This is a genomic window from Cryobacterium sp. Sr3, assembly GCF_004402835.1.
In the GTDB taxonomy this organism is placed as follows: domain Bacteria; phylum Actinomycetota; class Actinomycetes; order Actinomycetales; family Microbacteriaceae; genus Cryobacterium; species Cryobacterium sandaracinum.
This window is the reverse complement of sequence record NZ_SOFA01000007.1, coordinates 1-55,314: the sequence shown is the minus strand read 5'-3', so window position 1 is coordinate 55,314 and position 55,314 is coordinate 1. Positions and strand designations below refer to the sequence as shown.

The following is a 55,314-nucleotide window of genomic DNA, read 5'->3' as shown; positions in this document are numbered from 1 at the left end:
CTGGAAATTCCCTGCGTCGAGCCGCTCGCCGTGATCACGAACCGCACCGATGACGACGCCGAGCCGCTGAATTCGGTGCTCGTCACCCGGCACCTCAAGTTCTCGCTCCCCTACCGCGCGCTCTACTCGCAGACCCTGCGGCCCGACACCGCCACCCGGCTGGTCGACGCCCTGGCCCTGCTGCTGGTACGCGTGCACATGGCCGGCCTCTTCTGGGGTGATGTGTCGCTGTCCAACACCCTCTTCCGCCGTGACGCCGGCGCGTTCGCCGCCTACCTGGTCGACGCCGAGACCGGGCAGCTATATCCAGGCGGGCTCTCCAACGGCCAGCGCGAGAACGACCTGGAGATCGCGCGCGTCAACATCGCCGGTGAGCTCATGGACCTCGAGGCCGGCGGTCGAGCGGCCGACGAGCTGGATCCCATTCGGGTCAGCAATGGGATCGTGGCCGCCTACCGGCTGCTCTGGAAAGAGCTCACCGGGTCGGAATCCTTCTCCAGCTCCGAACGCTGGCGCATCACGGAACGCGTCGAACGCCTCAACGACCTCGGGTTCGACATCGAGGAACTGGCCATCAAGACGGACAACACGGGTACGACCGTGCGCATCCAGCCGAAGGTCGTCGACGCCGGCCACCACCAGCGGCGCCTGCTGCGGCTGACCGGGCTCGACGCCGAGGAGAACCAGGCCCGGCGCTTGCTCAACGACCTCGACTCCTACCGGGTCTCCTACGGCGACCCGGAGGCCGACGAGGAGATGCTGGCGCACGAGTGGCTGGTGCGCGTCTTCGAACCCGTCATCCGGGCCATTCCCCGCGATCTCAAGGGCAAGCTGGAACCGGCCGAGGTCTTCCACCAGCTGCTCGACCACCGCTGGTTCATGGCCCAGAACCAGTCCAGGGACATCCCGCTGGCCGAAGCCGTCACCTCCTACGTCAAGAACGTGCTCCGGCACCGCCGCGACGAGGCCACCGTGATCGAGCCGGCCACCGGCGAGATCACGATCCCGATCGACGTGACCGACGATGAGACCGCCGCACTGGCGGACGCGGCCGAGTCGGCCGCCGACGACGCGGCCGACTGGCGCCTCAAGGTCTGATTCGGCCGGCGCTCCGCCGGGTCCGTGTACCCAGCCGAACCGTGAGAAAAGGCCGCCAATTGTGGGATTAAGGGGCTTTTCTCGCGGTTCGGCCTGCCTGGCGGGCGCCCGGCCGGCGGGTCGGGTTAAGAGGCTGCGGAGGCGGCTGCCGCCGTCGCGGCGGCTGCCTGCTTCGCGACCTTGGCGGCCTTGGCAGCCGCGCGCAGTCGGGAGACCTCGTACAGTGTCACGCCGGCCGCAATCCCCGCGTTGAGGGATTCGGTCGAGGCGCTGATCGGGATCGACACAATCGCGTCGCAGGTCTCGGTGACGAGGCGGGACAGCCCCTTGCCCTCGCTGCCGACCACGATCACGATGGGGCGCTCGGCGAAACCGATGCCGAGCTCGGGCAGCTGGGTGTCGCCATCACCGGCGAGGCCGATGACGAGCACGCCGCGCTCCTTGAGCGCCTTGAGCGACTGGGTCAGGTTGGTGGCCATGGCGACGGGAAGTCGGGCAGCGGCGCCGGCCGACGTCTTCCACGCCGACGCGGTCACGCCGACGGACCGACGCTGCGGCACGATCACGCCATGTCCGCCGAACGCGGCCGTCGAGCGGATGATGGCGCCGAGGTTGCGGGGGTCGGTGATGCCGTCGAGGGCGACGAAGAGCGGCTTGTGGCCGCGGCTGATCGTCAGTTCCAGCAGCTCGAGGGGCTGGGCGTACTCGTAGGACGGCACCTTGAGCGCGAGACCCTGGTGCACCGAGTCCCGGCCGGCCAGGCGGTCGAGCTCCGGGCGCATGACCTCGAGGACGGGGATGCCGCGGGTCGTCGCGAGGGTGAGGACCTCCTTCACCCGTTCATCCATTTCGATGCGCGTGGCGATGTACAGGGCCGTGGCGGGGATCTTCGCCCGCAGCGCTTCCAGTACGGAGTTGCGCCCGGTCACAACCTCATGCTCGTCGATCTGCTTGGCCCGGCGGGTGGACGCTCCGCCGCCGCCGGTGTTGCCGGTGGTGGCGCTGCGCGGCGCGCTCTTGGGACCCGCGGAACCGCGGCTGCGGCCGCCGCCGGCCGCGACGAAGCGGTCCTGGGCGAGCTTGCGTTTGCCGGCGGGGTGGTAGGGGCGGTCTTCCGCTTTGGGCGTGGGCTTCTTGCCCTCGAGCGCCTGGCGTCCCTGGCCGCCGGAACCGACCTGTGGTCCCCGGCTGCCCTTGCGCACGGCCCCGGTGCGGGACTTACGGTCTGTGTTCTTCATCAGTCAAAACTCCAATGGGCACCCGAGGGGGTGTCTTCGATGGTAATTCCGGCGGCGACGAGCTCGTCCCGGATACGGTCTGCGGCCGCATAGTCGCGGCCCTGCCTTGCGATTTCGCGATCGTCGAGCAGGCGCTCGACGAGGGCGGTGAGTGCGATCATGGCCGGTTCGTCCGTGGCCACGGACCAGCCCGGTGAGAGCGGGTTGATTCCGAGAACCTCACTCATGGCGAGCACGTGACCACGCGCGGCGGCGGCCGCGTGCAGATCTTCGGCGTCCAGCGCCGCGTTGCCGGTACGCACGGTGTCGTGCAACACGGCCAGAGCCTGAGGCACCGCCAGGTCGTCGTCCATGGCGGACGCAAATTCGTCCGGGACGATCTCGACGCCGGATCCGGCGAAGCGGGTGTCCGCCAGGCGGCGGTCGGCGCGGTCGAGGAAGCTCTCGATTCTTTCGAGGGCCGCTTCGGCCTCCACGAGGGAACCCTCGTGGTAGTCGATGGTGGAACGGTAGTGGGCCGCCCCCAGGTAGTAGCGCACGACGATGGCGCGCGCCTGGTCGAGCAGCTCCGCCGCGAAGACCGAGTTGCCCAGCGACTTGGACATCTTCTGTCCGTTCACGTTGACGAGACCGTTGTGCACCCAGTAGCTCGCGAAGCCGTCGCCGGCGGCGGCGGACTGGGCCAGCTCGTTCTCATGGTGCGGGAAGCGCAGGTCGAGCCCGCCGCCGTGGATGTCGAAGTGGGAGCCGAGGTAGCGGGACGCCATGGCCGAGCACTCGATGTGCCAGCCGGGACGGCCGGCTCCCCACGGGGACGGCCAGGAGGCGGACTCCGGTTCGTCGACTTTGCGACCCTTCCACAGGGCGAAGTCGCGTGGGTCATTCTTGCCACGCGGGTCGGCATCCGCTGCCGGTTCCATGTCGCCGCGCCGCTGGCGGGTGAGGTCACCATAGTCGGGCCAGCTCGCCGTGTCGAAGTAGACGTCGCTGGAGGCGTCATCGGCCGGGTAGGCGTGCCCGAGTTGGATCAGTCGGGTGATCAGGTCTTGCATCTGCTGGATGCTGGCGGTCGCCCTGGGTTCGTAGCTGGGGGCGAGGATGCCGAGCCGCTGATATCCGGCGGTGAACTCCAGCTCGTAGCGGTAGGCGAGCGCCCACCACTGCTCGGTGCCCCCGACCGCGTGGGCCAGAATTTTGTCGTCGATGTCGGTGACGTTGCGCACGAAGGTGACATCGAAGCCGCGGTAGGTGAGCCAGCGGCGCAGCTGGTCGTAGACGAGGGCGCTGCGCAGGTGGCCGATGTGGGGCGAGGACTGCACGGTGGGTCCACAAACGTAAATACCCACCGCGCCGGGCGTGAGGGGTATGAAGTCGCGGAGGGCCTGGGCCCTGGAATCGTAGAGTCGCATGGTCACGCTTCCCAGCTTAGGTCAGGGTCTGCCGGGGGTTCGGGGAGAATGAGCGCCGTCGCGATGGCGGCGAGGCCCTCGCCGCGGCCAGTGAAGCCCAGGGCATCCGTCGTGGTCGCCGACACGGCGACCGGCGCCTTCAGCAGCGATCCGAGCAGCGCCTCCGCCTCGGCCCGGCGCGTGTTGAGTTTGGGCCGGTTGCCGATGATCTGCACCGTGACGTTGCCGACCCGGAACCCGGCGGCCGCCAGCAGGCGCAGGGTCTCGCCGAGGAACACGTCGCCATGGGCGCCGACGAGGCGCGGATCGGATGTGCCGAAGACACCACCGATATCGCCCAACCCGGCGGCGCAGAGCAGGGCGTCGCAGATGGCGTGCACGGCGGCATCGCCATCGCTGTGCCCGGACAGTCCGCGCTCCCCCGGCCAGTGCAGGCCGGCGAGCCACAGTTCGGAGTCGTCGTCGAAGGCGTGCACATCGAGCCCGGTGCCCACGCGGGGCGCGGTGTCGGTGCGGGGCGCGGACTGGGCCGGCACGCGCGCGCCGAGCAGGGCCTCGGCCCGGCCCAGGTCCCACAGGGTTGTGATCTTGAAGGCGAGCGGGTCCCCGGCGATCACGCTGACCGGGTAGCCGGCGGCGGCCACCACGCCCGCGTCATCGGTCGCCGCGAGCGACGAGCCGGCGGATGCCGCGGCGGCCGCGGCGGTGAGCATCTCCCTCGGGAAGCCCTGCGGGGTCTGCACGGCCGAGAGTGCGGCGCGGTCCACCGTGCCCAGGATCTCGCCGGCAGCGGAGATTTTCTTGATGGTGTCGACCACGGCCAGGCCGGGAACGATGCCGTGACCGGTTGACTGCACCGCGTCGACGACGGCGTCGCAGAGCGCGGCGGGCGTGAGGGCACGCGCGGCGTCGTGCACCAGGACGGTGCGCACGCCGGGGTGCAGCGCGGCCAGGCCGCGGTTCACCGATTCCTGTCGGGTGGCGCCGCCGGCCACCACGTCGACGGATGCTGCCCCGCCCGCCCTCGAGGCGACCCGGCGGGCGTGAGCCAAGTGGGTGTCGGGCGCTACGACGATGACCTGCACCGGGTCCCGCATCCCGAACACAGAGGCAAGCGCGCGTTCGAGCAGCGTGCGTCCGGCCAGCGAGACGAACGCCTTCGGCTCGGCGTGCCCGAGTCGGCTGCCACTCCCGGCGGCGACGACGATGACTGCGACCTGGGGCGCAGGGGTTTCAGTCATATCTGGACGCTATCTGGTGAGGTCGGCGACGAATGGACGCGAGACGGTGAGTACGAAGTGGTGCGGGAGGTACTGCGGCAAAAGACCGCGTCGGTGCGGGCGTCGGAAGCACGAAATGCGAAAGGCGGCACCTCGCGGCGCCGCCCTCCATCGAAAGCAAGTCTGGTTACGTGGGTTCTGATTCTGCCGGTTCCGGCTATGCCGGTTAGGACGCCAAGACCTCGTCGAGGACCGTGGAGGCCTTCTCTTCGTCGGTCTTCTCCGCCAGGGCCAGCTCTGAAATAAGTATCTGACGGGCCTTGGCCAGCATCCGCTTCTCGCCGGCGGACAGGCCCCGGTCCTGGTCGCGGCGCCACAGGTCACGAACGACCTCCGACACCTTGATGACGTCGCCGGATGCGAGCTTTTCCAGGTTGGCCTTGTACCGGCGGGACCAGTTGGTGGGCTCTTCGGTGAAGGGAGCGCGCAGTACCTCGAACACCTTGTCGAGACCCTCTTGGCCGATCACGTCGCGAACGCCGACCAGGTCGACGTTCTCGGCGGGAACCTCAATGGTCAGATCGCCCTGGGTGACATTCAGCTTCAGGTACAGTTTCTCTTCACCCTTGACCATGCGCGTCTTCACCTCGGTGATCGTCGCAGCACCATGGTGGGGATAAACGACAGTTTCGCCAACCTCAAACAGCATATGTGTATCCCTTCAGCAACGTCGAGGATACCACAGCCGCCAGTGGTAAGGTGCGCCGCGCCCGGGCGCGCGCGGCTCAGCCCGACGGGAGCCGGTAGGCTGAAGGGGAAAGCTAAATTTGCAGCGTTTGGCCGTCAGGCGGAACGGTGATCTGTTGGAGGCGTTGTGAAAGCTCGTATCATCGTGTCCGTCGTTGTGGCGACCGGCATCCTTCTGGGGACCAGCGGTTGCAATCTCCTGGCACCGCAGTCGACGACCGCGAAATACGACGCGAGCGACGGAGTCAGCGGCAATGTCGGCGACCTCGCCATCCGCAACGCCATGCTTCTGTCGGACGACGGCAACATCGCCAACCTCGTGGTCACCGTCGTCAACTCGGGCGATTCGGCACACAGCCTGAACGTGCAGTACGACGACGGCACCGAGAAGTTCACCCAGGAGGTGAACGTGGACGCGAACTCCAGCGTCACGTTCGGCACACCGGATGCCCCGACCGTCACCGTCGCGGCCGACGTCGCGCCGGGATCGCTGTTCCCCGTCTTCTTCCAGTACGGCAACGAGACCGGCGTCGAAGTTCTCGTCCCGGTGCTCGACGGCTCGCTCGAGGAGTACTCGACGCTGCTGCCGACCTCCGCCCCGTAGGGCGAGGGCGACCGGCCGCTCCGGATCGCGGCACGCATTCCCGCGCGGGCGCCCTCCGTCGCCCCCGGCCTCAGGCGTCGAAGCGGTAGCCCAGGCCGCGCACGGTGACCAGCATGGTCGGATCCGAGGGGGCGGCTTCGATCCGCGACCGGATCCGCTTGATGTGCACGTCCAGGGTCTTGGTATCCCCGAAGTAGTCGCTGCCCCAGACCCGGTCGATCAGCTGACCTCGAGTGAGCACCCGGCCGGCATTGCGGAGCAGGAACTCCAGCAGCTCGAATTCTTTCAGCGGCAGGTTCACGATCTCGCCGGTCACTGTCACGGTGTGCCGCTCGGTGTCCATCCGCACTGTGCCCGCCGACAGCAGGCTCAGGTCCTCCCCGACCTCGTCGGTGTGGCGCCGGGAAACGGCACGGATGCGGGCGAGCAGTTCCCGGGTCGAATACGGCTTGGTGACGTAGTCGTCGGCGCCGAGCTCGAGCCCGACCACGATGTCCACCTCGGAGTCCTTGGCGGTCAGCATGATGATCGGCACTGACGACCGCGTGCGGATCTCCCGACACACCTCCGTGCCTGGGATGCCGGGGAGCATGAGGTCGAGCAGAATCAGGTCTGCACCGGTGCGGTCGAACTCGCTGATGGCGCTCGGACCGTCTTCGGCGACGGTGACCTCGTACCCCTCCCGCTCGAGCAGGAAGCTCAGCGGCTCACTGAGCGCGCTCTCGTCTTCGACTAGAAGGATGTGGGTCATGGGGTGTCTCCTATCGCCGCCGAAGCGGGGTGCGGCGCCTCCGGGAGGCGGATGGTGAAGGTCGAACCGCTGCCCGGCTGCGACCAGACGCGGATGTCGCCGCCGTGGATCTGAACGATGTGCTTGACGATCGCGAGGCCGAGCCCCGTACCGCCGGTGTGCCGCGAGCGGGCCTGGTCGACCCGGAAGAAGCGTTCGAAGATCCGATCAAGATCGGCTTCCTCGATGCCCACGCCCTGGTCGGTGACGCTGATCTCGACGACTCCGGCGTTCTTGCGCACCCCGACCCCGACGCGGGAACCCTCTGCTGAGTAGTTCACGGCATTGGCCACGAGATTGTGCACGGCCATCACGAGGAGCCGCTCGTCGCCGCTCACCTCAGCCCCCGATTTCTTGCCGAGGGCGATCGTGATCCGGTCCGCCTCCGCGGTCACCCGGCTCTGGTCCACCGCCGTGGCCACGATGACGTCGACGTTGACGATCTCGGGCTCGGTCAGGGAATCCTGCGCCTGTAGGCGCGACAATTCGATGATCTCCTGGGTCAGGCGGCTGAGGCGACCGGACTCAGTGGTGAGGCGGTTCGCGAAGCGGCGCACCTGCACCGGCTCGTCCGCCGCCTGGGTGAGCGCCTCCGCCAGCAGCCCCACGGCGGCGATGGGCGTCTTCAACTCATGGCTGATATTGGCGACGAAGTCCCGGCGCACCTCGTCGAGCCGGAAGGCCTCGGTGCGGTCCTCCGCCAGCACCAGAACGTACCGTGTTCCCAGCCGGGCCAACCGCACCCGCACCCGCATGCTGGCATCACCGAAGGGCCCGCGGGAGAGGACCAGATGGTCCGAGATCGGCTCGCCGGAACGGCGCACCTGGCTGATCAGGTTCAGGAGCTCGGAGTGCACCAACTGCCGGTTCCAGACCAGTCCCATCGACACCGCGGCCTGGGATGCCTTGATCACGTTGTTGGACGGGTCGACGACGGCACCGGCCGTCTCCAGCGCGTCGAGCACCTGGTCGATTCCGTCGGGGACGGCCGGGTTGACGACCTCGGCGGCGCGCCGACCGTGACGCTCGGCCACGTGCAGCAGCGTCATGAAACCGGCCCCGACAGTCAGGCCGAGGGCCAGCGCCAGAAGCACAAGCCCTGTCGATTCCATTCATCCAGAATACTGACGTTTATTCCGGGTGGTGACAGGGCCGTCCCGGCGCGCAGGCTACTTTAGGTAGAGTTCAAGACCACGGCACCTGCCGTTAACCTCCCTCCCCCATGATTCGGTGGGGCCAGGTGGGTCTCACGCGTCTGCGTGTTACGCGCGCCCAGGAAGGACCACACACCATGCGTGAAGTATTCCAGCAGGAACTCGCCGAAGTGCAGGATCGCCTTGTCGAGATCTCCCGACTCGTGGCGATCTCCATCGACAAGGCGACGCGCGCCTTCAACGAGTCCGATGTCGGTCTGGCGGAAGAAGCGATTTCCGAAGACGAGAAGATCGACGAGCTGACCATCGAACTCGATGAGCTGGCCATTACGATCCTAGCCCGCCAGCAGCCGGTCGCACGCGACCTGCGCATCGTCGTCAGCGCCCTGCGCATCAGCGCGTCGCTCGAACGGATGGGCGATCTGTCCACGCACATCGCCCAGCTGGCCCGTTACCGGTTCCCCGACAAGGTCGTGCCGAAAAGCCTGCGCGCCACCTTCGCCGAGATGGGCACGCTCGTCACGGCAATCGCGCACATGCTCACCGCGCTTCTGACCAATGAGGACATGAAGCTGGCCGAAACCATCCGCAACGAAGACGACAAGGTCGACGCGCTGCACCTCAGCGTGTTCGACGCCGTGCTCGGGGCGACCTGGAAGGGCCAGGCGGCCGACACGGTCGACTCCACCCTCGCCAGCCGCTACCATGAGCGCTTCGCCGACCACGCGGTCTCGATTGCGAAGAAGGTGCAGTACCTCGGCACCGGCGCCTGGCAGCAGAACACGAACGCCTAGAGTCCAGGCGCTCCGGCGTCACCAGGAACGAGAAAGCCCCGGAAGCAGTTGCTTCCGGGGCTTTCTCGTTCCTGGTGGGTTGGACGCTACTTCTTGTTTCCCTGGGCCGCGACGGCGGCAGCACCGGCGGCGGCAGCCTCGGGGTCAAGGTAACGGCCGGGGCCGAGCGGCATCATGTCCGCGCCGAGGCGGTAGACCAGCGGGATGCCGGTGGGGATGTTCAGCTCGGCGATGTCCGCGTCGCTGATGCCATCGAGGTGCTTGACCAGCGCGCGCAGCGAGTTGCCATGGGCGGTGACGAGAACCGTCTTGCCCGCACGCAGGTCGGGGGTGATGTCGGATTCCCAGTAGGGCAGCATCCGGTCGACGACGTCGCTGAGGCACTCGGTGCGGGGCAGGTCGTCGCCGAGCGCCGCGTAACGCGGGTCGTGCGCCTGAGACCAGCGGGAATCGTCGGCCAGCACGGGCGGCGGAACGTCGAAGGAGCGGCGCCACAGCTGGAACTGCTCGGGCCCGAACTTGTCGAGGGTCTCCGCCTTGTCGAGGCCCTGCAGGGCGCCGTAGTGGCGCTCGTTGAGCCGCCAGGAGCGCTTGACGTCGATCCACAGCCGGTCGGCTTCTTCCAGAGCGATATTCGCGGTCTGGATGGCGCGGGTAAGTAATGAGGTGTGCAGGATGTCGGGCAGCAGGCCCGACTCGGCGAGAAGCTCGCCGGCGCGCTTGGCTTCGCCCGCGCCCTGCTCGCTCAGCCTGACATCCACCCAGCCGGTGAAAAGGTTTTCCTGGTTCCATAGGCTTTGGCCGTGACGGAGAAGGATGAGATTGTATGCATCTGACATGAGTCCAACTCTACCGACGTGGCGAGCGCGCCGGGGCTGGGTCGGCGGCCCGGGTCAGTGGCCGGGGTCAGTGACCGGCGTCAGTGGCCGGGCGTGCGGATGCCGAGCCGGGGCAGGCGCGGGATATCGGCCACCGAGCCCGCCGACTGAGGCACGATGACCTCCTGCGCGGCCGCGACGAGGATGTCCTGGGAGGCCACGTACAGGGTGACCGTGGCGGGAACGGTGCGCTTCACCGTGGCGAGCGCGATCGGGCCCAGCTCGTAATGGATGGCGCTGGAGGTGATCCGGCCGATCCCGCGGTGCTCGGTGGTTCCGTCGGCCAGCTGCTTCACGGCCTGCACTTCGTCCCCGTGCACGGGGAGCACCGCGTCGGAGCCGTCCAGGTGCAGCAGCACCAGGCGGCGGGGCGGATGCCCGAGGTTGTGTACCTTGGCCACGGTCTCCTGGCCGCGGTAGCAGCCCTTGTTCAGGTGAACGGCGCTGCGCAGCCAGTCGAGTTCGTGCGGCAGGCTCTTCTCGTCGACCTCTGTGGCCCGGCGCGGGCGCCACGCCGCGATCCTGAGGGCCTCGACGGCGAGAAGGCCGGCCGCGGCGACCCCTCCGTTCCGCACGGCGTCGCGCAGAGCCGGCAGGGACGCGCGGGGGACGAGGGTCTCGGTCCAGTGCCACGCGGCGGCCGGGTGCGCCGGTCCAGGCGCGTACTGGTATCCGCCCGCGGAGACCTGGGTCCAGGGGTCGTGCCACACCAGAGGCACTCCGCTCGGCGCGGCCGGTGTGAGCGGCAACACCGACGGGTCACCCATCGACCCGATCACGGCGTAGGCGAGAGTGTGGTCGACGACCTGCACCCGCAGTGTGAAGCGCATCGTGTCGAGCCACGCGTGCAACCCAGGAAGTTGGGCTGCCTCGACCAGCAGCCAGGTCTCCACCCCGTCGTCGATGACCGCCATGGCGTATTCGACGTGGCCGTTCGGGTCGAGCAGGAGCGTCTCGGTGGATTCCCCCGGCGCCAGGCGGCGCAGCTCCTGGCTGGAGATGGAGTTGAGCCAGGTCAACCGGTCCGGTCCGGCGACGCTCAGCACGCCGTGGTGGGACAGGTCGACGACGGCTCCGCCGGCGAGGAGCCGGCGCTGCTCCGTGAGAGGTCCGCCGTAGTGCGCGGCCACGCCGGCGTCGATGCCCTCGGCCTGCACCGCGCCGTCGAGTTCGAGCAGCGGGGATCTGAGCGGCGAGGACGGGAGAGGGGACACGGGTGCATCGGTCATGGGAACTCTTTCCAACGGACGGTTCGGCGCCGGGGCGCCTGGATGTGACGCGCAGGGATGCCCGGTTTATTCGACGCGCTTGAGGCGGCCGGACGCGTGGGTGCGCAGGCTCTGACCTAAGGCGGCCATGTCCCAGGCCCAGAGCAGATGGCCGTCGACCAGACCATAGAGCCTCGTCGCCGCCGAGTAGGGTTTGGCACCCTGGGTGCGCATCACGGCATCCGTCGCCAGGTCGATGCGCGGACCCTTGACCTGGCCGAGGTAGATTTCCGCGACTCCGCCGGGGTGCACGATGGTCACGTCGATATCGAAGCCGTTGTCGGCGTTGCGGAGGGTTTCGACCGCCGCAGCGGTGACGAACGGATGCTCACCCACGGCCGGCAGCAGACCCGGACCGGGATCGCCGAGCCCTTGGGCACGGCTCAGCCGCCAGTACCCGGTTTCCGTCATCAGCGGCGTCGACTCACCGCCGTCGGAGTCGGGCGTCGGCTCGAGCCAGGTGTAGGAGCTGTAATTCAGGTGCGGCAGGCCGTCGTGGCTGAAGCTCAACCGGTGACCGAACTCCCGGCTGACGGACTCTTCGCCGATCTGATAGTCGATGATTCCCGAACCTTCCCACACCCCGAGGAGCCACGACAGCGGCACCAGTTCGGAGGGGAGCTGAGGGGGCAGCTCAAACATCGAGGGCTACCGCTGCCCCCGGTACAGCTTGAACAGAACCAAGCCGGACACCCAGGCGATCGACAGGCTCGCCAGCGCGAGCAGCCCCAGGAAGAAGATTTCGATAGCGAGGATAGACATACGTCTTACTCTAGCCCGCTCGCGCGCGATAACCCCTCGGCACGCCTCAGCAGAACCACACGAGCACGGGCTGACTCAGATCAGAGTCAGAGGAGCCCGGCGAGAGCGAAGATTCCGGTGGCGGCGGCGAGCACGGCCACGGCACCGACGAGGCTGGTCGTCACCCGGTCCACGTAACCTTCCTTGCGTCCGGTCGCGAGCTGTACGCTCAGGGTTCCGATCGTGCAGCCGGCGAAGGAGAGGCTCATCCAGATCAGATGCTGGCCGGGCAGGGACAGCCATCCGGCCAGCACGGCGCACGCGAACGCGAACAACCACACCACGACGACGCTCTTCCACTGCCAGCTCACCCTCTCATTCTGCCCTGCCCGGGACCCTTTCCGCGGCACGCTAGGATGGGGCGCACAATCCTTGGAGGGTGAGTGTGGCCCAGTTGTTGATCCTGACCTCGGCGGTCAACAGTGACGTTCTTCCCGCCCTCGCCCTGCTGTCACACGGCACGCGCACCATCCCCGCCCAGCCGGACCAGCTCGTGACGGCGCCCGACGCCGACCTCATGCTCGTCGATGCCCGCTCCAATCTGATGGCGGCCAAGTCGCTCTGCCAGATTCTGCGCACCACGGGAAACACCGTTCCGCTGCTGCTCGTGATCACGGAGGGCGGCCTGGCCGCGGTGAGCCCGGACTGGGGCGTCGACGACGTCATCCTCGAGACGGCCGGGCCGGCCGAGGTGGATGCGCGCATCCGCCTCGCCGTCGGGCGCGTGCCCCGCACGGAGGAATCCGCCACCATCCGCGCCGCCGGGGTCATCATCGACGAGGCCAGCTATTCCGCCAAGGTGCACGGCCGGCCGCTGGACCTCACCTACAAGGAATTCGAGCTCCTGCGCTTTCTCACCGCGCATCCGTCGCGGGTCTTCACCCGGGAACAGCTACTCAGCGAGGTCTGGGGCTACGACTACTTCGGCGGCACCCGCACGGTGGACGTGCACGTGCGGCGACTGCGGGCCAAGCTCGGCGACCAGGAATCCCTGATCGGCACCGTGCGCAACGTGGGCTACCGCTTCAATGTGCAGGAACAGGACGGCACCCGTGGCATTCATCCGGTTTGCGCCTGATCTGACGGATGCCGCCTTCGCGGCCGAGTTCCACCGGGTCAGCGCCACCGCTACCCAGGGCGACGGCTACGCGCCGTTCAACGAACAGTCCCTTTTCGACGTGGCCGCGGGGCACCGCGCCCCGTTCCTGGTCGTGGAGAAGGACGGGAACGTCGTCGTGGGTGCGGGCATCCTCGGCGCCGGCGAACTCGACCTCGTCGTCGACCCGGCCCGACGCCGGCACGGGTACGGCGCGGCCGCCCTGGCCGAAATCCTGGCCGACGCGCCCGGGGAGCTGACGATCTGGTCGCACGGCGACCACCCCGCTGCCCGGGCGCTCGCCGAGCGGTTCGCTTTCACGGCCGAGCGCACCCTGCTGCAGCTGCGGCTGGACCTGTCGAAGGAGACAGCCGGCAGCGCGCCGGCCGAGCCCGGAGCCCCTGCCCGCACCGGCATCCGTGCCGCCGTCCAGATCGACGCGTTCCGGCCCGGGCCGGACGACGCGGAATGGGTGGCGCTGAACGCGCTGGTGTTCGCCGCGCACCCGGAGCAGGGGGCTCTGACCGCGAGCGATCTGGCCGCCCGCTGTGCCGAACCGTGGTTCTCGGCCGGTGATTTCCTGGTGGCCCGCGACGCCAGCACTGGCACCGGTCGGATGGTCGGCTACAACTGGTTGAAGATCGAGTCGGGCTCCCCGGTGGGCGAGATCTACGTCGTCGGCGTGCACCCGGATGCCGCCGGTCGCGGCGTCGGCCGCCGCCTCATGTTGGCCGGGCTCGACCGCCTCCGCGAACGCGGGTGCCGTACCGCGGACCTGTATGTGGAGGCCGACAGCGCCGCCGCGGTGGCCCTATATCGTTCGCTCGGGTTCACCGAGCGAACGATCGATGTGCAGTACCGCCGCAGCCCGCATTGACCAGTGTTCATCCAAGATCGTCGCATTCGCGCGGTCCGCAGTGTCAAGATGGTTGAATGGACGGCGATAACATTCAGACCGACTCGGGCCTGGGCAGCGACTTTGACGATGATTTCGATCCCCTGATCGGCGTGAACGATCCGGCGCTCCTCACCGAGCGCTACCTCGACCGGGAACTGAGCTGGCTGGCCTTCAACCAGCGGGTGCTCGAGCTCGCGGAGGACCCTGATCTCCCGGCTCTGGAACGGGCGAACTTCCTGGCCATCTTCGCCAGTAACCTCGACGAATTCTTCATGGTGCGGGTCGCCGGCCTGAAGCGCCGCATCCTCACCGGGCTGGCCGTGCCGACCAACATCGGGCGCGCCCCGCAGGACGCCCTCTCCGACATCTCCACTACGGCCCACGTTCTGCAGGCCCGGCACGCCCACGCCTTCCAGGACCTCGTCAGCCCGGCCCTCGCCGAGGCCGGAATCGACATCGTCAACTGGGACACCCTGGACGATGCCGACCGCCGTTCCCTGCGCGACTACTTCTCGAACCAGATCTTCCCGGTGCTGATGCCCCTCGCGGTCGACCCGGTGCATCCATTCCCCTACATCTCCGGGCTCTCGCTGAACCTCGCGGTCCGGGTTCGCAACTCCAAAACCGGCAAGCAGGAGTTCGCCCGGCTCAAGGTGCCCACCATGCTCCCCCGCTTCGTTCGCGTGGACCGACGCGAGAAGGCAGATAGCGTCCGCTTCATCACGCTCGAGGACCTGATCGCGAACCATCTCGGAGATCTGTTCCCGGGCATGGACATCCTCGAGCACCACGTCTTCCGGGTCACCCGCAACGAAGACGTCGAGATCGAAGAGGACGAGACCGAGAATCTGATCAAGGCCCTCGAGAAGGAGCTGCTGCGCCGCCGGTTCGGCCCGCCCATCCGTCTCGAGATCACCGAAGACATGGACGAGGTCACCCTCGGCCTGCTCGTGCGCGAGCTGGACGTCACCGATCAGGAGGTGTACCGCCTGCCGGCCCCGCTCGACCTGGGCGGCCTGTTCGACCTGCGGATCGACCGCCCGGACCTGCGCTACGTGAAGCACGTGCCGACGACGGCCGTTCAGCTGCTCGCCCCGGAACCGAACGCGGAACCGGACATCTTCAGCGCCATCTCGCGCCGGGACATCCTGCTGCACCACCCGTACGAGTCGTTCGCGACCAGCGTGCAAGCGTTCCTCGAGCAGGCCGCGGCCGACCCGGACGTGCTCGCCATCAAGCAGACCCTGTACCGTACCTCGGGCGACAGCCCCATCGTCGAGGCGCTGATCGCAGCCGCCGAGTCGGGCAAGCAGGTGCTCGCCCTGGTGGAGATCAAGGCCCGCTTCGACGAACAGGCCAACATCACCTGGGCCCGCAAGCTCGAGAAGGCCGGCGTGCACGTGGTCTACGGCCTCGTGGGCCTGAAGACGCACTGCAAACTCGCGCTCGTGGTGCGGAACGAAGACGGCGTTTTGCGCCACTACAGCCACATCGGCACCGGCAACTACAACCCCAAGACCAGCCGTCTCTACGAAGACCTCGGGCTCCTGACCGCGGACCCGCAGGTGGGCAAGGACCTCACCCGTCTGTTCAACGAACTCTCCGGCTACGCGATCGAGAAGAAGTTCAAGCGCCTGCTGGTGGCGCCGCTGCACCTGCGCCGCGCCCTGCTCAAGAGCATCGCGACGGAAACCGCGGCCGCCCAGGCCGGCAAGCCGTCGGGCATCCGGATCAAGGTGAACTCCATGGTCGACGAGGCCATCATCGACGCACTGTATCGGGCCAGCCAGGCGCGCGTGCCGATCGAGATCTGGGTGCGCGGCATCTGCAGCCTGAAGCCCGGGGTCCCCGGGATGAGCGAGACCATCAAGGTGCGCTCGATTCTCGGGCGATACCTGGAGCACTCCCGGATCTTCTCGTTCCACACCAACGGTGACCCGCAGGTCTACATCGGCAGCGCCGACATGATGCACCGCAACCTCGACCGCCGGGTCGAGGCGCTGGTGCGCCTCGTCGACCCTGACCACCTGACCGAAATCGACGCCCTCTTCACCCGGGCCATGGACGACCGCACCTCATCGTGGTGGCTGGACAGTTCGGGCGAATGGACGCGCCACCACCTGGACGGCTCCGGCCATCCGCTCGACGACATGCAGAACAGGCTCATGCAACAAATCTCCCTCCGCAAGCGCCCGGCGGGGCGCCGATGAGCGACCCTGCCATCTACGCTGCGGGCGCCGTCTGCTGGCGCCTGATCGACGGCAAGATCCACGTTCTCCTGATCCATCGCACCGTGTACGGCGACGTGACCATTCCCAAAGGGAAGGTCGACCCAGGCGAGACCCTGCCGCAGACGGCCGTGCGCGAGATCGGGGAGGAGACCGGCCTGGCCGTGGCCCTCGGCGTGCCACTGGGCATCTCCGCCTACTCGCTGCTCAACGGCCGCGAGAAGATCGTTCACTACTGGGCCGCAGAGATCACGCCCGCGGCCATCCAGCACTCGACCTTCGTGCCCAACGGCGAGGTCGCGGCGATCGAGTGGGTCACCATCAAGAAGGCCCGCACCTACCTCAGTTACACGCCCGACGTGGAGATCATCGATGCATTCGCCAAGCTCGTCGACACCGGTGTCACCCGCACCTTCGCCCTGATCGCGCTCCGCCACGGCAAGACCGTGCAGCCCGGCAACTGGGACGGCCCCGACTGCAGCCGGCCGCTGACCGAGCGCGGCGTCAAGCAGGCCGCCGCCATCGTGCCCACGATCACCGCCTGGCAGCCCCTGCGGATCGTGTCGAGCACGGCGACCCGCTGCGTGACCACCGTGGCCCCGCTCGCGGCGGCCACCGGCATCCAGATCAAGCGCACCGAACGCTACAGCCAGGACGCCTTCGAGCAGGGCCTGGCGGATGTCCGTTCCGGCATCGGCAAGCGGGTGCGGTCGCGAAAGACTGCTGTGATCTGTAGCCACGGGCCGGTTCTCCCCGAGATCCTGCACGAGATCGCCCTGGCCACCGGCACCACCCACGGTGCGTACATCTCCGACGCGGCGGCCCTCGAAACCGGGTCGTTCTCGGTGGTGCACCTCTCCGCCGACAATCCGAGCGCGGGAATCGTCGCGATCGAAACACACTCGCCTGCCCTCTGACCACGGTATTCGGTGAATGCCCCGCTGCTTCTTTCGGCCTGCCCCGCCGCGTTCACCTTCCGTTAACCTTTTCGCAGGGGTGTCGTTAACCAGGCGGAATATGGTCACGGTGAGGCCAGCACCGGCCTCGAACCTGCAGTCACTTGTTATGAAGTCAACCCTCGAAAGGGATATCTGTGAATTTCATGCGTTTTGGCCGACCCGCGGTCATCGCCGTCGTCGCCGCACTGGCACTGTCTTCCTGCGCCGCGAACGAGGGCGCTGCACCGGATTCCGACTCCGCCAGCGCCCTCACCGGCACGATCAACGCCGGTGGCGCGTCCTCCCAGGGCTCAGCCCAGGAAGCCTGGATCTCAGCGTTCCAGACCGCGAACCCGGACGTCACCATCAACTACGACCCGTCCGGTTCCGGCGCAGGTCGGGAGGCGTTCATCGCCGGTGGCTCCGACTTCGCAGGCTCCGACTCCTACCTGAGCGACGACGAGCTCGCCGGCACCTTCGGTTCTTGCGCAGCGGACACCACCGCGGTCGACCTGCCCGTCTACATCTCCCCCATCGCCGTGATCTTCAACGTCGATGGGGTCGACGACCTCAACGTCGACGCCGACACGCTGGCCAAGATCTTCTCCGGCGCCATCACCACCTGGAACGATCCGGCCCTGGTCGCACTGAACGAGGGCGTCTCGCTCCCGTCGACCGCGATCACCGCCGTGCACCGCTCGGATGACTCGGGCACCACGAAGAACTTTGCGGACTACCTCGGCCAGAACGCCCCGGACGTGTGGACCGAGAAGGCTTCCGACACCTTCCCGTTCCAGACCGGTGAGGGTGCGCAGGGCACCTCGGGCGTCGTCGACGCCGTCACCAACGGCGTGGGCACGATCGGCTACGCCGACGCGTCGCGCGCCGGAGACCTCGGGGTCGCCAAGCTCAAGGTCGGCGACGAGTTCGTCGCGTACAGCGCCGAAGCCGCCGCCGCCGTCGTCGACGGTTCTCCTCTCGTCGAGGGCCGCGAAGCCAACGACCTCGCGTTCGACCTCAACCGCATGACCGACAACCCGGCCGAGTACCCGCTGGTCCTGGTCAGCTACGCGATCGTTTGCACCGAGTACGCCGACCCCGCCCAGGCTGAGCTCGTCAAAGCCTACGTCGGCTACATGGCCAGCGCCGAGGGCCAGGCCGAAGCGGTAGCATCCGCCGGCGCGGCATCGATGACGACCGAACTCCAGGACAAGGTCGCAGCGGTTCTCGAGACCATCAAATAACTCCTGTTTCGCCGTTCCTCAGCTGCCCGATCCGGGACTCGCATGGCTTGCGAGCACCGGGTCGGGCAGACTGGGGTTCGTGGCCTGTGACCTGAACCTCTCTTTCTTAGCTTTTGCCCCAACCCTCCCAGGGAGATACCCGGCATGACGACCGCAGTAGAGCGACCCTCGCTCAAGGCCAAGGAACGCCCCGGCGACCGCATCTTCGCCACGAGCACGATTGTGGCCGGCAGCCTCATCCTGGCAATTCTCGCGGCCGTCGCGGCCTTTCTGCTCGTGCAGAGCCTGCCGGCCTTTCTCGCCGACCCGGAGGAGTTCAAGGGCGACACCACCAACTTCTGGTCGTATGTCTGGCCGCTCGCGTTCGGCACACTCTGGGCGGCGTTCCTCGCGCTGATCATGGCCGTGCCCGTCGCCATCGGCATCGCGCTCTTCATCTCGCACTATGCCCCCCGCAAGCTCGCGCAGGGCCTGGGCTACCTGATCGACCTTCTCGCCGCCGTGCCCTCCGTCGTCTTCGGGCTGTGGGGCATCGGCGTGCTCGCGCCGCTCGTGCAGCCGTTCTACACGAACCTGGTCGAGTGGTTCGGCTGGATCCCCCTCTTTGCCGGCCCGGTTTCCGGCACCGGGCGCACGACGCTCACGGTCGCCATCGTGCTGGCTGTCATGGTCTTGCCGATCATCACGGCGCTGTCCCGGGAGATCTTCCTGCAGACCCCCGTGCTATACGAGGAGGCATCACTGGCCCTCGGCGCAACCCGCTGGGAAATGATCGCCATGGCCGTGCTGCCCTTCGGCCGTGCCGGGATCATCTCCGCCTCGATGCTCGGCCTCGGCCGGGCCCTGGGTGAAACCATGGCCGTCGCCATGGTGCTCTCACCGAGCCGGGACGTCATCTTCCAGCTCCTGACCTCGCAGAACCCCACCACAATCGCCGCGAACATCGCCCTCAACTTTCCGGAGGCGCACGGCGTCGGCGTCAATATTCTGCTCGCGACGGGCCTCATTCTCTTCGTCATCACGCTCGTGGTGAACATGATCGCCCGCGTCATCATCAACCGCCGCAAGGCATTCTCCGGAGCGAACTGATGAGCCTGACGACCACGACCACGAACACGGCCGCGCCCCTGACGAACTCCCTCACCGCGGGCAAGCTTCCTCGGCACACCTCTCTGGCCGTGCTCCTGGCCAGCTGGCTGGTCACAGGCGCGTTCTTCTTCGTGGTGATGCTCTCCGGCGCTGCCGAGGGATTCAACATCGTCGGAACGCTCTTCTTCGGCACCGTCGTCTACTGCGTCGCCATCTACCTGCTCTCGTACTTCGTCGAGGGCGTGCGCAAGGCCAAGGACCGCCTGGTCACCGCCCTCGTGACCGTGGCCTTCGCGGTCGCCCTTCTGCCGCTCTTCTCGCTCGTCATAACCACCCTGGTCAACGGACTGCCGGCGTTCCTCACCCCGAGCTTTTTCACCCAATCCCAGCGCAACGTCGTGGGCGAGGGCGGCGGCGCCTTGCACGCCGTCATCGACACGCTGCTGATCACCGGTGTGGCCACGCTCATTTCGGTGCCGATCGGCCTCCTGGCAGCGATCTACCTCACCGAGTACGGCCGAGGCCGGCTGGCTCGGGCGATCACGTTCTTCGTCGACGTCATGACCGGCATCCCGTCGATCGTCGCGGGACTCTTCGCGTTCGCCCTGTTCTCTCTTCTGTTCGACGACCCCGGCATCCGCTTCGGATTCGGCGGCGCCATCGCCCTCACAGTGTTGATGATCCCCGTCGTCGTTCGTTCGAGCGAGGAAATGCTCAAGCTTGTTCCCAACGAGCTTCGCGAGGCGGCGTACGCGCTCGGTGTGCCGAAATGGCTGACCATCGTCAAGGTCGTGCTGCCGACATCCCTCGCCGGGATCGTGACCGGGATCATGATCTCGATCTCCCGCGTGATCGGTGAGACGGCGCCGCTGCTGATCATCTCCGGGTTCACGGCCAGCATGAACTACGACCTGTTCAACGAGCGCATGATGACCCTGCCCGTGTTCGTCTACACCCAGTACGCCAACCAGGGCGCAGACACCCAGTCCTACCTCGACCGTGCCTGGGCCGGCGCCCTGACGCTCATCTTGATCGTGATGCTATTGAACCTGGGCGCGCGCGTCATCGCCAAGATCTTCTCCCCCAAGCTCGGCCGCTAGGCTCCACCTCCCGGCCTCGGCCGTCTGATCCAAAGGAATGCATGTCCAAGCGCATTGAAGTCAACGACCTCAACGTCTACTACAGCAAGTTTCTGGCTGTCGAAGACGTGTCGTTGGTGATCGAGCCTCGAACCGTGACGGCCCTGATCGGGCCCAGCGGATGCGGCAAGTCCACGTTCCTGCGCACGCTGAACCGCATGCACGAGGTCATCCCCGGGGCGTACGTCACGGGCGATGTACTCATCGACGGCAACAACCTCTATGGTCAGGGAGTCGACCCGGTGCTCGTGCGGCGCCAGGTGGGCATGGTGTTCCAGCGCCCGAACCCGTTCCCGACCATGTCGATCGGCGACAACGTACTGGCCGGCGTGAAGCTCAACAACCGCCGGATGGCCAAGTCCGACGCCGACGACCTGATCGAGAAGTCGCTGCAGGGCGCAAACCTCTGGAAAGAGGTCAAGGATCGCCTCGACAAGCCCGGCTCGAGCCTCTCCGGAGGCCAACAACAGCGCCTCTGCATCGCACGCGCGATCGCGGTGCACCCCGACGTCATCCTGATGGACGAGCCGTGCTCGGCCCTCGACCCGATCTCGACGCTGGCGATCGAGGACCTGATCGAGGAGATGAAGGCCGACTACACGATTGTGATCGTCACTCACAACATGCAGCAGGCATCCCGGGTCTCCGACCGCACCGGATTCTTCAACATCGCCGGCACCGGCAAGCCCGGCAAGCTGATCGAGTACGACGACACGACCACGATCTTCTCCAACCCGAGCGAGCAGGCCACCGAGGACTACGTCTCCGGCCGCTTCGGCTAAGCCCGGTTCCGTGCCTGGCGCGCGGACAGCAGTGCGCCCTCGCTCCGCGCCCCGAACGAATTCGACGGAGATTCTGCCCTGAACGCGCCGATTACGCGTGAAACGGCACGATTAGAGCAGAATCTCCGTCGAACTGGTTAGCAAGCCGGCTGCGGGGCGACGCGCTGCGGTGGGGCGTCAGACGGTGCGGGCGAGCAGGGCGGCGTTGAGGGTGCGGGTGCGCTCGGAGTCGACGGGCATTGGTCTGCCATCGAGTTCGGTCACGTGCACGGCCAGGCGCAGGCTGGAGAGCAGCCACACGGCATCCGCCGACCGTAGCTCGTCGACGCTCATGTCGCGGTATTCCGTGCGCTCCCCTGCCGCCCGAAGGTGCTCGAACGCGCTCTGTTGGGTGGTGCCGTGCAGGATTGCTCCGCTCGGCAGGGGAGAGACGTAGACATCGCCCCTGCAGAGCATCACGGTCGAGGTGGGCCCCTCGAGCACGAAGCCGTCGTGGGTGAGGAAGATCGCGTCGTCGGCGCCGCGGCGGCGGGCCTCCCTGAGGGCGGCCATGTTGACCGCATAGCTGAGCGTCTTCGCGCCCATCAGGAGCCAGGGCGCCTGCTCTGCGACGCCGTGCGGGTAGCCGCGGTCCAGGGTGACCGCCCGGATGCCGTCCTCGCGGACGACGGCGAAGTCGGGCGCGGGGGTCGCGTGAAGCCAGGCCGTGGGTGCCGGGCCGGAGTCGACGCCGCGGCTGTAGACGAGTTTGAGCACAACTTCGCCCTCGTGCGGGACGCGATCGACCACGTGCGCGATCGCGGCCAGCCACTGAGCCGTGTTCGGCTCGGGCAGCTCACAGGTCGCGGCCGAGGTGCCCAGCCGGGCAAGGTGTGGGCCGACCGCCTGAGGGTGGCCGCCGACCACGCCAAGTGTCTCGAAGACGCCGTCGCCCCGCTGGGCGCTCAACTCCCCCACCCGCAACGCCGGGGCATCCGAGTCCACCTCGTGGAACGTGTCGTCGAATTCCGTCTGCGGCGCGTCGGCGGGAACCGGGTCGAGGAGCAGGGTGAAGGGCAGCGTCGTTCGCCGAACAGTCATTTGACGAGCATAGAGGATCGGGTCAGGAGCAGGTCAGGATCAGGTCGGGATCGACTCAGATCAAGCAGCTCAGGAGCTCTGGATGGCGAGGATCGGGTCGCTGGTGGGCTGCTCCGAGCCGCCCTTAGGCTCGACCGTGACGCCGATCGTGTCGCCGGCGGTGAGGCTGCCGTCGAGCACGCGCCAGACGGTGCCGGTGCCGGTGCCGGACGAGTCGAAGATTCCGGCGGGAACCGGGCCGGAGCCGCCGATGTACCAGAGCTGGTAGTCCCGGTCGGACGGCAAGTCCGGCAGGTCGTCGACCAGGAGCGCTGAGAGTCCGCTCTCTTCGGACCAGACCAGGGTGGCTTCCTGACCGTCGGCGGTGGTCGCCGACGCGCGCTGGATGTCAGCGGCCGCCGTGATTTGCACGAGACCGGCCGCCTGGTCCTGTTCGAATTGGTCGGACTCCAGGGACTGGCCGACGAAGGTGCCGCCCGCGAAGAGGGCGACGGCCGCGGCGGCCGCCGCGAGAACGCCGACGGGCCGCTGGAACCAGCGCAGGCGGGCGCGCTCGGAGGCGCTGCCCGCTGCAGTGGCGCCTCGGATCGGAGCGGGATCGACGCGCGGCACGGGGGTGGCCGGTGCCGTCTGATCGGCCGGCAGGGGCGCGAGCTGCGGCGTGGCGGCAAGTTTGGCCATCAGGGAGGCCCTAAGTCCGGCCGAGGGCTGCACGGGGGTGGCGGCAAGGCCCAGCGCCACCGCGGTGTCACTCAGCTCGGCCGCCTCGATGCGGGCCGGCTCGGACGCCTTGAGGTGCTCCTCATAGACGGCGGCCTCTTCCGCGCCCAGGGCGTGGAGGGCGTAGGCGCCGGCGAGCTCGCCCGGGTTCTGCCCGGCGGCGTTGCGGGTGTCGTCATTCCGGGTGTTGTCGCTCATGACGCCACTCCCAACTCGTCGCGCAGGCGGATCATGCCGTCGCGCAGCCTCGTTTTCACAGTTCCGAGAGGGATCTGCAACCGCTCGGCGACTTCACTCTGGCTGAGGCCGCCGTAGTAGGCGAGGCTGATCGCCTGGCGTTGCAGTTCCGTCAATCTGGACATCGCCTTTTCCACTCTTTCGTGCTCGATTCGTACTCCGACCGTTTCGGACACCTCGTCGTAGGCAACCGCAAGATCACGGATGCCGATTTTGATATCCCGGTCGCGGCTGGCCTGCGACGACCGAATTCGGTCGATCGCACGGCGGTGCGCCATGGTCAGGATCCAGGTCGCCGCCCCGCCGCGCTGGGCCTCGTACCTCGTCGCCGTCTGCCAGATCTCCAGGAAGATCTCCTGCGTCACTTCCTCCGACTGCGAGGGGTCAACCAGAAGACGTCGAACGAGACCGAGAACACGCGAGGCCATCCGGTCATACAGCTCTCCAAATGCTCCTTCGTCTCCCTGCGCCACCCGGCCCAGCAATTCCTCATGGGAGACAGGAACAGTCCCCTCCCGGTTGACGTTGAATTCAGCACTCATGAGAACAAGCATCTCAGGTCTTGTCCACGTCCATGGTTCGGCGCGGAGACCGAATCGGATTGGTGTGTCACGCCAGGCAGAGGAGGAGTGAAGGCCGGACCGCAGAACGCCTCTCGGCGCGAGGCCGCTCACAGCGGCGAATATTGGAGCCCGGGGTTACTGCGGCCCGACCAGACTCCAGTGTAAACGACCCGGATGCGGATCGCGCACCCGGCTGGACGACTCGCGGCCGATCAGTTAGACAGGTCAGTCCAGCGAGTCACTGCGCCAGAGCCGGGCGCAGGAGCCGAACTCCTGGGCGGTGGTGGAGAACCGGAGGGCACGGGTAGTCAGTTCGGTGGACCGGAGCGGTTCGGTCGTCTCCAGGTCGTCCGCGACGCTGGTGCAGCCGACGGAGATGACGCGGCAGAACGCCGCCGCGCGGTCGAGTGCCACGGCGAAATCCCCGGTGAAGATCCCCCGCAGGATCTGGTCGGCCAGGACGATGATCTCCGCCGTGCCCGTGGGCACCGCGGCCCCGGCAATGACCGGGTCGATCGCCACCGTGACTTCGGTTCCGCGCTGGTAGAAGAACGCCGTGCCCTCGGGATCCTGGCGGATGAGCAACCGCACCAGGTAGATCCGCCAGAGCGCCCCGGGCAGGCTGCACGGCGTTGCCCGCGACCAGAGTTCGGCCACCGCGTCGACGCCGTTCTCGTCGGTGTAGGTCACGAGCCGCTCGACGATGTCGGGGTCAGGGTCGCTGCGCACGCGGGCCAAAAGCGCGTGCGCGGTTTCATGCGCCACCCGGCTGATCAGTGCCGGGTCTTCGCCCCCCTGGAAGGACTCGAATTTGCTGCCGGAGAACTGGGTCGGCTTGTGGAAATTCTCGGCCATGGCATCCTCCTGGGCTCGGTTTCGTGTTCGCTGTGGGCACATCCGTCTCGTCTGCAGAAAACCCTCTCCCACGGTACCTAGAAAAACGGATCCGAAATCCCCTGTACATTATTAACCGCGGGCCTCTAGCTCAGTTGGTAGAGCAAAGGACTTTTAATCCTTGGGTCGTCGGTTCGAGCCCGACGGGGCCCACTCACAGGATCAGCGTCGGTGCAGACCCGGGTCTCGCGTGGGCCCAGCATCGACTCCGGACTCCCGGCGAGCACCCAGCGATGATTCGGGCGGCGTTCGGGTAGCTCCTCCATACTTCTCTGACATGGTGCCGGCATGCCCGATGCCGGCGACCTGAGAAGGAGGCCCCGTGGGCAGAGTGAATGAAGAAGTTGAAATCGAGACCGGGATCATCACCCGGTACCGGCGTCACCCCAACGGACGCGGCCTGGTGTCCCCCAGCGCACGCGTGCACCCCGAGGCGTTCGTATCCCGAACCGCCTACGTGGAGAGCGGCGCGCGGGTCGGGGCGGAGGCGTGGATCGGCCCCGGCAGTTGGATTGACCAGGACGCGGTCATCGGTTCTCACGTGTTCATCGGCCAGAACGTGCACGTCGGCGCGGACGCCGTCGTCGGCAGCGCCGCGCGGCTGGGCAGCTATGTGCGGATCGGTCGCGGGGCACGGCTCAGCCCCGGAGCGGTCGTCGAACGCGATCTGCGGGTTCCGGACAACGCCGTGATCGGCGCGGCCCCGCGCACGCGCCTGTCGCCCGGATCGGCACCCGCCGGTGTCGCCCACGCCGCCTAGGGGTGCGTCTACGGGCGCGTCTACGGGCGCGTCCGCTACTCGGAGGTGAACGGGCTTGCGAGTTCTCGCTGCACCATCAGCGCCAACTCGCGCAACAGCACGAGGTCGATGGTTCCTGCCGCCCTCGGCTCCGAGTCGAACACGCAGAGAGCCCCGATGAGCTCCCCCGACGGCGACTCGATCGGGAATCCGGCGTAGAACCTGATCTTCGGCTCGCCCACCACGAGTGGATTGTCTCGGAAGCGGTCGTCGAGGAGGGCATCCGGTATCACCATAGCCGCGGTGCCCGTGATGGTTACCTCGCAGAACGAATTGGACCGCGGCGACTCGGCATCGGCCACGCAGATGCGGGCCTTATGCCACTGGCGATCGCCATCGATCACCGTGAGCGCCGCGGACTGGGTGCCGAACAGGGTGCGCGCCAGTGCCGCGATGCGGTCGAAGCGCTCCTCGGGCGGGGTGTCGACGATCCCGAGCTGGTCGACCGCGAGCTGGCGCCGCGCCTCCTTCGCCCTCGCCTGGCCGTCGGAGGGCACCGGTTCGGCGTCAGGGGTCGCGACCCGGTCGGCGCCGAGGAGCGGCGCCATCCGGGAGGCGAGAACGTCGGCCCAGTGCGCATACGTATCCGTGGACCGGTATCGGCCCGGCGGCGGCGTCGGCGCCGCACTGGACGGTACGAACACGACCCCGTCGCTGCTGTCGGCGACGAGCCGTATCGTCACCCGGTTCAGGAGCCGGCCGTGGTGGTCCGCCAGATTTCCGAGCCTGGAATCGAACACCGGGATCGACCGGATGGGCTGGATTCCCGCCACGATGATGCTGGTGCTGCGGGGCGATGACGCCGTGAGGAACCGGAGCAGATTCGCCAGATCGCGCCGCCAGGCCCGGGCGGAGACCAAGTTCACGGCCTCGTTCACGCCCAGGACCAGCACGATCGCTTCGAAACGGGTGAGCCGCACCCCGGTCAGCTCGAGGAGGGCCGTGGCGACGGTCATGCGGGAATTCGCGATGAGGTCGACGTCGACCCCGCGGCCGGTCTGCGCGGACAGGGCGCGGGCGAGCGAGCCGGGCAGGGCCAGGTTGTGGCTCACGACCCCGCGGCCGACCGCCAGCCCCGAACCGAGGATGAGGATCCGGTCGGGATCAATGCCCGCGGAGTGCGCTTGCGGAGCATCCGTGGGCATGGGGACATCGCCGAAGCCGCGCTCGGACGCGGCGGCCCAGGTGCGCATGGCGGGAGCCAGCGCCCATCGTATGAGTTCCCGCACAGATGCCCCTTTGTTGCTAAGACACAAGGGTGTATCCAAGACCGAATTTCAAGTATCCCCCATTCGGGGCGAGAGTCCAGGGCCGCGTCACACCAGTGCCACAACGGCCTGGGCGAGCGCGAAAATGACCAGGCCGGCGAGCGCGCCCACCACGGTGCCGTTGATGCGGATGAACTGGAGGTCCTTTCCGATCTGCAGTTCGATCTTCTCGGCCGTCTCGGCCGCGTCCCACCGCGCGACGGTTTCGGTGATCACCTCGGCGATCTCGTGCCGGTACCGGCGCACGATGTAGCTTGCACTGTCGGCCAGCCACCGTTCGACGCGGGCGCCGAGGGCCGGGTCGGTCGACAGTCTCCCGCCGACCTCCATGACGGTCGAGCGGATGCCCGTGCGCAACCCGCTCGAGGGGTCGTTCAGCGCCGCCGTCAGGGAGACCTTCACGGCCTCCCAGGTTTTGCTCGCGAAATCGCGCAGCCGGGCGCTGTCGAGCAGTTCGAGCTTGAGCGCCTCCACCCGTTCGATCATCGCCGGCTCGTGCTGCAGGTCGTCGATCACCTCGACGAGGTAACGATCGATGGCCTGGCGGAGCGGATGCGCGGCATCCGCACGCGCGGTGGCCACGAAGGCGAGCACCTCCCGGTGCGCCTTGTCGTCGACCAGCTTGTCGACGAAACCGGGGAGCCAGGTCGGCAGGCGCTGGGACACGGCCCGCCCGAAGGCCTCCGGATGCTCCAACAGCCAGCCCTCGGCCCGTTCCAGCAGCAGGTCGACGGCGGCGTGCTGCTGCCCCGACTCGACCAGCCGCGCCCCCACGTGCCCGATTGTCGGACCCCACTCCGGCTTCAGCAGGTTCTCGCGGGCCACGGTTTCGATCAGCTCCTGGATCGCATCGTCGCTGAGCAGGTTGAGCAGACCGGCGCCCGCCACCGCGACCTCGTCGGTGAGCCGACGCGCGTTCTCCTCCTGGGAGAGCCACGCGCCGAGCCGACGGGACGCACCCAGCGATTCGAGCTTGCCACGGATGACCGCCTCGGAGAGGAAATTCGTCTCGACGAATTCACCTAGGCTGGCCCCGATCTCGTCCTTGCGGCTGGCGATGATGTTCGTGTGCGGGATGCGCAGGCCCAGCGGGTACCGGAACAGGGCCGTCACGGCGAACCAGTCCGCTACGGCGCCGACCATGCCGCCCTCGGCCGCGGCGCGCACGTACTGCAGCCACGGGTAGCTCTCCTGCAGCGCGAACGAGGTGGCGAACACTACCGCCATCAGGAGAAGCAGGCCGATGGCGAGCCGCTTCATGCGGATCAGGGCCGTCAGGCGCACGGCGTCCGGCAGGCTCAGCGGCGGCCGGGCGGCGGCCGCCGCCCGTGCTGCACGTGGACCGGTCTCGGTCTGGTCTTTCTGCCTCATCTTCTCGGCCATCCTCCCAGACTGCCGGATCGGGGCCGGGGAGGGAAACCCGTCTTCCCTCGACCCCGGCGCGCTGCACACTCAGCAGTGGCAGTGTCCCTCTTCGACGGGCGTCGACGGCGGCACATCGAGCACCGGGCTGCGGTCGAAGAAGCCACCGGGCTTCAGCTTGAAACCAGCGGTGTTCACGGGCAAGATCGGCCAGTCCTCGATGCGCGGATAGTAGGTGAGGCCGAACGTGTGCCAGAGCACGATGTCCTGGCCGTCGATGTCGCGGTCGGCTTCGATGTAGGCAGGCAGGCCGGCTCCGCCGCCTCGAACCTCAAGAAGATCACTCTCAAACTCGGGGGCAAGGCCCCCTCCATCATCACTGCGGACGCCGACATCGACGCGGCCGTCGGCGGCAACCTGGCGGGCGGCACGCTCAATTCCGGGCAGGTCTGCGCGGCCTACACGCGGTTCTATGTCAACAAGAAGCGCGAGGCCGAATTCGTTGAGAAAATGGCGGCCGGGGTCTCCGGCATGAAGCTTGGCGCCAGGATGGACCCCAGCACCCAGCTGGGTCCTCTGGTCTCTCAAAAACACCTCGACCACGTCGAACGGATGGTCACGGTCGGCCGTGCCGAGGGCGCGGAACTCGTGACCGGTGGCGCCCGGGCCGGCGAGGTCGGCTTCTTCTTCCAGCCGACGATGTTCGCCGGTGTGCGCGACGACATGGCCATCGCGACCGACGAGGTCTTCGGGCCGGTGCTCTCGATCATGTCCTAGACAATGACGACGACCTGCAGGAGCTCATCAACCGGGCCAACGACACCGACTATGGGCACGCCGCCACGGTCTGGACGAAGGACCTCGAGAAGGCACACCGCCTGGCCAACGGCATCCGTGCCGGTGCGAACTTCGTGAACATGCCACCGGTGCCGGATATGGCCGCGCCGTGGGGCGGGTTCGAGACCGGCGGCTGGGGCAACGAGATGGGTCCGGATTCGATCGACGCGTACACGCAGGTCAAGGGCGTCTGGATGCACTACGGCAGCTAGCCGCACGGGTTTTTCGCGGCATCCGTTCGTTTTCACTCACTCGTCGACTCAATGAGGAGTAAACCCATGACGACCACTCGCAGTACCCCTCAGTCCGACTCCCGGACCACCCTACGCACGGGACGCCTCGGTGTGATCGGCATCGTCTTCTTCGTGGTCGCGGTGGCCGCACCGCTCGTGGGCATGACCGGTGCGGTCCCGGTCGCGATCGTTCTCGGTAACGGCGCGGCCGCCCCGGGCGCCTACCTCGTGGTGGGCGTCACCCTGCTGCTGTTCAGCGTCGGCTATGCCGCGATGAGCCAGCGCGTCACCAATGCCGGAGCCTTCTTCGCCTATATCGGCCGAGGCCTCGGCCACCAGCTCGGCAGCGCGTCGGCCTTCGTCTCGATCCTCGCCTACCTCGCCATCCAGCTCGCGATCTACGGGTTCTTCGGCGGACTGCTCGGCGCCCAGGTCGGCCTGCTCCCCTGGTGAGAGTGGACGTCGGCGCCAAGGTGCTCGGCGTGCTGATGCTGCTCGAACTCCTGGCACTGGTCGTCACCTCGGTCGCCATCCTGGCCGACGGCGGGCCGGAGGGCCTGAACTTCTGGGCCTCGTTCGACCCGGCCGCGATCCTCGCCGGCGGGCTGGCCGGCTCGGCGGGCATCGCGTTCGCCTTCGCGTTCGCGTCCTTCATCAGCTTCGAGGCCACCGCAATCTACGGCGAGGAATCCAAGGACCCGAAGACGGTGGTCCCCCGCGCCACCTACCTGACGGTCGGAGTGATCACGGCGCTGTTCGCCCTGACGGCGTTCGCCATGGTCACGGGAATGGGTGCATCCTCGGTCGTCGAGAAGACCGTGGAGCTGTCGAGTCTCGACGGGGTTCCCCTGGCCGACCCGGCCGCGGTGCTCTTCTCCCTCGCGACCCAGTACGTGGCACCGTGGATGGCCACCGTGATGGGCGTCCTGGTGATCTCGAGCCTGTTCGCCGGACCGCTGGCCTTTCAGAACGCGGCCAGCCGGTACCTCTTCGCCCTCGGCCGCGGCGGCGCGCTGCCCGCGCCGCTCAGCCACGTCAACGGTCGCGGCGCCCCGAGCACCGCCTCCCTCGCCACGTCGGTCCTCACGGATCTCGTCATCGTCACCTTCGCCGTCTTCCGGCTCGACCCGGTTCTCAACATGTTCTACTGGTTCAGCGGTCTCGCCGTGGTGGCGATCGTGCTGATCGAGATCCTCGTCTGCATCGCGGTGATCGCGTTCTTCCACCGCAATGCGGGCAGCGAGAACGTGGTCCAGACCATCATCGCCCCGGTGCTGGCCACCATCGGTCTGATCCTCGGCGAGTACCTGCTGATGAGCCGCTTCGGGCTCCTCGCCGGCACGGTGGCCGAGGGCGTGGACCCGACGATGTCATCGTGGTGCCTGAGCCCGATCGGCTGGGTGCTCGTGTCCCTGCCCTTCGTGCTCCTGCTCGTCGGCTACCTGCACTCCCTCTGGTCGCACACCGAGAACGAGGCCCTGGTCAAGGACGTCCTCTCGTAGCCGGCAAGCCGTGAAACGGGGTGACCGCCGCGAGGCGGACACCCCGTCTCTCTGCCCGTCGGACCGTGATGGGCGCGGTGATGCCGGGTCAGAGGCGGAATCCCTGGTGGCGGATGCCCCAGCGCACAGACCACGACTCCCCTGGTTCGACCCAGCGCAGCCCCGCGCCCGAATTGAAGGCATTCGCAGGGGCCGTCATCGGCTCGATCGCCACCGCCAGGCCCAGGAACGGGCCGCCCGGCCCCGGGAAGGGGAAGTTGCGCGGCGTGAAGACCTGAACGTTGCGGATGTTCCGGTCGCCCCAGATCGTGACGCTGCGGCCGTCAGGCGCGGTCAAGGAGGCCACGCTGGCGGTGCCGGACTCCTCGCCGGTCACGTCGGACCGCACCTCGGGAGCCTCAGGCCCCACCCCGCCGAAGCCGTCGTCGAGATCGACGTCGCCCACCCGGCACCCCGTGCGCAGGTCGAACCTGGTGCCGACGACGGAAGATTCCCCGACGGGGTTTTGCCGGTCGTCGACGTCGATATGGGTGCGCGCCGCGATCGTGAGCACGAGGTCCTCGGTGGGAACGCCGCCGATCTTCGGGTACGGATGCGCGCCGAGCGCTACCGGGGCCGCGTCCCGGCCTACGTTCCGCACCGTGTGGGTGACCGCAAGACCGTTGTCGGTGAGCGCATACCGCACGGTCGTGTCGAGCAGGAACGGGTATCCGGCCTGCGGAAAGACCGTGGCGGCCAGAGTGACCGAACTCGGGCTGCGGTCGAGCATGCGATAGGACGAATACCGAAGCAGGCCGTGGATCGCGTTTTGCTGTTCCGGCTCGGTGAGCGGCAGGCGCTGCACGACGCCCTGGTGCCGCCAGAGGCCGTCCCGGATGCGGTTGGGCCACGGCATCAGCACGATGCCGGCGCCCCACGGTGGGGTGGCCTCGGGCGCGAACGGCTCGACGAGGTCTATGCCGTCCACGGAATACAGCCGGAGGCCGGCGGCCACCTCGGTGACGATCGCCAGCGCAGGCCCACTCGGCGTGGCTACCCTCAACTCATACTGGAAACCCGTTGTAGCGCGCATAGTGTCAACCTACTCCGGCTGCAGAACGGTCAGGCCGGCCTCGCGGAGGGGCGCCAGCATGACCTCGTCGGCCGCGGCATCCGTCACCAGGGTGTCGAACGCGCGCAGCGGGCCGACCTGCCCGAGGTGCACCTGGCCGAGCTTGGAGGCGTCGGCCACGACGACCGCCCGGGTCGCGGCGGCCAGCATGAGCGTTTTGACCCCAGCCTCGGGGAGGTTGATGTTCGTGACCCCATAGCCGGCATCGACGCCGTTGCAGCCGATGAAAGCCAAATCGGCGTGAACCTGGCTGAGCACCGTCCGTGCGAGTGGCTCGACCAGGGAGTGCTGCAGCGGGCGGAGCGAACCGCCCGTGACGATCACGGTGAACCGAGGGATGGCCGGCTCGAGGGCGAGGGCGATGCTGAGCCCGTTCGTGATGATGACGACGTCGGTCAGATCGGTGCGGGCCAGCAGCGCGTGGGCGATAGAGAGGGTGGTCGTGCCGACGTCGAGGAGGATGCTCTGCCCGCTCGTGACGAGGGCCGCGGCGAGCACGCCGATCTGCTGCTTGGGCAGCACGGATGACGCGAGGGCCTCCTCGAAGGAGAACTCCCGCAGCGGGCGGCCGCTGAGTGGCGCGGCCGGAACCGCCCCGCCGTGCACGCGCTGCACCGTCCCGGCGGACTCAAGCACGTCGAGGTCGGCCCGCGCCGTGACGCCGGACACTCCGAACGCCTCGCGCAACTCGCGCACTCGTACGAAACCGCGCTCCCCGACGAGGCGCTGGATCTGCTCCCGCCGCTGGTGGGCCGGGAGCGTGTCGCGGTCGCCGGGCCGGTCGCTTACGTCGATGAGGTCGGCCGTGGCGTTCGATTCGGTCGATTCGCGAGAAGCCATACTCAATCTTCACTTAGTTTACTTTGATTATCAACCTGAAAGACCTGGTTTCACATGTGCAAATCAGATAACGTTGTTTTCGCCATGAACACACCAGACTTCGTAGCCGACACCGGCATCATCCGTCACCGCCACACCCTCGCCGATGGCCGGGACCTCATCTACTTCGATGACCCGCAGTCCAGCCTGCCGCCGGATCGGGCGGCCGACCTGCGCGAACTCGACCCGCGCCCGGCCACCGCCCGGATGCGCCAGGACCCGCTCAGCGGCGAATGGGTCTCGATCGCCGCCGCCCGCCAGAACCGCGTGTTCCTGCCGCCCGCGCACTTGGACCCGCTCGCCCCGTCGACGCCGGGGAACCCGTCAGAGGTGCCCAGCAACTACGACGTGGCCGTGTTCGAGAACAAGTCGCCCTCGTTCGGGCCCCTCCTCACCGACGCCGACGCCCCCGCCGGGCTCGACGACCTGAACACCATCGGACTGAACCGCGTCCGCACCTCGGTCGGCCGCTGCGAGGTCGTCTGCTTCAGCCCCGAGAACGAGGGCTCGTTCGCGAGCCTGTCGGTCGTGCGCGCCCGCACGGTGATCGAGGCCTGGGCCGAGCGCACGTACGCCCTGTCACAGCTACCCGGCGTGGAACAGGTCTTCCCGTTTGAAAACTGCGGCGAGGCGATCGGCGTCACGCTGCACCACCCGCACGGCCAGATCTACTCCTACCCCTACGTCACGCCGCGCACCCAGCGCGTGATCGCCTCCCTCGACCAGTACGGACCAAACCTGTTCGCGGACATCCTCGCCAGCGAGCAGGCCGGGGGCCGGGTCATTCTGACCGGCGAGCACTGGACCGCCTTCGTGCCGTTCGCCGCGCGCTGGCCCATCGAGGTGCACATGCTGCCGCACCGGCACGTGCCCGACTTCGCGGCGACCAGCCTGGCTGAGCGCGATGAGCTCGCCGTGCTCTTCCGGCGGCTGTTGCGCGGCATCGATGCCCTCTACGACACCCCGACGCCGTATATCGCGGCCTGGCACCAGGCCCCGGTCTCGGTGCGCCGCGACGAGATCCGGCTGATGCTGCAGGTGACGAGTCCTCGCCGGGCCGCAGACAGACTGAAGTTCCTGGCCGGGTCGGAGGCCGCCATGGGCGCCTGGATCGGAGACGTCACGCCCGAGCAGGCGGCCGACAACATTCGCCGCGCGGTCGAACGCTCCGCCGGGACGGACGCAACCGAAGCGGCGGCCGGCGCCGCGGCATCCGTTCCCGCTAGCAGCACCACACTCGAAAGGCAGGCCCACGCATGACCGATCTCATCCAGACCGTGACGGATGGCTTCACGAGCCGCTTCGACGCGGCCCCGGCCGGACTCTGGTCGGCCCCCGGCCGCGTCAACCTGATCGGCGAGCACACCGACTACAACGACGGGTTCGTGTTTCCCTTCGCGATCAACCGGCGCACGCTCGTCGGGCTCGGCCTGCGCGGCGACCGCCAGCTGCGGGTGGCGAGCTCGTTCGCCGCGGAAACGGTGGAGCTCTCCCTTGACGACCTGACTCCGGAGAACCTGGCCGGCTGGTCGGCGTACCCGCTCGGCGTGGCCTGGGCCCTCGGCCAGTTCGGCGCCGACCTGGCCACCCGGCCCGGATTTGACGTGTTCATCGACTCTGACGTGCCGATCGGGGCCGGACTGTCGTCCTCCGCCGCGATCGAGAGTGCGGTTGCCGTGGCCCTGAACGACCTCTGGCAGCTCGGACTCGACCGGCGCATGCTCGCCCGGGTGGGCCAGCTGGCCGAGAACCGGGCCGTCGGGGCTCCCACCGGCATCATGGACCAGTCCGCGTCCCTGCTGGGCGAGGCCGACTCCGCCGTCTTCCTGGACTGCCGCACCCTCGAGGCCGAGGTGATCCCGCTCGGCTTCGACGGGGCCGGCCTCGACCTGCTGATCATCGACACGCGGGTGAGCCACGCGCACTCGACCGGCGGGTATGCCTCGCGCCGGGCATCCTGCGAACTGGGTGCACGGATGCTGGGGGTCCCCTCCCTGCGCGACCTCACCGTGGACGACCTCGGCCGGGCCGCCGACGTGCTCGACGACGAGACGTTCCGCCGGGTGCGGCACGTGGTCACCGAGAACCAGCGCGTGCAGGACACCGTGCGCACCCTGCGCGAGCAGGGACCGACCGCGATCGGCGCCCTCCTGGACGCCTCGCACCTGTCAATGCGGGACGACTTCGAGATTTCCGTGCCCGAACTCGACCTCGCCGTGGAGACCGCGCGCGGCACCGGGGCGATCGGCGCCCGGATGACCGGCGGCGGCTTCGGCGGCGCCGCCATCGCCCTTACCCCGCGCGCCCTGATCCCCGCGGTTACGACGGCGGTCACGGCCGCGTTCGCAGCCCGGGGCTTCGCGGCCCCGGACCTGTTCGTGGTGCGCGCGGCCGACGGGGCGGCGCGGGAGCAATAACACAGCGGGAACTCGCCCCACGTGGCTAATTCAGGAGAAGTCGTGCCGCCGCCCGTGCGCATCCGCAGACCTGTGCGGGTGCGAACGAGGTTCGGCGGGGATCTCCTGAGTTAGCCACGCACGCGACGGCCGAAACCGGTGCCCGGGGTCGAGGCGGCGCCCAGCGGCGGCGACGTGCCTAGCCCCTCGCGCCGGCGTTGAGTGTGATCGTGTCGAGGCCGCCGTCGACGACCCCCCAGTCGTCCAGAATCGCCTCGTAGGTGCCGTCGTCGACCAGCGACTGCAGCGCGGCCTGCACGGCCTCGGCCATCCCGGAATCCTTCTGCACGGCCATACCGTATGGTGCCGCCTCAAACGTCTCTCCCGCGGTCTGCAGCTTGCCCGTCAACTGTGCGATCCCGTAGAGGGTGACCGGGGAGTCGGCGCTAAAAGCGTCGGCCTGGCCCAGCGCGACGGCATTCGCCGCGGCATCCTGCGTGTCGAGGGGGACCTTCTGGATCGGCGGTTTGCCGGCGGCGACGCAGGCGTCACTCTTCGCCGGGATCTCGACGGTGTCCTGGTAGGTCGTGGACTGCACGGCGACCTTGAGTCCGCACGCATCGTCGGGGTCGACGGTCGTGCCCGCGGGCGAGGCCCACTGGATGCCTGCGAGGTAGTAGTTCACGAAATCGACCTGCTTTTCACGCTCCGCCGTGTCGGTGAAGGACGACATGCCGACGTCGATCTTGCCGCCGACGACATTCGGGATGATGTTCTCGAATTTGGCCACCGTGTACTGGGCCTCGAGCCCGAGCTTGGCGGCGATCGCATCACTCAGGTCGATCGCCCAGCCGATCGGTTCACCGGCGTCGTTTTTGAACTCGTTCGGCGCGTAATTCGGGCTGGTGCCGAAGACGAGCTTGCCCGGGGTCGCGGTCGTTTCCGGGAGGAGCGCGGCGGCCTCCTCGTCGGTGGTCACCACCTCGGCCGCGGATCCCTCCGTGACGCCAGTCGTCGGAGTGGAGTTGTCCACGCAGGCGGTAAGCAGGAGGGCGGCCACGGCGGCCAGGGCCGGGAGAGCATGTCGAGCGCGCATTGAGCATCCTTTGTGAATTTTTCGCCATCGAAGTGATCAGAGGTGCAACTCTGCCGAGTCTATGTTCAGTGCCGGTCGCGCCCGGGACGTGCCGGGCATCCGTCGCCGTACGCCGCCGAACTGTGACTTTGCCCACCGGCGAGGGAGCCATTCTCCCGGCCCGGCGGTGCGCGAGTGGCGGAGATCAGGCCGTCGGGATCTAGGGCGAGACGGCGGTGGGCTCGCCGCCGGTGATTCGCACGAGTTCGTCGAACGTGGTCGGGAACACGGTGTGCGCGTGGCCCGCAGCCGCCCAGACGACCGGGAATTCGGCGAGGGCGACGTCGACCAGGGTGCGCAGTGGCGACGGATGTCCCAGCGGCGCGACCCCGCCGATCACCTGACCGGTGGCCTGCCTGACGACATCCTTCGAGGCACGTCCGATCGTGCCGCCCAGTCTGTCCCCCAGCCACGCCGCATCGACCCGGTGAGCCCCCGAGGTGAGCACGAGCAACGGCTCACCATCGAGGGTGAAGACGAGCGAATTCGCGATGGCGCCGCGCGAAATACCGAGCGCCTCCGCGGCGGCGGCGGCGGTTGTGGCCGCATCGTCGAACCAGCGAATTTCCGGGTCCAGGCCGTGGGCGCGGAGAGCCTCCCGAACCCGATCGACGGACGGATGCGCGGAATTGACCATGCCGAAATCCTAGAGCCTGCACGCGAGGCAGCCCGATAGGCTGACGCGTATGACTGCCGACAGCGCCGCCCGCATCATCACCCTGCCCGACCGACCCGGACCGGTCGTGGCCGAGACCGCCTACGTCGCCCCGGGCGCCGTGGTCGTCGGCAACGTCACCCTGGCCGAACACGCCAGCGTCTGGTACAACGCCGTGCTGCGCGCCGAGGCGGAACCCATCCGGATCGGCCCCGGCTCCAACCTGCAGGACAACGTCTCCTGCCACGTGGACCACGGATTCCCGCTGATCGTCGGCCGGAATGTGTCCGTCGGGCACGGGGCAGTGCTGCACGGCTGCACGGTCGAGGACGGCTCGCTGATCGGCATGATGGCGACGGTGCTGAACGGCGCCGTCGTCGGTTCCGGGTCCCTCGTCGCCGCCGGAGCCGTCGTGCTCGAGGGCACCGTCATCCCGCCCAGATCGCTGGTCGCCGGCGTTCCCGCCAAGGTGCGGCGGCCCCTGACGGATGAGGAGGTGGCCGGCCTCGGCCACAACGCAGCGGAGTATCTGCGTCACTGCGCCCTGCACGCCTCGGTGACGGCGCTGCCGCAGCGCTGAGCCGGTCTGCCTCACGGTCGCGGCGCGGGCTACGGCTCACGGCGCAGGGAATACCGTGCGCCGGCTTCCACAGCGTGCGCCGCGACGGCGGTACCACCGAGCCTCGCCCGCACGGCCACCTGCGCGAGCCCCGAGAGGCGACCGTTACGAGGCGACCGCCCGTGGCGCCCGACTACCTGCTGAGCGACAGCTCGGCTGCCTTCACCACGTTGCACAGCAGCATGGCACGGGTCATCGGGCCGACGCCGCGCGGATTCGGGGACAGGAAGCCGGCGACGTTCGCGACACCCGGGTGCACGTCACCGGTCAGGGTGCCCTTGCCGGTGATCGGGTCGGTCACCCGGGTGATGCCCACGTCGAGCACGGCGGCGCCGGGCTTCACCCAGTCCGCCTGGATCAGGTGCGGCACGCCGACGGCGGCCACGACGATGTCGGCGCGCCGCACCTCGCCGGGCAGGTCTACCGTGCGGGAGTGCGTCAGGGTGACGGTGGCATCCAGACCCTTGCGGGTGAACAGCAGTCCGAGCGGGCGCCCGACGGTGAGGCCGCGCCCGACGACGACGACGCGCTGGCCGACGATCGGCACGTCGTAGCGGCGCAGCAGCTCGACGATGCCGGCCGGAGTGCAGGGCAGCGGCGAGTCCAGCTCGCCCTCGATGCCGAGCACCAAGCGGCCGAGGTTCGTCGGATGCAGGCCGTCGGCATCCTTCGACGGGTCGATCAGTTCGAGCATGGCGTTGTCGTTGTGGCCGACCGGCAGCGGCAGCTGAATAATGTAGCCGGTCACCTCGCGGGCGGAGTTCAGGTCGGCGATTGCGGCGCGCACATCGGCGCTGGTCGCCGACGCGGGCAGGTCGACCCGGATCGATTCAATGCCGACCTCGGCGCAGTCGCGGTGCTTGCCCGCGACATACGAGCGCGAGCCCGGGTCATCGCCGACCAGGAGCGTGCCGAGCCCGGGCACGATCCCGTGCGCGCGCAGCTCCGCGATCCGGTCGATGAGCTCGGTCTTGACCACGGAGGCGGTCGTGACTCCGTCGAGGGTTATTGCCGTCATTGTGGATCCATTCAGTCGGTCATTCTGACGTTTGCAGGTGCGCAGGTGCCGAAGGCGCGTGCGAATCCGACGGGGATTTTGGGCAACACGCCGGTGACGGATGCCTTCAGCGGGCTTTCGCAGCAAAATCTCCGTCGAAATCGTTCACAGGCCGTACGCCAGGGTGCGGAGCCTGCGGCGTTGACACCCGGGTCGAGGGCGGCCGGGTGCGCGGCGGACGTTACTGCTGCAGACCGGGGTACAGCGGGAAGGCCTCGGTAAGCACCTTGACGCGGGCGCGGAGGCCCTCGATGTCGGCGTCGGGCTTGAGCGCCTCGGCGATGACGTCGGCGACGACCGTGAACTCCTCATCGCCGAAGCCACGGGTGGCCAGGGCAGGGGTTCCGATGCGCAGGCCGCTGGTGACCATCGGCGGGCGCGGGTCGAACGGCACCGAGTTGCGGTTGACCGTGATGCCGACCGCGTGCAGGGCGTCCTCGGCCTGCTGTCCGTTGATCGGCGAGTTGCGGAGGTCCGCGAGCACGAGGTGCACGTCGGTGCCGCCGGTGAGCACGTCGACGCCGCCGGCGCGCGAATCATCCGCCATCAGACGGTCGGCGAGGATGCTGGCACCGCGCAGGGTGCGCTCCTGACGTTCCTTGAACTCGGGCTCGGCCGCGAGCTTGAACGCGGTCGCCTTGGCGGCGATCACGTGCATCAGCGGGCCGCCCTGCTGGCCGGGGAACACGTTGGAGTTGAGCTTCTTCGCCAGCGCCATGTCGCGCGAGAGGATCAGACCGGAGCGGGGACCGGCGAGGGTCTTGTGCACGGTGGTGGACACGACATCCGCGTAGGGAACCGGCGACGGGTGCAGGCCGGCGGCGACGAGTCCGGCGAAGTGGGCCATGTCGACCCAGAGCAGGGCGCCGACCTCGTCGGCGATGCTGCGAAAGGCCTCGAAGTCGAGGTGGCGCGGGTAGGCGGACCAGCCGGCGATGATGACCTTGGGCTTGGTCTCGAGTGCCGTCTCGCGCACGACGTCCATGTCGACCAGGAAGGTGGTCGGGTCGACGCCGTAGGCGACGGGATTGTAGAGCTTGCCGGAGAAGTTGAGCTTCATGCCGTGGGTGAGATGGCCGCCGTGGGCAAGTTCCAGACCGAGGATGGTGTCGCCGGGCGTCGCGATGGCCGAGAGCACGGCGGCGTTCGCGGTGGCGCCGGAGTGCGGCTGCACGTTGGCGTACGCGGCGCCGAAGAGGGACTTGGCCCGGTCGATGGCGAGCTGTTCGGCGACGTCCACGTACTCGCAGCCGCCGTAGTAGCGGCGTCCCGGGTAACCCTCGGCGTACTTGTTGGTGAGCACGGAGCCCTGCGACTGCAGCACAGCGCGCGGCACGAAGTTCTCGCTGGCGATCATCTCGAGGTAGTCGCGCTGGCGTCCGAGCTCCTGCTCGAGAACGGCGGCGATCTCGGGGTCGACGACCTCAAGGGGCTCGTTGAATGTGGACCGCAGAACGGTGGATGGCACGGATTCGGGCACGGGGTCTCCTCAGACTTCTTGTTTAACGACGTGATGATCAATCGTCGTGGCCCAGGCGTGCGGTCACTAACCGTGTCAGTCGCTCCCCGATGGTGACCCATCTTTCGTGCTACGCCAGTCGCGACAGAGACGATCTTATCATTCGGGCCGGGTACCGAGCTCATCGATTATGAGCACATCGACACGCACATGGTGGGTGTCATAGGCGGCCCGGCCCACCATGTGCGCTGCGACCGGGGCGGTCAACGCCTGGAACACGACGATGGCCATGACGAGGGTGACGGTGCCCACGGTAAAGTTGTTCAGAGCGACGTCGGCCGTGATCGCCATGAGGCCGAAGATCTGCGGTTTGGTGGCGGCGTGCAGCCGCGATAGTACGTCGGGGAAACGGATGACGCCGATTCCGGCCGCGAAGCACATCACGGCCCCGGCGAGCACCAGGACAGCCGAGATCACGTCGCGCAGTTCGTCGGTCATTCGGTGTCCCGCACGGGCAGGAAGCGGGCGACGCTCAGCGAGCCGAGCACCGCGAAGAGGGCGAGGACCAGCAGCACCGGCAGCGTGTCGGTGTGCCGGTTGAATGCCATCTCCGCGCCCATGGCGCAGATCACGGTCGCGACCAGGACATCCGAGGCGATCACCCGGTCCAGCACGGTCGGTCCCCGCACGATTCGATAGAGGGCGCACAGGGCACCGGCCCCGAACAGCACCCCGGCAATGACGGCAACGATGTGCATCAGGCGGTTCCTCCCCGCTTCAGTTTCTCATTCGCATGCTGGTCGCGTGCGCGCTGGTCTTTCTCACTCCGGTCCTCGCCGCTCACCCGGTGGAGCCGTTCCACGTCTTCCCGGGACCCGAGGGCCATCACGATCCGGCGCTCCTCGGCCAGCACGCCGTTCCGGAACCGCTCCACCTGTTCCGGATGCGCCACGTTCAGCACGTGCAGATAGAGGGTGGACTGCACCCGGTCCACATCGACCACGATCGCCCCGGGAACGATGGACGTCGACACCCCGGTCAGCGTCAGGATGAAGTCGCTGCGGGTGCGCAGGTGCACCGCCACGATCGCGTTGCTGGGTGTGTAGCGCGGGGAGAGCGCGAGGACGGCCACCTGCAGCGAGCCCCGGACGATGTCGAACCCGAGCCGGATCAGGTAGAGCACGGTGTACCACGGGTTAAGACGCAAACCCAGCTCCACGGCCGGCAGGTAGAAGCCCACGGAGACGAGGGTGGCCAGCAGCGTGCCGGTGAGCAGGTTGAGCCAGGAGAACGAGCCCCAGAGCAGCATCCACAGCAGCACGAGCCCCAGGAACAGCGGCGCCTGGTTGGCGATGGCGACGAGGCGCTGCTTCGGGGTGCTCATGGCGTGCCGTTCGGGAAGACGGCGTCGATGTACGTGGCCGGGTTCTCGATGTTGGCCGCCGCACGGGTGGTGAACGCGAACACCGGCCCGGCGAACACGGTGAGTGAGACGGTCAGCAGCAGCAGCGCCGTCGTCGCGCCGGTCATCAGCGGCGAGATGGTGCGCGTCGTGACCGTGCCCTCGTCGTCCGGGTCGTCCAGGAGCGCATCGAGCATCGGCGACTCGTAGTCCTCGACCTCGCCGGCCCCCCGCCAGAACGCGATGTTCCAGACGCGGGCCAGGGCGTAGAGCGTGAGCAGCGAGGTGGCGGCGCCGGCGCCCATCAGGATGTAGGTCACCGGTTCGGCGATGTCCGCGCCGGCCTGGAAGAGGGCGATCTTGCCGAGGAAGCCCGAGAACGGCGGGATGCCGCCGAGGTTGAGCGCCCCAACGAAGAACAGGAAGGCTACGAACGGCGCCGCTGTCAACAGTCCGCCGAGCCGGGCCAGCGAGGTGGTGCCGCCCACCCGCTCGATCAGCCCCGCGCAGAGGAAGAGGGTCGTCTGCACCGTGATGTGGTGCACGACGTAGAAGATGGTGGCCGCGATCGCCAGCGGCGTGCCCATCGCGATGCCGAAGATCATGTAGCCGATGTGGCTCACCAGCGTGAACGACAGCAGCCGCTTGATGTCCGCCTGCGCGAGCGCCCCGAGGATGCCCACGATCAGGGTCAGCAACGCCACCACCATCAGCGGCACCGACAGCGGGCTCTCGGGGAAGAGCAGGGTCTGGGTGCGGATGATCGCGTAGATTCCGACCTTCGTGAGCAGCCCCGCGAACACCGCAGTGACCGGCGCCGGGGCCGTGGGATAGGAGTCGGGCAACCAGAACGACAGCGGAAACACGGCGGCCTTCACGCAGAAGGCCAGCAGGAGCAGCAGGTTGAGGATCAGCTGCACGTCCGGCGGGAGGTCCGCCACCCGCTCGGAGATGAGCGCCATGGTGACGGTGCCCGTGGCCCCATAGATCAGGGCGATCGCGCTGAGGAACAGGATGGAGGAGACCAGGCTCACCACGATGTAGGTGACACCGACACGGATGCGCGCACCCGTTCCGCCGAGCGTCAACAGCACGTAACTAGCCGAGAGCAGCATCTCGAAACCAACGTAGAGGTTGAACAGGTCCCCCGCGATGAACGCGTTGAACAGCCCGGCCGCCAGCACGAGATAGGTGGGATGGAAGATCGAAACCGGGGTTTCCCGGTCTCCGTCGACGATGCCCTGCCCCACGGCGAACAGGAGCACGCCGAGCAGCATCAGCGCGGAGACCAGAAGCATGATCGCCGAGAGCCGGTCGACGACGAGCACGATGCCCCACGGCGCATCCCAGCCGCCCACGTGCACGACGGCGGGGCCGGTCTGATCGACCTGCACCAGCAGGACCGCGCCGATAAACGCCACCAGCGTCAGGGCGATCACGCTGACCACGATCTGCTGGGGGCGACGGCGGCCGAGGGCGAGGGTCAGAGCGCTTCCGAGCAGCGGGATGGTGACGACCAGAGGCACGAGGAGATTCATAGCTTCATCCCCTTGTCCGGCGCGTTGGCAGGGGCACCGAGCTCGCTCTCGCGCTCGCTCGCGTCGAGGTCTTCCTGGCTGGCTGCCTCGTCCTCGGTGACCGAGCGGAAGGACTCCTCCGTGCTTGCCACGGTCTCGGCCGCATGCTCGTCGGTGACCGTGTCACCCTCGTCGCCCAGCCGGGCCAGCCACCAGGACCGGTAGATCAGCGCGAGGATGAGCGCCGTGATGCCGAAGTTGATCACGATGGCGGTGAGCATGAGCACCTGGGGCACCGGGTCGACCATCGCAGCGTCGGCGGCCGTGCCGGTGACGATGGGCGCGTTGCCGGGGCGGCCGCTCATGATGAAGATCAGCAGGTTCGTGGCGTTGCCCACCAGGAGGAATCCGATCAGCACCCGGGTGAGACTGCGCTCCAGCATCACGTAGACGCCGGCGGCGTACAGGACCGCCATCACGATCACGAGGGTGAGGGAGGCGCTCATCCGGCTACCACCGCGCCCTGCTCGGGCTGCGGGTGCGGCTCGGTCTCGCCGGCTTCCTGCTGTCGATCGACTTCGCTGCCGAGGCTGCGCAGGATGTCCAACACGAGACCGACCACGACCAGGTACACGCCGATGTCGAAGATGGTGGAGGTGCCGAAAGAAAGGGGGCCGAGCACGGGTACCGTGGTTTCGAAGTAGGCGGATTCAAGCGGGATGCCGCTGAAGAAGAGCGAGACCACGGCCATCCCGACCGCCAGCACGATGCCGAGCCCGAGGATCTTGCCGGGATCGATGGGTACCGCCTCGCCCAGCTCGTAGCGGCCTCCCGCGAGGTAGCGGGAGACGAGCGCCAGCCCGGCGATCAGGCCACCGGCGAAGCCGCCGCCGGGCGCGTTGTGGCCGGCGATGAGCAGGTAGACGGAGACGATCATGGCCGGGTAGAACAGCAGCCGCACGAGCACCTCGAGCATGATCGACCGGTCCTTCTCGGCAACCGTACGGCCGGCCAGGAGCCAGGACTGGCGAGTGACCGCATGCCCCTCGGAGGACGCGGCCGGGTCGGCGACGACCTTGCGACGGTGCGGCAGCGACCGGCGTTTGCGGGAATCGCGCAGCCGGGGCACGACCGCGTTGCGGCCCGAGACGAAGAGGAGGCTGGCGACGCCGGTGGCCACCACGATCAGCACGGAGATCTCACCCATCGTGTCCCAGGCACGGATGTCCACGAGCATCACGTTCACGATGTTGCGTCCGTGCCCCTCCTCGACCGCGAGGCGCGGAAGCTCCGCCGCGATGCTTGGGGCCTCCCGTGCACCGAGCGCGATCACGCCGATGGTGCCCATCACGGCGCCCACCAGCACGCCGATCAGCACGCGCCGCCGCCGGTGCATCGGCCGGTTGTGCTGGGCGATCTTCTGCGGCAACCGGCGCAGCACCAGCACGAAGACGACGATGGTCATCGTCTCGACCAGGGCCTGCGTCAGGGCCAGGTCGGGAGCGCCGTGGAAGGCGAAGAACGCGACGAGGCCGTAGCCCGTGACGCCGGCCAGCAGCACGGCAGTGATGCGCTCACCGACGCGAGCCGCCATCACCGCCGCGATGCCCATGATGAGGGCGATCACGACCTGGCCCGGGTAGTCCCAGAGCACGACCTCCTCGGGCCAGCTGCGGTTGACGAAGGCCGCGAAGCCCAGGGCCAGCACGAAGACGACGAGGATGGTGGACAGGTACTGCGGCAACCCGCCCTGCTGGGCGAAGTGGGTGATGCGCGCCGCGGCCCGGTCGATGCCGCGCACGGTGGAGCCGTAGCCCTGACCGGCGTCGATGTAGGCCGGCACCGTGCCCTGCAGCCGGGCCACGCCCGGCCGCTTCCAGAACAGCACGGCGCCGAGCAGGAGAACAACGGCACTCAGGGCGAGCGCCGGTTCGAAGCCGTGCCAGAGCGCGAGGTGGTAGTCGCCGCCGCCGGGAACGGTGTCGGCGTAGGAGACCAGCACCGGGTCGAGCAGGAAGACGAGGGGGCCGAGCAGGAGGGTGGCCACGGCGAGCAGTCCCGGCGCCAGCTGGAAGTCCCAGCGGGCGGGGTGCAGGGCGGTGTCTGCGAGGCTGACCCGGGTGCCGAAGGCACCCCAGAAGAAGCGGGCGCTGTAGGCGACCGTCAGCACGGAGCCGACCACGGTGCCGACCAGGGCCACCCAGCCCCATCCGTCGCCGGCCAGGCCCGCCTCGAGGAATGCCGTGAACACGGACTCCTTGGCGACGAAGCCGAGCAGCGGCGGGATACCGGCCATAGATGCGACCGATAGCAGGGCGATCACGGCCAGCACGGGCGCGTTGCGCCCCACGCCGGAGAGCTGTCGCCAGTCGCGGGTGCCGGCCCGGTGGTCGATGATGCCGACGGTCAGGAACAGCGCCGACTTGTAGAGGGCGTGGGCGAGGAGCAGTGCCACCCCGGCGAGCGCGGAATCCCGGGTGCCAAAGCCGACGACGACCATCAGGAACCCGAGCTGGCTGACCGTGCCGTAGGCGAGCACCAGCTTGAGGTCGTACTGGCGCAGCGAACGCCACGCGCCGACCAGCATGGTGACGACGCCGAGGGTGACGAGCACCGGCATCCAGCCCGGCGTGTCGGCATAGCCGGGGGCGAGGCGCGCCACCAGGTAGATGCCGGCCTTGACCATCGCGGCCGCGTGCAGGTAGGCGCTCACCGGGGTGGGCGCCGCCATCGCGGCCGGCAGCCAGAAGTGGAAGGGCACGAGCGCGGACTTAGACAGCGCGCCGACCAGGATGAGCAGCACCGACCAGGTGGTAGCCGGGCCGGTGACGGGGTCGGCGACGATCGCTGCGAGCGACGTGGTTCCGGCCTCCACCGCGAGGATGACGACCCCGATCAGCATGATCAACCCGCCGAAGGTGGTCACCAGCAACGCCTGCAGGGCGGCGCCGCGGCTCGCCCGTTTGAACGTGTAATGCCCGATCAAAATGTAGGAGAGCACGCTCGTGATCTCCCAGAAGATGAACATGACGACGATGTCGTCGGATGTCACCAGGCCGTACATCGCGCCGGCGAACGCCAGCAGGACCGCGGCGAAGCGCCCGAGCGCCGGCTCGTCGGCGCTGAAGTAGCGGGCGCAGTAGACCAGCACGAGCGCGCCGACCCCGGTCACGACGAGGGCGAGCAGCCAGGCGAGGGTGTCGACGCGGAACGAGAGCGAGATACCCAACGCGGGAATCCACGGGACGCTCTCGGTGATCGCTCCGCCGGTCGACACGGCCCGGGTCTGGGTGAGGGTATAGCCGGAGACGGTCGCGGGGAGCAATGCGATGACGTAGAAAACACGCAGCGAGAGCCACCGCGTGAGGATCGGGGTGAGCGCGGACAGGGCAGCAAACGTCAGGAGGATTGTCGCCATGCGGCCTCCCGGCTCTCGTGAAGTCAGAATGTCGAATTCAGTCTACCGGAGGCCGTGGACGCAGGCCCCGTGCGCGGGCGGCTAGGGTTGGGCAAAACCGGATCTATCGGAAGAGCCCCATGACGCGTGCAAGCCGGGGACCACAACTCCCCCTTAAACCTGACCATCCCGAGTACCACGGTCGTGGCGTGGAGACGCCGTTCGAGCACATCTCGGACGCCCTCAATGTGCACGAGGATGAGGGGCTGCACAAGGGCCTCAAGGCCCGCCAGGTGCAGATGATCGCCATCGGCGGGGCCATTGGCACCGGCCTGTTCCTCGGGGCAGGCGGACGCCTGGCCATCGCCGGGCCCTCCCTCGTCTTCGTGTACGCGATCTGCGGTTTCTTTGCGTTCCTGATCCTGCGCGCGCTCGGCGAACTCGTGCTGCACCGCCCCTCGTCGGGCTCGTTCGTCTCCTACGCCCGCGAGTTCTTCGGCGAGAAGACGGCGTTCGTCACCGGTTGGCTGTACTGGCTGAACTGGGTGATGACCGCCATCGTCGACGTCACGGCCGTGGCGCTGTACATGAACTTCTTCGCGAAGTACTGGGCACCTTTCGGTGATGTGCCGCAGTGGCTGTACGCGCTCGCCGCCCTCGCCGTCGTGCTCTCCCTGAACCTTCTGTCAGTGAGCGTGTTCGGCGAACTCGAGTTCTGGTTCGCGCTGATCAAGGTGCTCGCCATCGTGGCCTTCCTGCTGATCGGCACCTGGATGGTCATTTTCGGCACGCCGATCCCCGGCCAGGAGACGGGCTTCAGCCTGATCGGGGACAACGGGGGCTGGCTGCCGAACGGGCTGATCGCATCCGTTCTCGTGGTGCAGGGCGTCATCTTCGCCTACGCCTCGATCGAGCTGGTCGGCACGACCGCCGGGGAGACCCAGAACCCGGAGAAGGTGATGCCGAAGGCGATCAACACCGTCATCATCCGCATCGCCGTCTTCTACGTGGGCTCGATCCTGCTGCTCTCCCTGCTGCTGCCCTACACCGCGTACAAGGCCGGCGAGAGCCCGTTCGTGACGTTCTTCGGCACGATCGGCGTCGGCGGCGTCGACGTGATCATGAACCTGGTTGTGCTCACCGCGGCCCTGTCCTCGCTCAACGCGGGCCTGTACTCGACCGGGCGCATCCTGCGGTCGATGGCGCTGGCGGGATCGGCGCCGCGCTTCGCCGGCAAGGTGAGCCGCACGGGTGTGCCGTTCGGCGGCATCCTGCTCACCGGCGTGGTCACCCTGCTGGGCGTCGCCCTGAACGCCGTCGTGCCCGACAGGGCCTTCGAGATCGTGCTGAACATGGCCGCCATCGGCATCATCAGCGCCTGGGGCATGATCGTGCTCTGCCAGCTGCGCCTGCACGCCTGGTCGAAGCTCGGCATCCTGCGGCGACCGGCGTTCCGGATGTTCGGAGCACCGTATTCGGGGTACGCCAGCCTGGTCTTCCTCGTCGCCGTGCTCGTGCTGATGGCCTTCGACTGGCCGGTCGGCACGCTCACGATCAGCTCGCTCGTGATCATCATCCCGCTGCTGATCGTGGGCTGGTACGCCTGCCGCGGCCGCATTCTCGAGATCGCGAGCGCCCGCGAGGGGTTCACCGGCCAGGTGCCGATCCTTCCCAGCCGCCCGCTGTCGGACCAACTGCGGGGCGCCGACCGGAAGGACACCGACCGCGAGGAGTAGCCGCCACGCCACCGATCGCCGATTCCCCCATGCGTGGAGCCGGGGCGGCTAGCATGGCCGATTGATCACTGCGCGGCAGATTGCCTCGCGATTTACGGAGAACTCTATGACCACCGAATCGGTGTGGCTGCCACCCCGCTCGCTCGCCCTCCTGATCGAGGAACTCGCTGTGCTGGGCAGCGACCCCACCCCGAACGCGGCCACGTCCGAGCGAATCCGGGAGCTGCGCACGACCCTCCGCCAGGCCGAGGCCTCGGTCAAACCGGACGACGGCCTGGTCGAGCCCGGGATGAGGATCACCGCGATGCTCTCCGGCGACACCCGGGCGACCGTGTTCCTCCTTGGCGAGCGTGAACTTGTCTCCCTCGACCCTGAGGTGAAGGTAGACGTGTACTCCCCCTCGTCACCGATCGGCCAGGCCATCATTGGAACCCACGTCGGCGACACCGTCGCGTACACGACGCCGACCAACGTCAGCATTCAGATCGAGATCCTCGCAGCGGTCCCGTACACCGGCGGCCGGTGAACCGACATGATTGAGGGGTGCGGATGCTTCCGCGCCCCGCAATCGTGTCGTCTCAGCCGTTTCAGGTCGACACGCCGCCGGTCAGGCCGCCCGGCGGCGCACGACGACGTCGCTGACGATCACCAGCACGAAGGCCAGCACCAGGATTCCGACGTAGACCAGCGGCACGGCCTGCATTCCGGCCGAGCCGAGCAGCGCGGCGCCGAGAAGGGCGCCACCGCCGATCCCGGCGTTGAACGCGGTCGTGTAGATGGCGCTGGCGGTGTCACGGATGCGGAGCGAGGCCGTACGCAGCAGCCGCGTCTGCAGCAGCGGCGGCAGCATGCCGAAGGCCAGACCCCAGAGCACGAAGGCGGTGATGGCAACCGGCAGCGTCGCCGCGAAGAGGGCCAGCACGGTCACGCTCAGCGCCGACACGGCGATGCCGATGACGAGCCCGAGCTGCGGCCGGGGGCCGAAGACCGTGCCGGAGAGCACCAGGCCGACCGCACCGGCAATCCCATAGGCGAACAGGAGCGGGGCGACCGCGCCGGAGTCCACGCCCATCTCGTCGATCAGGAACGGGGCGATGTACGTGTAGAACGTGTAATGCCCGACCATGGTCAGGCCGGTGATCACGGAAAGCAGGATCACGGCGCGCATGGTCGGGTCGCGACGCGGTTCAGCGATAGCAGTGGCGGCATGTGCGGCGGCGGCCCCCGCGTTGCCGGCCGCGGTCGGATCGCTTGCCGTGGCATCCGTCACGCGAGCACCATAGTGCGACACCGGCGGCAGGAACCGCCAGACGACGACCGCGCCGATCAGCATGAGGGCGGCGAGGGCCAGGAACGACAGCCGCCAGCCGAGCAGGTGCCCGGCGGCGGTGGCGATGGGCACCCCGAACACGAAGGCGAGCGTGCCGCCCGAGACGGTGATGGCCACGGCACGGCCGATCTGTTCCCGCGGCACGAGGTGCGCGGCGTAGGCGCCGACGACGGCCCAGAACAGGCCATGGGCCATTCCGCCGATGATGCGCCCGCCGACCATGAAGGCGTAGTTGGGGGCGATGGCGGTGAGCACATTGCTGATCGCCAGCACCACGAGCACGAGCACAATCAGGCCGTGCCGCGGCAGGCGGCGGCTGAGGTGGGCGAGCGAGGTGCTCGTGAGCACCACGGTGAACGCGAACCAGGAAACGAGCAGGCCGACCTGTCCCTCGGTGACCCCGAGCGCCCGGCTCATGTCGGGTAGAAGGCCCGTCGGAAGCATCTCGGAGGTGACGGAGAGGAAGACGGCGGCGGCCAGGGCGAGCAGGCCCACCCAGGGGAAGGGTCGGGCGGCGGCCGCGATGCTCTCCGGCGCGTGCGGCGCTTCCGGCGCTTCCAGCGAGGGCAGGTTGATGGGTGCGGTGAATGACATGGCTCTGTGGCTCACAGACGGGAACAGGGGCAGCGCGGGTGTGCCGCGGGCCGGTCCGGATCGACTGCGCGCCGACGTGCGCGCCCGGGGCCGGCGTGCTGCGCCGACCGATTTCCAGCCTAGCCGACGGGCCGAGTGTGCGGCAGGGGGCCGGTAACCTAGTCCGATGACCTCTTCCCTCGCACCGCACCCGCGCCACCATTGGGTGATCACTCTCGTCTGCGTCGACCAGCCGGGTATCGTGCACGCGGTCAGCGGCGCGATCGTGCGGGCGCGCGGCAACATCACCGAGAGCCAGCAGTTCACCAGCGCCGACACCGGCCGGTTCTTCATGCGGCTGCAGGTGGAATCCGCGGCGAGCCAGGCTGATCTCGAGGACGAGCTCGCCCCGGTCGTGCGCAGATACGCCATGGAATCCGTCATCGACGTCGTCGGGCGTCCCAAGCGCACCCTGATCCTGGCCTCGACCGCCGGAAACTGCGTCAACGACATGCTCTTCCGCCAGCGCGGGGGCCAGCTGCCTATCGAGGTTCCGCTGGTGCTGAGCAACCACGGCACGCTGCGCGACCTGGTCGGCTTCTACGGGGTGCCGTTCGAGTCGCGTCCGGTGACGGATGCCGCCGGCAAGGCGGCCTTCGAGGCTCGCGTCGTCGATGCCATCACCGAGTACGACATCGAGCTCGTGGTGCTCGCCCGGTATATGCAGATCCTCTCCCCCGCACTCTGCACGCTGCTGGAAGGCCGCGCCATCAACATCCACCACTCCTTCCTGCCCGGGTTCAAGGGCGCCAACCCCTACAAGCAGGCGCACGCCCGCGGGGTGAAATTGATCGGGGCGACGGCCCACTTCGTCACGGGCGACCTCGACGAGGGTCCGATCATCGAGCAGAACGTCGTGCGGGTGGACCACTCGCGCAGCCCGGCCGAACTCGTCGCCATCGGACAGGACGAGGAGAGCCGCACCCTGACCCAGGCGGTCACCTGGTTCGCCGAGCACCGGGTCCTGCTCGACGGCGCCCGCACCATCATCTTCAGGTAGCCTCCCGCCTCTCGGTAGGATGGGGCGAGTGACCGATACGAGCGCGACGACCAGTACCAGCCCCAACGACATCGTGCGCTTCCTGCTCGAATTGTTCGCGTTCATCAGCCTGGGCATCTGGGGCTTCACCGCGTGGCCGCTGCCGTGGCCGGGCATGCTCATGGGCATCCTGGCCCCTGCCTTCGCCATTGTGCTCTGGGCGCTGTTCCGCTCGCCCAAGGCGGTCTTCCGCCTCGACCCGTTCGGCAAGGCCATCGTCGAGATCAGCGTCTTCGGGGCCGCCGCGCTGGCCTGGTGGGACCTCGGCCTGCCGCTGGTCGCCGTGATCTTCGCCCTGGTGGCCACGGTCAGCGGCGTCATCTCGGGCCGCGCAGAACTGCACTGAGGGCGGCGGCCGCCGCACAGTCAGGCTGCCTTGGCTCGAACGGCGCCGGAAAGACGACGACCATCCGGTTGCTGTTGGGCATGCCGTCGCCGACGTCCGGGCAGGCGCCGATGCCCGAGGCACCATTGACCTCCTGGTCTCCAACCCGCTCGGGCGCTGCCAGTTGCTCCTGGCGCAGTTCGTCGCCCTCCCGCTGGGCACCATCCTGCTTGCCGAGGGGACCGGAGTCTCCCTGGTCGTGCTCGGCGCCGTGGCCGAGATGAGGTTCCCGAAGGATAACGTGGCAACCGCGACGCTGCACCGGGAACTGCTCGGGAAGAGTCGGTGCGCTGGCGCTGGCGGCCGCATCGGGCAGAACCGTGCAGAACCGTGCAGAACCGGGTTGAGCCCGGTTGAGCCGGGTTGAGCCGGGAGGATCCCGGCCCCAAGGTTCCCCTGACGCCGGCCGAGCTTGTCAGACCAGGTGACGAACCCTCCCAAGGTTCCCCCGACGCTGGTCGAGCTTGTCAAGACCGGCGACCGGTCCTCCGGAGGTTCCCGCGACGCTGATCGAGCCTGTCGAGACCAAAAGCCAGACTCCCGCCCTACAGCCCTGTCCTCTTGCTCTGCAACACAATACGCGTCTGCTCCGGGTCGACTTCCGCCGGTGGACGCAGCCAGTACTGGCTTTTGGTGCGGGTTATCTTCCAGTGCTGATTATGCAGCAGCAAATGGTGCGGGTGGCACAGCAGCACTCCGTTGGCGAGGTCGGTGTACCCATTGTCCGTAAGCCACTCACTGATGTGGTGGGCCTCGCTCCAGGCCGGTGATCGGTCGCAGCCGACCCAAAGGCACCCGCCGTCACGCACTGCCATCGCGGCGCGCTGTGCCTCGGTGAAGAGTCGTTCGTCACGGCCGACGTTGATGATCTGACCGTCTTCGTCGAATTTGATGCCACGGGTGCCGGTGTCGCAGAGCAACCGGTCGATGGTGTCCTGCGAGATCGGGACGGGGTTGCCCTCCATCTGCCCGTGCGCGGCGGGTTCGGCCGCCTGATCCGGCCCGGCCTGCCCGGCCGTAACCGGAGCCGGCTGCCCGGCCTGCACCGTCTGCCCCGTCTTGAGCGCCTTTTCGGTCACGATCACGCGCACCGAGGGGCGTCGTCCGCCGAACACGCGGCCGGGGTCGGCCTCGCCGGCGATCGTGAGCAGCTGCACGAGCGAGTCCGCGTTGATCTGCTCGTTGCTGCGCGGGTCGTCCTGCATCTTCTCGGCCCAGGCGGCCCGCTCCTTATCGACGAATCGCACCCCGCCGCGGCGCGGGCCGGTGATGGAGTCAAAGGTCGAAAGCACGACTTCCCGTCTTCGGGGGCGAAGAGGCCGTTCAGGCGCACGTTCCCGTGCTGAGCCGGTAGACCTTCAGGTAGCGGTCGTCGTGGGCCTGCTTCTCCCGGGCGGCGATGCCGGCCTCGTCAAGGTGGTTACGCATCCGTCTTGCGCGTTTGAAGACATCGTCGGCGTTCAACGTTGACACCTCGGCCAGCAGGGACTCCAGCGCCGCTCCGAGCTTCTCGGCGGTGACGGCGGCGTCGATCTGGCCGAGGCCGGCGCGGATCGACTCGGCCGCGTCGACCGAGAGCGTGCCGGCGGTGACGGCCCGGGCGATCGGCGCGTGCCACGGCACCTTCGCGACGAATTCGGCAACCTCGGCGGCATCCGTGTCGGGCGACGAGAGCGCCTCCTTGACCAGCTTCTCGGCCGCCTCGGTGTCGGCCATCATCGTGCCGACTGCGACCAGTTTGTAGGCGTCACCCTTGGACGAGCCTGTCCAGTTCTGGATCAGGGCTTCCGGGGACAAGTACCCCTGCTGCGCCGCCAACCCCGAATGGCCGAGCTCCGGCCGCGAACGGTCAGCAATGGTTGCGGCCATCAACGCGGCATAGGTGTCGAGCAGACGGCGGGCGCATGCGATTCGCTTCTGGCCGGCCAGCGCCCCGGCGTCGGGAAGGGCTGCGAGGTCGGCGCGCGAGGAACGCAACAGCGCGACGGCGTCGGCCGCCTGCCTGAGGTCTTCTGCGAGGTTCGTCATGTTACGAGGATACCTCGTTGCGCACATGAAGTCGAGTCTCTGTCACTATTTATTGGTGACAGTTTCGTAGCTGTATTCGACCTCTCTCGGGGCGGGACTACGCCGGGCGGGCCTGCCGCGGCATCCGCAGCGCGTAGACAGAGGTCGCGAAGAACAGCAAGGCGCCGACGCCGAAGGCTACCGGATAGGAGGCGCTGTCAACGAGAAACCCGGCCGCGAGCGGGCCGACGATGGCACCCAGGTCGGAGAACATCGAGAAGACCGACACGGGTCGACCGCCACCGGCGCCGGCCGCGTCGCCGACGGATGCGGCCGGGGCGGTGCCCATGAACGCCGAGGCCACGCCGTAGAGGCAAAGCAGGGCCGTGAGCACGATGATGTTCGGCGCGAACGGGACCGCGAGGATGGTGACCCCGGCAACCAGGAACGCTCCGATGATGGCCGGGCGACGGCCCACAGTGTCGACGAACCGCGCGGCCGGCGCGAGTGCCACCGTCTGGGCGACGGCCGCGAAGGCGAAGGCGATGCCGGTCCAGGCGGTCGGACCCCGCAGCACCTCGACGACCAGCACGGGGATCAGGGCGTTGCGCACGCCGAACGAGTTCCAGCCGGTGGAGAAGTTAGCGATGCACGCCGCGCGGAACCGGGTGTCCCGCAGCACCGTTCGGAACGGGATGCGCTCGGGCGCCGGGCCGGCCGCGGCGACCCCACCCCGCACCGGGCGCAGCAGCACGAGCCCGAGGATGCCGGCAACGGCGAGCGTCGCGGCGTAGAAGAAGAACGGCGCGGTGAGCGAGATCGTGGCGAGGAGCCCGCCGAGCGCGGGGCCGGCCATCCCGCCGAGCAGGAACCCACCCTGGTAGAACCCGATGGCCCTGGCCCGGAATCCCGGTGCCGTGGAGCCGAGCAGGAGAGTCATGGCCGCCACCGTGAACAGGGCCGAACCGACGCCGCCGGCTCCGCGCAGGAGCAGCAGCTGCGGATAGTTCTGGGCCACGCCGACCAGCCCGCTGGAAACGGCGACGATCCCGATGCCGGAGGCCAGGATCACGCGTTCGCCGGCCCAGTCGATCAGGCGCCCGGTGAACGGGCTGGAGACGAAGCGCATCAGCGCGAACGCGGAGACGACGGCGCCGATTTCCAGGTAGCCGACCCCGAAGCTGCGCACGTAGACGGGCAGCACCGGCACGACGACGCCGAAGCCCACCATCACGAAGAACGCGATCACGCCGAGCACGTAGACCTCTCGGGACAGCCGCGGCCGGCTCACGCCGAGGTTCTCGCCGCCTCGGCGCATTCGTGCGAATCGCATTACCTCAGGGTAAGCCGTCGCTCGGTATCCGTCCGCCGCCCGCCCAGAACCGCACCCTGACGAATTCGACGGAGATTTTGCCCAAAACGGGTTCGAAACAGCTCGCAAGCGGCCTCGTGTCGCAAAATCTCCGTCGAATTGGTTCGACGCCGGACGCAGCGGGCGAGTCCGACCCCGCTGACGAACCTGGCGGCCGCTAGATGTTGTTCCCACACAGGTTGTGAGCGTGGCGTGAGCTAAAAAGGTGAGGACCTCCGGTATCGATTGGGTTACCACACTCAACACGATGCAACGGAGGCCCTCATCTCTTACGT

56 protein-coding genes, 1 tRNA gene, 1 pseudogene and 1 riboswitch (1 of these 59 only partly in view) are annotated in these 55,314 nt (G+C 68.2%); of the genes and pseudogenes, 24 read left to right on the top strand and 34 right to left on the bottom strand.

Features of this window, described 5'->3' with window-relative positions; genetic code table 11:
- On the top strand, positions 1–1,098 hold the 3' portion of the coding sequence (locus E3N94_RS02530) for a DUF4032 domain-containing protein (protein ID WP_134415084.1). The gene continues 231 nt to the left of window position 1, outside the view; the window shows 1,098 of its 1,329 coding nt (coding positions 232–1,329); its start codon lies off the left edge, out of view; the stop codon is at positions 1,096–1,098.
- Between the two features lie 125 nt (positions 1,099–1,223).
- Here E3N94_RS02530 and rlmB read toward each other — a convergent pair whose 3' ends face one another.
- The 4 genes from rlmB to E3N94_RS02510 form a co-directional block, all read right to left on the bottom strand.
- Positions 1,224–2,336, bottom strand: a complete 1,113-nt coding sequence (rlmB, locus tag E3N94_RS02525) for a 23S rRNA (guanosine(2251)-2'-O)-methyltransferase RlmB (RefSeq protein WP_104100141.1) — start codon at positions 2,334–2,336, stop codon at positions 1,224–1,226.
- The gene (gene cysS, locus E3N94_RS02520) at positions 2,336–3,751 is read right to left on the bottom strand and encodes a cysteine--tRNA ligase (RefSeq protein WP_104100142.1); all 1,416 of its coding nucleotides are present in this window, start codon (positions 3,749–3,751) and stop codon (positions 2,336–2,338) included. The genes rlmB and cysS overlap by 1 nt, the downstream gene beginning before the upstream one ends.
- A complete protein-coding gene (gene ispD / locus E3N94_RS02515) occupies positions 3,748–4,986 on the bottom strand; it encodes a 2-C-methyl-D-erythritol 4-phosphate cytidylyltransferase (protein WP_134569713.1) in 1,239 nt (412 codons plus the stop codon). The genes cysS and ispD overlap by 4 nt, the downstream gene beginning before the upstream one ends.
- Positions 4,987–5,191: 205 nt before the next feature.
- Complete coding sequence (locus tag E3N94_RS02510; RefSeq protein WP_104100144.1) at positions 5,192–5,674, bottom strand: CarD family transcriptional regulator; 483 nt, start codon at positions 5,672–5,674, stop codon at positions 5,192–5,194.
- Positions 5,675–5,839: 165 nt separating this feature from the next.
- Between E3N94_RS02510 and E3N94_RS02505 the strand changes: the two genes are divergently transcribed.
- Positions 5,840–6,316, top strand: a complete 477-nt coding sequence (locus E3N94_RS02505) for a hypothetical protein (protein WP_134342232.1) — start codon at positions 5,840–5,842, stop codon at positions 6,314–6,316.
- 70 nt (positions 6,317–6,386) lie between these two features.
- On the opposite strand, the gene E3N94_RS02500 is transcribed toward E3N94_RS02505, so the two are convergent.
- Together E3N94_RS02500 and E3N94_RS02495 are read right to left on the bottom strand one after the other, a co-directional pair.
- Entirely contained in the window at positions 6,387–7,067 is a 681-nt protein-coding gene (locus E3N94_RS02500) for a response regulator transcription factor (protein ID WP_134569712.1), read from the bottom strand.
- Positions 7,064–8,218 (bottom strand): ATP-binding protein, encoded by a 1,155-nt coding sequence (locus E3N94_RS02495; RefSeq protein ID WP_104100147.1) that lies wholly within the window; start codon positions 8,216–8,218, stop codon positions 7,064–7,066. Before E3N94_RS02495 ends, E3N94_RS02500 begins: the two co-directional genes overlap by 4 nt.
- Before the next feature lie 179 nt (positions 8,219–8,397).
- Here E3N94_RS02495 and phoU point away from each other — a divergent pair, with 179 nt between their 5' ends.
- The gene (gene phoU, locus E3N94_RS02490) at positions 8,398–9,054 is read left to right on the top strand and encodes a phosphate signaling complex protein PhoU (protein WP_104100148.1); all 657 of its coding nucleotides are present in this window, start codon (positions 8,398–8,400) and stop codon (positions 9,052–9,054) included.
- 86 nt (positions 9,055–9,140) lie between these two features.
- Here the strand turns inward: phoU and E3N94_RS02485 are convergent, their stop codons facing one another.
- From E3N94_RS02485 to E3N94_RS02470, 4 genes are all read right to left on the bottom strand, one after another.
- The gene (locus E3N94_RS02485) at positions 9,141–9,893 is read right to left on the bottom strand and encodes a phosphoglyceromutase (RefSeq protein WP_134569711.1); all 753 of its coding nucleotides are present in this window, start codon (positions 9,891–9,893) and stop codon (positions 9,141–9,143) included.
- Positions 9,894–9,973: 80 nt separating this feature from the next.
- Positions 9,974–11,161 carry a folate-binding protein YgfZ gene (locus E3N94_RS02480; RefSeq protein WP_104100150.1) on the bottom strand — a complete coding sequence of 396 codons (1,188 nt, stop codon included), beginning with the start codon at positions 11,159–11,161 and terminating at the stop codon, positions 9,974–9,976.
- A 66-nt stretch (positions 11,162–11,227) separates the two neighbouring features.
- Entirely contained in the window at positions 11,228–11,842 is a 615-nt protein-coding gene (locus tag E3N94_RS02475; protein ID WP_104100151.1) for an FABP family protein, read from the bottom strand.
- A gap of 206 nt (positions 11,843–12,048) precedes the next feature.
- Positions 12,049–12,312 carry a hypothetical protein gene (locus tag E3N94_RS02470; protein ID WP_104100152.1) on the bottom strand — a complete coding sequence of 88 codons (264 nt, stop codon included), beginning with the start codon at positions 12,310–12,312 and terminating at the stop codon, positions 12,049–12,051.
- A gap of 74 nt (positions 12,313–12,386) precedes the next feature.
- On the opposite strand from E3N94_RS02470, the gene E3N94_RS02465 reads away from it, so the two are divergent.
- The 8 genes from E3N94_RS02465 (at position 12,387) to pstB (ending at position 21,415) form a co-directional block, all read left to right on the top strand.
- The gene (locus E3N94_RS02465) at positions 12,387–13,079 is read left to right on the top strand and encodes a response regulator transcription factor (RefSeq protein ID WP_104100153.1); all 693 of its coding nucleotides are present in this window, start codon (positions 12,387–12,389) and stop codon (positions 13,077–13,079) included.
- Positions 13,054–13,974, top strand: coding sequence for a mycothiol synthase (gene mshD / locus E3N94_RS02460; protein ID WP_241987040.1), 921 nt, complete (start codon positions 13,054–13,056; stop codon positions 13,972–13,974). The genes E3N94_RS02465 and mshD overlap by 26 nt, the downstream gene beginning before the upstream one ends.
- 56 nt (positions 13,975–14,030) lie before the next feature.
- Positions 14,031–16,205, top strand: a complete 2,175-nt coding sequence (locus tag E3N94_RS02455; protein ID WP_104100155.1) for an RNA degradosome polyphosphate kinase — start codon at positions 14,031–14,033, stop codon at positions 16,203–16,205.
- Entirely contained in the window at positions 16,202–17,140 is a 939-nt protein-coding gene (locus tag E3N94_RS02450) for an NUDIX hydrolase (RefSeq protein ID WP_104100156.1), read from the top strand. Before E3N94_RS02455 ends, E3N94_RS02450 begins: the two co-directional genes overlap by 4 nt.
- Positions 17,141–17,325: 185 nt before the next feature.
- Positions 17,326–18,405, top strand: a complete 1,080-nt coding sequence (gene pstS / locus E3N94_RS02445) for a phosphate ABC transporter substrate-binding protein PstS (RefSeq protein ID WP_134569709.1) — start codon at positions 17,326–17,328, stop codon at positions 18,403–18,405.
- A 144-nt stretch (positions 18,406–18,549) separates the two neighbouring features.
- A complete protein-coding gene (pstC, locus tag E3N94_RS02440; RefSeq protein ID WP_104100157.1) occupies positions 18,550–19,494 on the top strand; it encodes a phosphate ABC transporter permease subunit PstC in 945 nt (314 codons plus the stop codon).
- Positions 19,494–20,594, top strand: a complete 1,101-nt coding sequence (pstA, locus tag E3N94_RS02435; RefSeq protein WP_134569708.1) for a phosphate ABC transporter permease PstA — start codon at positions 19,494–19,496, stop codon at positions 20,592–20,594. Before pstC ends, pstA begins: the two co-directional genes overlap by 1 nt.
- Positions 20,595–20,635: 41 nt before the next feature.
- The gene (pstB, locus tag E3N94_RS02430; protein ID WP_104100159.1) at positions 20,636–21,415 is read left to right on the top strand and encodes a phosphate ABC transporter ATP-binding protein PstB; all 780 of its coding nucleotides are present in this window, start codon (positions 20,636–20,638) and stop codon (positions 21,413–21,415) included.
- Between the two features lie 177 nt (positions 21,416–21,592).
- Here pstB and E3N94_RS02425 read toward each other — a convergent pair whose 3' ends face one another.
- From E3N94_RS02425 to E3N94_RS02410, 4 genes are all read right to left on the bottom strand, one after another.
- Positions 21,593–22,495, bottom strand: coding sequence for an aminodeoxychorismate lyase (locus E3N94_RS02425; protein WP_134373871.1), 903 nt, complete (start codon positions 22,493–22,495; stop codon positions 21,593–21,595).
- Positions 22,496–22,564: 69 nt separating this feature from the next.
- Positions 22,565–23,413, bottom strand: coding sequence for an anti-sigma factor (locus tag E3N94_RS02420; protein WP_134569707.1), 849 nt, complete (start codon positions 23,411–23,413; stop codon positions 22,565–22,567).
- The gene (sigK, locus tag E3N94_RS02415) at positions 23,410–23,994 is read right to left on the bottom strand and encodes an ECF RNA polymerase sigma factor SigK (protein WP_104100197.1); all 585 of its coding nucleotides are present in this window, start codon (positions 23,992–23,994) and stop codon (positions 23,410–23,412) included. Before sigK ends, E3N94_RS02420 begins: the two co-directional genes overlap by 4 nt.
- Positions 23,995–24,240: 246 nt before the next feature.
- Positions 24,241–24,870 carry a DNA-directed RNA polymerase subunit beta gene (locus E3N94_RS02410; RefSeq protein WP_134569706.1) on the bottom strand — a complete coding sequence of 210 codons (630 nt, stop codon included), beginning with the start codon at positions 24,868–24,870 and terminating at the stop codon, positions 24,241–24,243.
- 119 nt (positions 24,871–24,989) lie between these two features.
- On the opposite strand from E3N94_RS02410, the gene E3N94_RS02405 reads away from it, so the two are divergent.
- Together E3N94_RS02405 and E3N94_RS02400 are read left to right on the top strand one after the other, a co-directional pair.
- Positions 24,990–25,062 (top strand) — tRNA-Lys (locus tag E3N94_RS02405).
- A 169-nt stretch (positions 25,063–25,231) separates the two neighbouring features.
- Positions 25,232–25,669 carry a hypothetical protein gene (locus E3N94_RS02400; RefSeq protein WP_104100163.1) on the top strand — a complete coding sequence of 146 codons (438 nt, stop codon included), beginning with the start codon at positions 25,232–25,234 and terminating at the stop codon, positions 25,667–25,669.
- A 35-nt stretch (positions 25,670–25,704) separates the two neighbouring features.
- Here E3N94_RS02400 and E3N94_RS02395 read toward each other — a convergent pair whose 3' ends face one another.
- The 3 genes and pseudogenes from E3N94_RS02395 to E3N94_RS02385 all read right to left on the bottom strand — a co-directional run.
- Complete coding sequence (locus tag E3N94_RS02395; RefSeq protein ID WP_134569705.1) at positions 25,705–26,937, bottom strand: GAF domain-containing protein; 1,233 nt, start codon at positions 26,935–26,937, stop codon at positions 25,705–25,707.
- Positions 26,938–27,024: 87 nt separating this feature from the next.
- The gene (locus E3N94_RS02390; protein ID WP_241987039.1) at positions 27,025–28,359 is read right to left on the bottom strand and encodes a DUF445 domain-containing protein; all 1,335 of its coding nucleotides are present in this window, start codon (positions 28,357–28,359) and stop codon (positions 27,025–27,027) included.
- A 69-nt stretch (positions 28,360–28,428) separates the two neighbouring features.
- Positions 28,429–28,659: pseudogene (locus E3N94_RS02385) on the bottom strand (histamine oxidase); the annotation flags it as partial.
- Here E3N94_RS02385 and E3N94_RS16845 point away from each other — a divergent pair.
- The 4 genes from E3N94_RS16845 (at position 28,588) to E3N94_RS02375 (ending at position 30,910) form a co-directional block, all read left to right on the top strand.
- Positions 28,588–29,115, top strand: a complete 528-nt coding sequence (locus E3N94_RS16845; protein ID WP_198416245.1) for an aldehyde dehydrogenase family protein — start codon at positions 28,588–28,590, stop codon at positions 29,113–29,115. The pseudogene E3N94_RS02385 and the gene E3N94_RS16845 overlap by 72 nt on opposite strands.
- Positions 29,116–29,129: 14 nt before the next feature.
- Positions 29,130–29,387, top strand: coding sequence for an aldehyde dehydrogenase family protein (locus tag E3N94_RS17420; RefSeq protein ID WP_198412260.1), 258 nt, complete (start codon positions 29,130–29,132; stop codon positions 29,385–29,387).
- 66 nt (positions 29,388–29,453) lie between these two features.
- Positions 29,454–29,861, top strand: coding sequence for a hypothetical protein (locus E3N94_RS17005; protein WP_241987038.1), 408 nt, complete (start codon positions 29,454–29,456; stop codon positions 29,859–29,861).
- The gene (locus E3N94_RS02375; protein ID WP_241987037.1) at positions 29,858–30,910 is read left to right on the top strand and encodes an APC family permease; all 1,053 of its coding nucleotides are present in this window, start codon (positions 29,858–29,860) and stop codon (positions 30,908–30,910) included. The genes E3N94_RS17005 and E3N94_RS02375 overlap by 4 nt, the downstream gene beginning before the upstream one ends.
- A gap of 88 nt (positions 30,911–30,998) precedes the next feature.
- On the opposite strand, the gene E3N94_RS02370 is transcribed toward E3N94_RS02375, so the two are convergent.
- On the bottom strand, positions 30,999–31,982 hold the full coding sequence (locus E3N94_RS02370) for an aldose 1-epimerase family protein (RefSeq protein ID WP_134569704.1): 984 nt from the start codon (positions 31,980–31,982) through the stop codon (positions 30,999–31,001).
- A gap of 9 nt (positions 31,983–31,991) precedes the next feature.
- Positions 31,992–32,861: a DeoR/GlpR family DNA-binding transcription regulator gene (locus E3N94_RS02365; RefSeq protein ID WP_134569703.1), complete on the bottom strand. Its 870-nt coding sequence runs from the start codon at positions 32,859–32,861 to the stop codon at positions 31,992–31,994.
- A gap of 84 nt (positions 32,862–32,945) precedes the next feature.
- Here E3N94_RS02365 and galT point away from each other — a divergent pair, with 84 nt between their 5' ends.
- Both galT and galK read left to right on the top strand, forming a co-directional pair.
- Positions 32,946–34,160, top strand: a complete 1,215-nt coding sequence (galT, locus tag E3N94_RS02360; protein WP_134419266.1) for a galactose-1-phosphate uridylyltransferase — start codon at positions 32,946–32,948, stop codon at positions 34,158–34,160.
- Positions 34,157–35,317, top strand: coding sequence for a galactokinase (gene galK, locus E3N94_RS02355; RefSeq protein ID WP_134569702.1), 1,161 nt, complete (start codon positions 34,157–34,159; stop codon positions 35,315–35,317). The genes galT and galK overlap by 4 nt, the downstream gene beginning before the upstream one ends.
- Before the next feature lie 178 nt (positions 35,318–35,495).
- Here galK and E3N94_RS02350 read toward each other — a convergent pair whose 3' ends face one another.
- Positions 35,496–36,392, bottom strand: a complete 897-nt coding sequence (locus E3N94_RS02350) for an ABC transporter substrate-binding protein (RefSeq protein ID WP_104171829.1) — start codon at positions 36,390–36,392, stop codon at positions 35,496–35,498.
- Between the two features lie 199 nt (positions 36,393–36,591).
- Positions 36,592–37,068: a YbaK/EbsC family protein gene (locus E3N94_RS02345; RefSeq protein WP_104100169.1), complete on the bottom strand. Its 477-nt coding sequence runs from the start codon at positions 37,066–37,068 to the stop codon at positions 36,592–36,594.
- Positions 37,069–37,117: 49 nt separating this feature from the next.
- On the opposite strand from E3N94_RS02345, the gene E3N94_RS02340 reads away from it, so the two are divergent.
- Positions 37,118–37,666, top strand: a complete 549-nt coding sequence (locus E3N94_RS02340) for a gamma carbonic anhydrase family protein (protein WP_104100170.1) — start codon at positions 37,118–37,120, stop codon at positions 37,664–37,666.
- Positions 37,667–37,838: 172 nt separating this feature from the next.
- Here E3N94_RS02340 and E3N94_RS02335 read toward each other — a convergent pair whose 3' ends face one another.
- The 8 genes from E3N94_RS02335 to E3N94_RS02300 form a co-directional block, all read right to left on the bottom strand.
- A complete protein-coding gene (locus tag E3N94_RS02335) occupies positions 37,839–38,723 on the bottom strand; it encodes a bifunctional methylenetetrahydrofolate dehydrogenase/methenyltetrahydrofolate cyclohydrolase (RefSeq protein WP_104100171.1) in 885 nt (294 codons plus the stop codon).
- A gap of 220 nt (positions 38,724–38,943) precedes the next feature.
- Positions 38,944–40,242: a serine hydroxymethyltransferase gene (glyA, locus tag E3N94_RS02330; protein ID WP_104100172.1), complete on the bottom strand. Its 1,299-nt coding sequence runs from the start codon at positions 40,240–40,242 to the stop codon at positions 38,944–38,946.
- Positions 40,243–40,284: 42 nt separating this feature from the next.
- Positions 40,285–40,374: riboswitch (ZMP/ZTP riboswitch) on the bottom strand.
- A 6-nt stretch (positions 40,375–40,380) separates the two neighbouring features.
- Positions 40,381–40,719 carry a monovalent cation/H(+) antiporter subunit G gene (mnhG, locus tag E3N94_RS02325; RefSeq protein WP_104100173.1) on the bottom strand — a complete coding sequence of 113 codons (339 nt, stop codon included), beginning with the start codon at positions 40,717–40,719 and terminating at the stop codon, positions 40,381–40,383.
- A complete protein-coding gene (locus tag E3N94_RS02320) occupies positions 40,716–40,979 on the bottom strand; it encodes a monovalent cation/H+ antiporter complex subunit F (RefSeq protein WP_104100174.1) in 264 nt (87 codons plus the stop codon). Before E3N94_RS02320 ends, mnhG begins: the two co-directional genes overlap by 4 nt.
- Positions 40,979–41,605 carry a Na+/H+ antiporter subunit E gene (locus E3N94_RS02315; RefSeq protein WP_104100175.1) on the bottom strand — a complete coding sequence of 209 codons (627 nt, stop codon included), beginning with the start codon at positions 41,603–41,605 and terminating at the stop codon, positions 40,979–40,981. The genes E3N94_RS02320 and E3N94_RS02315 overlap by 1 nt, the downstream gene beginning before the upstream one ends.
- Entirely contained in the window at positions 41,602–43,161 is a 1,560-nt protein-coding gene (locus E3N94_RS02310; RefSeq protein ID WP_104100176.1) for a Na+/H+ antiporter subunit D, read from the bottom strand. The genes E3N94_RS02315 and E3N94_RS02310 overlap by 4 nt, the downstream gene beginning before the upstream one ends.
- Positions 43,158–43,646, bottom strand: coding sequence for an NADH-quinone oxidoreductase subunit K (locus E3N94_RS02305; protein ID WP_104100177.1), 489 nt, complete (start codon positions 43,644–43,646; stop codon positions 43,158–43,160). Before E3N94_RS02305 ends, E3N94_RS02310 begins: the two co-directional genes overlap by 4 nt.
- On the bottom strand, positions 43,643–46,558 hold the full coding sequence (locus E3N94_RS02300; protein WP_134569701.1) for a Na+/H+ antiporter subunit A: 2,916 nt from the start codon (positions 46,556–46,558) through the stop codon (positions 43,643–43,645). Before E3N94_RS02300 ends, E3N94_RS02305 begins: the two co-directional genes overlap by 4 nt.
- A gap of 188 nt (positions 46,559–46,746) precedes the next feature.
- Here E3N94_RS02300 and E3N94_RS02295 point away from each other — a divergent pair, with 188 nt between their 5' ends.
- Together E3N94_RS02295 and E3N94_RS02290 are read left to right on the top strand one after the other, a co-directional pair.
- Positions 46,747–48,273 carry an amino acid permease gene (locus E3N94_RS02295; protein ID WP_241987036.1) on the top strand — a complete coding sequence of 509 codons (1,527 nt, stop codon included), beginning with the start codon at positions 46,747–46,749 and terminating at the stop codon, positions 48,271–48,273.
- Between the two features lie 106 nt (positions 48,274–48,379).
- A complete protein-coding gene (locus E3N94_RS02290) occupies positions 48,380–48,799 on the top strand; it encodes a GreA/GreB family elongation factor (RefSeq protein WP_104100180.1) in 420 nt (139 codons plus the stop codon).
- 81 nt (positions 48,800–48,880) lie between these two features.
- Here E3N94_RS02290 and E3N94_RS02285 read toward each other — a convergent pair whose 3' ends face one another.
- On the bottom strand, positions 48,881–50,197 hold the full coding sequence (locus E3N94_RS02285) for an MFS transporter (protein ID WP_134569699.1): 1,317 nt from the start codon (positions 50,195–50,197) through the stop codon (positions 48,881–48,883).
- Between the two features lie 166 nt (positions 50,198–50,363).
- Here E3N94_RS02285 and E3N94_RS02280 point away from each other — a divergent pair, with 166 nt between their 5' ends.
- Both E3N94_RS02280 and E3N94_RS02275 read left to right on the top strand, forming a co-directional pair.
- On the top strand, positions 50,364–51,236 hold the full coding sequence (locus E3N94_RS02280) for a formyltetrahydrofolate deformylase (RefSeq protein WP_134419257.1): 873 nt from the start codon (positions 50,364–50,366) through the stop codon (positions 51,234–51,236).
- Positions 51,237–51,264: 28 nt separating this feature from the next.
- Entirely contained in the window at positions 51,265–51,621 is a 357-nt protein-coding gene (locus E3N94_RS02275; RefSeq protein ID WP_233191284.1) for a YrdB family protein, read from the top strand.
- Here the strand turns inward: E3N94_RS02275 and E3N94_RS17545 are convergent.
- The 4 genes from E3N94_RS17545 to E3N94_RS02255 all read right to left on the bottom strand — a co-directional run bounded on the left by E3N94_RS17545 (position 51,593) and on the right by E3N94_RS02255 (position 55,000).
- A complete protein-coding gene (locus E3N94_RS17545; RefSeq protein WP_347232681.1) occupies positions 51,593–51,922 on the bottom strand; it encodes a hypothetical protein in 330 nt (109 codons plus the stop codon). The two genes, E3N94_RS02275 and E3N94_RS17545, sit on opposite strands and share 29 nt — an antisense overlap.
- Positions 51,923–52,205: 283 nt before the next feature.
- Positions 52,206–52,952, bottom strand: a complete 747-nt coding sequence (locus tag E3N94_RS17415) for a DUF222 domain-containing protein (RefSeq protein ID WP_134569698.1) — start codon at positions 52,950–52,952, stop codon at positions 52,206–52,208.
- 31 nt (positions 52,953–52,983) lie between these two features.
- A complete protein-coding gene (locus E3N94_RS17410) occupies positions 52,984–53,688 on the bottom strand; it encodes a DUF222 domain-containing protein (protein WP_166790033.1) in 705 nt (234 codons plus the stop codon).
- Positions 53,689–53,785: 97 nt separating this feature from the next.
- Positions 53,786–55,000, bottom strand: coding sequence for an MFS transporter (locus tag E3N94_RS02255; RefSeq protein ID WP_241972965.1), 1,215 nt, complete (start codon positions 54,998–55,000; stop codon positions 53,786–53,788).
- Positions 55,001–55,314 lie beyond the last annotated feature (314 nt).

Excerpts from the sequence above, each read along its gene's own strand:
- rlmB (WP_104100141.1), bottom strand. The coding sequence starts at position 2,336 with ATGAAGAACACAGACCGTAAGTCCCGCACCGGGGCCGTGCGCAAGGGC.
- ispD (WP_134569713.1), bottom strand. The coding sequence starts at position 4,986 with ATGACTGAAACCCCTGCGCCCCAGGTCGCAGTCATCGTCGTCGCCGCC.
- E3N94_RS02510 (WP_104100144.1), bottom strand. The coding sequence starts at position 5,674 with ATGCTGTTTGAGGTTGGCGAAACTGTCGTTTATCCCCACCATGGTGCT.
- E3N94_RS02500 (WP_134569712.1), bottom strand. The coding sequence starts at position 7,067 with ATGACCCACATCCTTCTAGTCGAAGACGAGAGCGCGCTCAGTGAGCCG.
- E3N94_RS02495 (WP_104100147.1), bottom strand. The coding sequence starts at position 8,218 with ATGGAATCGACAGGGCTTGTGCTTCTGGCGCTGGCCCTCGGCCTGACT.
- phoU (WP_104100148.1), top strand. The coding sequence starts at position 8,398 with ATGCGTGAAGTATTCCAGCAGGAACTCGCCGAAGTGCAGGATCGCCTT.
- E3N94_RS02485 (WP_134569711.1), bottom strand. The coding sequence starts at position 9,893 with ATGTCAGATGCATACAATCTCATCCTTCTCCGTCACGGCCAAAGCCTA.
- E3N94_RS02480 (WP_104100150.1), bottom strand. The coding sequence starts at position 11,161 with ATGACCGATGCACCCGTGTCCCCTCTCCCGTCCTCGCCGCTCAGATCC.
- E3N94_RS02475 (WP_104100151.1), bottom strand. The coding sequence starts at position 11,842 with ATGTTTGAGCTGCCCCCTCAGCTCCCCTCCGAACTGGTGCCGCTGTCG.
- E3N94_RS02455 (WP_104100155.1), top strand. The coding sequence starts at position 14,031 with ATGGACGGCGATAACATTCAGACCGACTCGGGCCTGGGCAGCGACTTT.
- E3N94_RS02450 (WP_104100156.1), top strand. The coding sequence starts at position 16,202 with ATGAGCGACCCTGCCATCTACGCTGCGGGCGCCGTCTGCTGGCGCCTG.
- pstS (WP_134569709.1), top strand. The coding sequence starts at position 17,326 with ATGCGTTTTGGCCGACCCGCGGTCATCGCCGTCGTCGCCGCACTGGCA.
- pstC (WP_104100157.1), top strand. The coding sequence starts at position 18,550 with ATGACGACCGCAGTAGAGCGACCCTCGCTCAAGGCCAAGGAACGCCCC.
- pstA (WP_134569708.1), top strand. The coding sequence starts at position 19,494 with ATGAGCCTGACGACCACGACCACGAACACGGCCGCGCCCCTGACGAAC.
- pstB (WP_104100159.1), top strand. The coding sequence starts at position 20,636 with ATGTCCAAGCGCATTGAAGTCAACGACCTCAACGTCTACTACAGCAAG.
- E3N94_RS02425 (WP_134373871.1), bottom strand. The coding sequence starts at position 22,495 with ATGACTGTTCGGCGAACGACGCTGCCCTTCACCCTGCTCCTCGACCCG.
- E3N94_RS02420 (WP_134569707.1), bottom strand. The coding sequence starts at position 23,413 with ATGAGCGACAACACCCGGAATGACGACACCCGCAACGCCGCCGGGCAG.
- sigK (WP_104100197.1), bottom strand. The coding sequence starts at position 23,994 with ATGAGTGCTGAATTCAACGTCAACCGGGAGGGGACTGTTCCTGTCTCC.
- E3N94_RS02410 (WP_134569706.1), bottom strand. The coding sequence starts at position 24,870 with ATGGCCGAGAATTTCCACAAGCCGACCCAGTTCTCCGGCAGCAAATTC.
- E3N94_RS02390 (WP_241987039.1), bottom strand. The coding sequence starts at position 28,359 with ATGGCCGAGAAGATGAGGCAGAAAGACCAGACCGAGACCGGTCCACGT.
- E3N94_RS17005 (WP_241987038.1), top strand. The coding sequence starts at position 29,454 with ATGACGACCACTCGCAGTACCCCTCAGTCCGACTCCCGGACCACCCTA.
- E3N94_RS02370 (WP_134569704.1), bottom strand. The coding sequence starts at position 31,982 with ATGCGCGCTACAACGGGTTTCCAGTATGAGTTGAGGGTAGCCACGCCG.
- E3N94_RS02365 (WP_134569703.1), bottom strand. The coding sequence starts at position 32,861 with ATGGCTTCTCGCGAATCGACCGAATCGAACGCCACGGCCGACCTCATC.
- galT (WP_134419266.1), top strand. The coding sequence starts at position 32,946 with ATGAACACACCAGACTTCGTAGCCGACACCGGCATCATCCGTCACCGC.
- galK (WP_134569702.1), top strand. The coding sequence starts at position 34,157 with ATGACCGATCTCATCCAGACCGTGACGGATGGCTTCACGAGCCGCTTC.
- E3N94_RS02350 (WP_104171829.1), bottom strand. The coding sequence starts at position 36,392 with ATGCGCGCTCGACATGCTCTCCCGGCCCTGGCCGCCGTGGCCGCCCTC.
- E3N94_RS02345 (WP_104100169.1), bottom strand. The coding sequence starts at position 37,068 with ATGGTCAATTCCGCGCATCCGTCCGTCGATCGGGTTCGGGAGGCTCTC.
- E3N94_RS02340 (WP_104100170.1), top strand. The coding sequence starts at position 37,118 with ATGACTGCCGACAGCGCCGCCCGCATCATCACCCTGCCCGACCGACCC.
- E3N94_RS02335 (WP_104100171.1), bottom strand. The coding sequence starts at position 38,723 with ATGACGGCAATAACCCTCGACGGAGTCACGACCGCCTCCGTGGTCAAG.
- mnhG (WP_104100173.1), bottom strand. The coding sequence starts at position 40,719 with ATGACCGACGAACTGCGCGACGTGATCTCGGCTGTCCTGGTGCTCGCC.
- E3N94_RS02320 (WP_104100174.1), bottom strand. The coding sequence starts at position 40,979 with ATGCACATCGTTGCCGTCATTGCCGGGGTGCTGTTCGGGGCCGGTGCC.
- E3N94_RS02315 (WP_104100175.1), bottom strand. The coding sequence starts at position 41,605 with ATGAGCACCCCGAAGCAGCGCCTCGTCGCCATCGCCAACCAGGCGCCG.
- E3N94_RS02310 (WP_104100176.1), bottom strand. The coding sequence starts at position 43,161 with ATGAATCTCCTCGTGCCTCTGGTCGTCACCATCCCGCTGCTCGGAAGC.
- E3N94_RS02305 (WP_104100177.1), bottom strand. The coding sequence starts at position 43,646 with ATGAGCGCCTCCCTCACCCTCGTGATCGTGATGGCGGTCCTGTACGCC.
- E3N94_RS02300 (WP_134569701.1), bottom strand. The coding sequence starts at position 46,558 with ATGGCGACAATCCTCCTGACGTTTGCTGCCCTGTCCGCGCTCACCCCG.
- E3N94_RS02290 (WP_104100180.1), top strand. The coding sequence starts at position 48,380 with ATGACCACCGAATCGGTGTGGCTGCCACCCCGCTCGCTCGCCCTCCTG.
- E3N94_RS02285 (WP_134569699.1), bottom strand. The coding sequence starts at position 50,197 with ATGTCATTCACCGCACCCATCAACCTGCCCTCGCTGGAAGCGCCGGAA.
- E3N94_RS02280 (WP_134419257.1), top strand. The coding sequence starts at position 50,364 with ATGACCTCTTCCCTCGCACCGCACCCGCGCCACCATTGGGTGATCACT.
- E3N94_RS17410 (WP_166790033.1), bottom strand. The coding sequence starts at position 53,688 with ATGACGAACCTCGCAGAAGACCTCAGGCAGGCGGCCGACGCCGTCGCG.
- E3N94_RS02255 (WP_241972965.1), bottom strand. The coding sequence starts at position 55,000 with ATGCGATTCGCACGAATGCGCCGAGGCGGCGAGAACCTCGGCGTGAGC.